51 protein-coding genes and 1 pseudogene (2 of these 52 cut by a window edge) are annotated in these 57,671 nt (G+C 50.8%); 31 read left to right on the top strand and 21 right to left on the bottom strand.

The features are described from left to right. Window positions 1–254, top strand: the 3' end of a protein-coding gene (locus tag DZK30_RS07460) for a GEVED domain-containing protein (RefSeq protein WP_162902929.1). It extends 1,405 nt beyond the left edge of the window; only the last 254 of its 1,659 coding nucleotides appear in the window; the start codon falls outside the window, past its left edge; the stop codon is at window positions 252–254. 309 nt (window positions 255–563) lie between these two features. Next, a complete protein-coding gene (locus tag DZK30_RS07455; RefSeq protein WP_162902928.1) occupies window positions 564–4,637 on the top strand; it encodes an Ig-like domain-containing protein in 4,074 nt (1,357 codons plus the stop codon). 398 nt (window positions 4,638–5,035) lie between these two features. On the opposite strand, the gene DZK30_RS25740 is transcribed toward DZK30_RS07455, so the two are convergent. Then, window positions 5,036–5,179 (bottom strand): hypothetical protein, encoded by a 144-nt coding sequence (locus DZK30_RS25740; RefSeq protein ID WP_162902927.1) that lies wholly within the window; start codon window positions 5,177–5,179, stop codon window positions 5,036–5,038. Between the two features lie 39 nt (window positions 5,180–5,218). Between DZK30_RS25740 and DZK30_RS07445 the strand changes: the two genes are divergently transcribed. From DZK30_RS07445 to DZK30_RS07435, 3 genes are all read left to right on the top strand, one after another. Further along, window positions 5,219–7,033, top strand: a complete 1,815-nt coding sequence (locus tag DZK30_RS07445; RefSeq protein ID WP_118973504.1) for a T9SS type A sorting domain-containing protein — start codon at window positions 5,219–5,221, stop codon at window positions 7,031–7,033. Window positions 7,034–7,253: 220 nt separating this feature from the next. Next, window positions 7,254–9,095, top strand: a complete 1,842-nt coding sequence (locus tag DZK30_RS07440) for a T9SS type A sorting domain-containing protein (protein WP_118973503.1) — start codon at window positions 7,254–7,256, stop codon at window positions 9,093–9,095. A gap of 215 nt (window positions 9,096–9,310) precedes the next feature. After that, entirely contained in the window at window positions 9,311–13,402 is a 4,092-nt protein-coding gene (locus tag DZK30_RS07435) for an Ig-like domain-containing protein (protein ID WP_162902926.1), read from the top strand. A gap of 91 nt (window positions 13,403–13,493) precedes the next feature. Here the strand turns inward: DZK30_RS07435 and ispE are convergent, their stop codons facing one another. Next, complete coding sequence (gene ispE / locus DZK30_RS07430; RefSeq protein ID WP_118973501.1) at window positions 13,494–14,318, bottom strand: 4-(cytidine 5'-diphospho)-2-C-methyl-D-erythritol kinase; 825 nt, start codon at window positions 14,316–14,318, stop codon at window positions 13,494–13,496. Window positions 14,319–14,422: 104 nt separating this feature from the next. Between ispE and DZK30_RS07425 the strand changes: the two genes are divergently transcribed. Together DZK30_RS07425 and DZK30_RS07420 are read left to right on the top strand one after the other, a co-directional pair. Then, window positions 14,423–15,133: an ABC transporter ATP-binding protein gene (locus tag DZK30_RS07425; RefSeq protein ID WP_118973500.1), complete on the top strand. Its 711-nt coding sequence runs from the start codon at window positions 14,423–14,425 to the stop codon at window positions 15,131–15,133. A 3-nt stretch (window positions 15,134–15,136) separates the two neighbouring features. After that, on the top strand, window positions 15,137–15,697 hold the full coding sequence (locus tag DZK30_RS07420) for a cob(I)yrinic acid a,c-diamide adenosyltransferase (RefSeq protein WP_118973499.1): 561 nt from the start codon (window positions 15,137–15,139) through the stop codon (window positions 15,695–15,697). A 28-nt stretch (window positions 15,698–15,725) separates the two neighbouring features. Here DZK30_RS07420 and DZK30_RS07415 read toward each other — a convergent pair whose 3' ends face one another. From DZK30_RS07415 to DZK30_RS07360, 11 genes are all read right to left on the bottom strand, one after another. Further along, the gene (locus DZK30_RS07415; protein WP_118973498.1) at window positions 15,726–16,337 is read right to left on the bottom strand and encodes a bifunctional nuclease family protein; all 612 of its coding nucleotides are present in this window, start codon (window positions 16,335–16,337) and stop codon (window positions 15,726–15,728) included. 136 nt (window positions 16,338–16,473) lie between these two features. Next, the gene (locus tag DZK30_RS07410; protein WP_118973497.1) at window positions 16,474–19,035 is read right to left on the bottom strand and encodes a DNA gyrase/topoisomerase IV subunit A; all 2,562 of its coding nucleotides are present in this window, start codon (window positions 19,033–19,035) and stop codon (window positions 16,474–16,476) included. 604 nt (window positions 19,036–19,639) lie between these two features. After that, a complete protein-coding gene (locus DZK30_RS07400) occupies window positions 19,640–20,287 on the bottom strand; it encodes an alpha/beta fold hydrolase (RefSeq protein WP_118973495.1) in 648 nt (215 codons plus the stop codon). Window positions 20,288–20,381: 94 nt separating this feature from the next. After that, a complete protein-coding gene (locus DZK30_RS07395) occupies window positions 20,382–21,089 on the bottom strand; it encodes a hypothetical protein (RefSeq protein ID WP_118973494.1) in 708 nt (235 codons plus the stop codon). Beyond that, window positions 21,082–21,420, bottom strand: coding sequence for a PadR family transcriptional regulator (locus DZK30_RS07390; protein ID WP_118973493.1), 339 nt, complete (start codon window positions 21,418–21,420; stop codon window positions 21,082–21,084). Before DZK30_RS07390 ends, DZK30_RS07395 begins: the two co-directional genes overlap by 8 nt. Window positions 21,421–21,502: 82 nt before the next feature. Next, complete coding sequence (locus DZK30_RS07385; RefSeq protein ID WP_118973492.1) at window positions 21,503–22,414, bottom strand: hypothetical protein; 912 nt, start codon at window positions 22,412–22,414, stop codon at window positions 21,503–21,505. An 11-nt stretch (window positions 22,415–22,425) separates the two neighbouring features. Next, on the bottom strand, window positions 22,426–23,151 hold the full coding sequence (locus tag DZK30_RS07380; RefSeq protein WP_118973491.1) for a shikimate dehydrogenase family protein: 726 nt from the start codon (window positions 23,149–23,151) through the stop codon (window positions 22,426–22,428). A gap of 10 nt (window positions 23,152–23,161) precedes the next feature. Next, window positions 23,162–23,947, bottom strand: coding sequence for an SDR family oxidoreductase (locus DZK30_RS07375; RefSeq protein ID WP_118973490.1), 786 nt, complete (start codon window positions 23,945–23,947; stop codon window positions 23,162–23,164). 49 nt (window positions 23,948–23,996) lie between these two features. Continuing rightward, window positions 23,997–25,019 carry a patatin-like phospholipase family protein gene (locus tag DZK30_RS07370; RefSeq protein ID WP_118973489.1) on the bottom strand — a complete coding sequence of 341 codons (1,023 nt, stop codon included), beginning with the start codon at window positions 25,017–25,019 and terminating at the stop codon, window positions 23,997–23,999. Between the two features lie 10 nt (window positions 25,020–25,029). Further along, entirely contained in the window at window positions 25,030–25,578 is a 549-nt protein-coding gene (locus tag DZK30_RS07365; protein WP_162902925.1) for a hypothetical protein, read from the bottom strand. A gap of 74 nt (window positions 25,579–25,652) precedes the next feature. Next, window positions 25,653–26,153: a DUF983 domain-containing protein gene (locus tag DZK30_RS07360; protein WP_240432881.1), complete on the bottom strand. Its 501-nt coding sequence runs from the start codon at window positions 26,151–26,153 to the stop codon at window positions 25,653–25,655. Window positions 26,154–26,160: 7 nt separating this feature from the next. On the opposite strand from DZK30_RS07360, the gene DZK30_RS07355 reads away from it, so the two are divergent. From DZK30_RS07355 to DZK30_RS07325, 7 genes are all read left to right on the top strand, one after another. After that, complete coding sequence (locus DZK30_RS07355) at window positions 26,161–26,634, top strand: GAF domain-containing protein (RefSeq protein WP_118973487.1); 474 nt, start codon at window positions 26,161–26,163, stop codon at window positions 26,632–26,634. A 67-nt stretch (window positions 26,635–26,701) separates the two neighbouring features. Next, window positions 26,702–27,913 carry an Lnb N-terminal periplasmic domain-containing protein gene (locus DZK30_RS07350; RefSeq protein ID WP_118973486.1) on the top strand — a complete coding sequence of 404 codons (1,212 nt, stop codon included), beginning with the start codon at window positions 26,702–26,704 and terminating at the stop codon, window positions 27,911–27,913. Window positions 27,914–27,923: 10 nt separating this feature from the next. Then, a complete protein-coding gene (locus DZK30_RS07345; protein ID WP_162902924.1) occupies window positions 27,924–28,715 on the top strand; it encodes an alpha/beta fold hydrolase in 792 nt (263 codons plus the stop codon). A 152-nt stretch (window positions 28,716–28,867) separates the two neighbouring features. Continuing rightward, window positions 28,868–30,136 carry a sensor histidine kinase gene (locus tag DZK30_RS07340; protein ID WP_118973484.1) on the top strand — a complete coding sequence of 423 codons (1,269 nt, stop codon included), beginning with the start codon at window positions 28,868–28,870 and terminating at the stop codon, window positions 30,134–30,136. Window positions 30,137–30,152: 16 nt separating this feature from the next. Continuing rightward, on the top strand, window positions 30,153–30,851 hold the full coding sequence (locus DZK30_RS07335) for a response regulator transcription factor (RefSeq protein ID WP_118950661.1): 699 nt from the start codon (window positions 30,153–30,155) through the stop codon (window positions 30,849–30,851). 33 nt (window positions 30,852–30,884) lie between these two features. After that, window positions 30,885–31,418, top strand: coding sequence for an OmpA family protein (locus DZK30_RS07330; RefSeq protein ID WP_118973483.1), 534 nt, complete (start codon window positions 30,885–30,887; stop codon window positions 31,416–31,418). Window positions 31,419–31,506: 88 nt separating this feature from the next. Next, window positions 31,507–32,757, top strand: a complete 1,251-nt coding sequence (locus DZK30_RS07325; protein ID WP_118973482.1) for an ABC transporter permease — start codon at window positions 31,507–31,509, stop codon at window positions 32,755–32,757. A gap of 65 nt (window positions 32,758–32,822) precedes the next feature. On the opposite strand, the gene DZK30_RS07320 is transcribed toward DZK30_RS07325, so the two are convergent. Further along, window positions 32,823–33,842 carry a PDDEXK nuclease domain-containing protein gene (locus DZK30_RS07320; RefSeq protein WP_118973481.1) on the bottom strand — a complete coding sequence of 340 codons (1,020 nt, stop codon included), beginning with the start codon at window positions 33,840–33,842 and terminating at the stop codon, window positions 32,823–32,825. Between the two features lie 30 nt (window positions 33,843–33,872). After that, window positions 33,873–33,995, bottom strand: a pseudogene (locus DZK30_RS26555) (hypothetical protein); the annotation flags it as partial. A gap of 342 nt (window positions 33,996–34,337) precedes the next feature. Here DZK30_RS26555 and DZK30_RS07310 point away from each other — a divergent pair. Then, window positions 34,338–35,555, top strand: coding sequence for a beta-ketoacyl-[acyl-carrier-protein] synthase family protein (locus tag DZK30_RS07310; protein WP_118973480.1), 1,218 nt, complete (start codon window positions 34,338–34,340; stop codon window positions 35,553–35,555). Window positions 35,556–35,688: 133 nt separating this feature from the next. Here the strand turns inward: DZK30_RS07310 and DZK30_RS07305 are convergent, their stop codons facing one another. Then, entirely contained in the window at window positions 35,689–36,414 is a 726-nt protein-coding gene (locus DZK30_RS07305) for an outer membrane beta-barrel protein (RefSeq protein ID WP_162902923.1), read from the bottom strand. Between the two features lie 105 nt (window positions 36,415–36,519). Between DZK30_RS07305 and DZK30_RS07300 the strand changes: the two genes are divergently transcribed. Then, window positions 36,520–37,533 carry a dipeptide epimerase gene (locus DZK30_RS07300; protein WP_118973478.1) on the top strand — a complete coding sequence of 338 codons (1,014 nt, stop codon included), beginning with the start codon at window positions 36,520–36,522 and terminating at the stop codon, window positions 37,531–37,533. A gap of 87 nt (window positions 37,534–37,620) precedes the next feature. Then, window positions 37,621–39,453, top strand: a complete 1,833-nt coding sequence (locus tag DZK30_RS07295; protein WP_118973477.1) for a thiol protease/hemagglutinin PrtT — start codon at window positions 37,621–37,623, stop codon at window positions 39,451–39,453. Window positions 39,454–39,737: 284 nt separating this feature from the next. On the opposite strand, the gene DZK30_RS07290 is transcribed toward DZK30_RS07295, so the two are convergent. Then, window positions 39,738–42,605 (bottom strand): DEAD/DEAH box helicase, encoded by a 2,868-nt coding sequence (locus DZK30_RS07290; RefSeq protein WP_118973476.1) that lies wholly within the window; start codon window positions 42,603–42,605, stop codon window positions 39,738–39,740. 51 nt (window positions 42,606–42,656) lie between these two features. Next, a complete protein-coding gene (gene mce, locus DZK30_RS07285; protein ID WP_118973475.1) occupies window positions 42,657–43,058 on the bottom strand; it encodes a methylmalonyl-CoA epimerase in 402 nt (133 codons plus the stop codon). A gap of 161 nt (window positions 43,059–43,219) precedes the next feature. Here mce and DZK30_RS07280 point away from each other — a divergent pair, with 161 nt between their 5' ends. The 8 genes from DZK30_RS07280 (at window position 43,220) to DZK30_RS07245 (ending at window position 49,458) form a co-directional block, all read left to right on the top strand. After that, window positions 43,220–44,362, top strand: a complete 1,143-nt coding sequence (locus DZK30_RS07280; protein WP_118973474.1) for a cysteine desulfurase family protein — start codon at window positions 43,220–43,222, stop codon at window positions 44,360–44,362. 105 nt (window positions 44,363–44,467) lie between these two features. Continuing rightward, window positions 44,468–44,794 carry a HesB/IscA family protein gene (locus DZK30_RS07275; protein WP_118973473.1) on the top strand — a complete coding sequence of 109 codons (327 nt, stop codon included), beginning with the start codon at window positions 44,468–44,470 and terminating at the stop codon, window positions 44,792–44,794. Window positions 44,795–45,208: 414 nt separating this feature from the next. After that, a complete protein-coding gene (cyoE, locus tag DZK30_RS07270) occupies window positions 45,209–46,108 on the top strand; it encodes a heme o synthase (RefSeq protein WP_118973472.1) in 900 nt (299 codons plus the stop codon). A 29-nt stretch (window positions 46,109–46,137) separates the two neighbouring features. Next, on the top strand, window positions 46,138–46,704 hold the full coding sequence (locus tag DZK30_RS07265) for a cytochrome c oxidase subunit 3 (protein WP_118973471.1): 567 nt from the start codon (window positions 46,138–46,140) through the stop codon (window positions 46,702–46,704). 134 nt (window positions 46,705–46,838) lie between these two features. After that, a complete protein-coding gene (locus DZK30_RS07260; RefSeq protein ID WP_118973470.1) occupies window positions 46,839–47,582 on the top strand; it encodes a cytochrome c oxidase subunit 3 in 744 nt (247 codons plus the stop codon). 55 nt (window positions 47,583–47,637) lie between these two features. Then, entirely contained in the window at window positions 47,638–48,084 is a 447-nt protein-coding gene (locus DZK30_RS07255; RefSeq protein ID WP_162902922.1) for a cytochrome C oxidase subunit IV family protein, read from the top strand. Between the two features lie 59 nt (window positions 48,085–48,143). Next, complete coding sequence (locus tag DZK30_RS07250; RefSeq protein ID WP_118973468.1) at window positions 48,144–48,830, top strand: SCO family protein; 687 nt, start codon at window positions 48,144–48,146, stop codon at window positions 48,828–48,830. A 37-nt stretch (window positions 48,831–48,867) separates the two neighbouring features. Beyond that, window positions 48,868–49,458 (top strand): DUF420 domain-containing protein, encoded by a 591-nt coding sequence (locus DZK30_RS07245; protein WP_118973467.1) that lies wholly within the window; start codon window positions 48,868–48,870, stop codon window positions 49,456–49,458. A gap of 79 nt (window positions 49,459–49,537) precedes the next feature. Here DZK30_RS07245 and DZK30_RS07240 read toward each other — a convergent pair whose 3' ends face one another. The 3 genes from DZK30_RS07240 to DZK30_RS07230 all read right to left on the bottom strand — a co-directional run bounded on the left by DZK30_RS07240 (window position 49,538) and on the right by DZK30_RS07230 (window position 51,740). Then, window positions 49,538–50,233, bottom strand: a complete 696-nt coding sequence (locus DZK30_RS07240; RefSeq protein ID WP_118973466.1) for a TIGR02117 family protein — start codon at window positions 50,231–50,233, stop codon at window positions 49,538–49,540. Between the two features lie 93 nt (window positions 50,234–50,326). Then, complete coding sequence (locus DZK30_RS07235) at window positions 50,327–51,130, bottom strand: hypothetical protein (protein ID WP_118973465.1); 804 nt, start codon at window positions 51,128–51,130, stop codon at window positions 50,327–50,329. A 214-nt stretch (window positions 51,131–51,344) separates the two neighbouring features. Then, window positions 51,345–51,740, bottom strand: a complete 396-nt coding sequence (locus DZK30_RS07230; protein ID WP_118973464.1) for a group III truncated hemoglobin — start codon at window positions 51,738–51,740, stop codon at window positions 51,345–51,347. Between the two features lie 266 nt (window positions 51,741–52,006). Here DZK30_RS07230 and mraZ point away from each other — a divergent pair, with 266 nt between their 5' ends. The 6 genes in view from mraZ to mraY are tightly spaced (at most 54 nt apart) and all read left to right on the top strand, a layout consistent with a single transcriptional unit that may run on beyond the window. After that, window positions 52,007–52,471, top strand: a complete 465-nt coding sequence (gene mraZ / locus DZK30_RS07225; protein WP_118973463.1) for a division/cell wall cluster transcriptional repressor MraZ — start codon at window positions 52,007–52,009, stop codon at window positions 52,469–52,471. Window positions 52,472–52,525: 54 nt separating this feature from the next. Beyond that, a complete protein-coding gene (gene rsmH, locus DZK30_RS07220) occupies window positions 52,526–53,434 on the top strand; it encodes a 16S rRNA (cytosine(1402)-N(4))-methyltransferase RsmH (protein WP_118973462.1) in 909 nt (302 codons plus the stop codon). A gap of 47 nt (window positions 53,435–53,481) precedes the next feature. Continuing rightward, window positions 53,482–53,940 (top strand): FtsL-like putative cell division protein, encoded by a 459-nt coding sequence (locus DZK30_RS07215; RefSeq protein WP_118973461.1) that lies wholly within the window; start codon window positions 53,482–53,484, stop codon window positions 53,938–53,940. Window positions 53,941–53,961: 21 nt separating this feature from the next. Beyond that, entirely contained in the window at window positions 53,962–56,049 is a 2,088-nt protein-coding gene (locus tag DZK30_RS07210; protein WP_118973460.1) for a penicillin-binding protein, read from the top strand. Window positions 56,050–56,068: 19 nt separating this feature from the next. Then, a complete protein-coding gene (locus tag DZK30_RS07205; protein WP_118973459.1) occupies window positions 56,069–57,532 on the top strand; it encodes a UDP-N-acetylmuramoyl-L-alanyl-D-glutamate--2,6-diaminopimelate ligase in 1,464 nt (487 codons plus the stop codon). Between the two features lie 32 nt (window positions 57,533–57,564). Then, a protein-coding gene (gene mraY / locus DZK30_RS07200) for a phospho-N-acetylmuramoyl-pentapeptide-transferase (protein WP_118973458.1) crosses the window boundary here: on the top strand, window positions 57,565–57,671 show its start. It continues 1,165 nt past the right edge of the window; only the first 107 of its 1,272 coding nucleotides appear in the window; its start codon is at window positions 57,565–57,567; its stop codon lies off the right edge, out of view.

The raw sequence follows: 57,671 nt of genomic DNA, 5'->3' as shown, positions 1-57,671 counted from the left end.
ATAGCCGTTCGGCCCTGCAAAAAGAAATACGCCTTTATCCCAATCCGGGCAAAGACCATGTCGTTATCAACGCCAATAGCGGTGTGCGCATTACGCAGATCGATATCTACAACCTTACAGGTCAAAGGATACTGAGCACACAGGCCGGAGATAAACAAACGATCGATGTTTCTTCATGGGCCAATGGTATCTACCATGTCGTGATCGCTACCGATAAAGGACGGCTTACCAAGAAGCTTGAGGTAATACGATAAGAAAATTGCTAAGCGTAGTTAATTGAAATAGGCAGCCTTAAGCTGCCTATTTTTTTTTATCCAAATTTATTTCACCTTCAAAAACATTTAATATGCGAAAGGGGCTTTTTGGCTTAATTGCTATTTTTAGGTCAAAAATGAAGTCGATTGCCCATTTTAACAGTTTTACTACTAATTTTAACGGCTTAAACCAGAATAAACCATAGGTGAAAGCCTGGAATTTGTTGTTTCAAAAAGGTAAAAATAGTATCTGGTGTACATGTATTATGCTTTTTTGTTCCCGGCCATATACCACAACACAAGATGCTCATGAGTAAACATGTATTTTCGAAAAGGGTGATGCTTGCCCTTCTGGCACTATTGCTGTTGGGTTGGCCGTCGGTATATGCCCAGATACCGGCTTCCTCTTATAGTCATACGGCAGCAGCGGGGACCTTCACCGATATTACCGGTACCGCCGGCCTGACTGTGCTGCCCAATGCTTTCCTGGGCGATGATGTGACCAGCGCGGCCTTGCCCATTGGTTTTACATTCAGTTATTGCGGTAGCAATTATACCCAGGTGGTTGCCTGTACCAATGGCTGGCTCAGCTTTAATGCAGCTGTCACCGCTACGGCTTTTGGCAATGCCTTAGGCAATCTCACCGGTACAGGTGCTGCATCCAATGTAAAGCCGGCTTTGATGCCGCTTTGGGACGACCATAGGGCAACAGCTGACAGCGCTGCGGCCGCGGCCTATGTCACTACCGGTACCGCGCCCAATCGTGTTTTTATTTTTCAATGGAAAAACTGGCAATGGTATCGCCTGGGCGCCGTCAATATTTCCTTCCAGGTAAAGCTGTACGAGTCTACCAACGTGATCGAATACAGCTACCGCCAGGAAGCCAATGCCGGCACACCCGGGGGCGCTGGTGGCGCCACCATTGGCATTGCCGACGGCGCGGCCACCCCTGCATATCTCACGCTGAATAATGCTACTGCTACACCAACGGCATCTGCAACTACCTTTACGACAGATATTTCCACACGCCCGGCCAGCGGCCAGATCTACCGTTTTACTCCTCCTCCGTCCTGCAGTACGGTTACCTCATGGCCGGCGGCTACGGCAGCCACAGCCGCACCCGCTACTATTTGCGCCATCGGCGGCACCGTGAGCCTAGATGTAGCAGTCGCCCTGCCGGTAGTTACCGGTCTTACCTATCAATGGGAATGGTCGGCCAACGGTACATCGGGCTGGACTGACATTGGCCCGGCGCAGACGACAACGGCGTATACGGCAACAAATATCCCTGCCAGCCGCTACTTCAGGTGCAAGGTATTGTGTAACGGTGGTACTACCCCGGTATGGGTTTCGAACAATACACCGCAGGTAGTGGTGACCGATCCCGGTTCCGCGACCGCGATCAATGGTAGCCGCTGTGGTCCGGGCATGGTAAACCTGGCCGTAACCCCTCCGGCCGGCAGCGCCGGCATCCGGTGGTACCAGAACGCCAGCGGTGGCAGTCCCCTGGCAACAGGGAATAGCTACACGACAGGTTATCTCACGCAAAATGCGACCTATTATGCCGTGGCGGCTTCGGCGGCCACCAGCATTACTGCCGGCAGGCCTGCGCCGCAAGGTAGCTCTACAGGCCTTTCTTTCAGCACCAATTACGGTATGATCTTCGATGCCGTACAGCCGTTTACCCTGCAATCGGTAGCGGTATATCCTACCAGCACTACGGCCGGCTCGACCTTTGTACTACTGAAGAACAGCGCCGGCGTTACTTTGCAAACAGCTGGTCCATTTGTATTGCCCGTTGGTACGGGTACTACGCTTACCGGCGGCGCTACACCCACCACGCTGGCGCTTAACTTCAATGTAAGCCCCGGCACAGGCTATCGCCTGGTCGACAGCGCCCGTACGGGCAGCATCATCCGTGACAATCCCGTTTCGGGTTGGAGCTATCCCTTGCCCATAGGTACTGTGGGGAATATTACCGGTGGCCTGGCTGCCGGTTCCTCAAGCACCACAGCACATTACTATTTTTACAACTGGCAGGCATCTGCTGCCTGTGAAGGCCCCCGTGTGCCGGTAACGGCTACGATCAATGCCAGCACGGCTGTTGCTAGATCCCTGCCGGCTGTGGTGTGTAACAACAGCGTAGCCACTATTGCGCTCACGCCGCCCACGCCAGCATACACCAGCTATACCTGGAGCCCGCAAGCCAATCTGTATACCGATGCAGCGGCCACGACGCCTTATACTGGTGGTTCGGCAGCGACGATCTACATGAAGACGACCAATGTGGGTACCCAGACCTATTATATGATGGCCGGTAATCCGGCATCGCCAACGGGCTGCACCTTTGCCGATACAGTGAAAATCTGGGTACAGCCAGATAGTGTGTACATCAGGGGCATTCCCGATACCATTTGTACCAGCGGTGCGACGACCTTGTCCCTGAGTCCCGTTTCCGGCTATGCACCCGGTACCATCCAGTGGCAGGATTCGATACCAGGAACCAGTGCCGCATTTACAAACATCAGCGGTGCAACCAATACAGCTTATACTACGCCCAGCTTGTCCTTTGGCCAGAACCGCCATTATCGCGCCCTGATCCGTACAGGAGCTGCTGTCTGTCAAATGCCGATGAAGTACGTGGTTGTAGCCGATCCTACTATCATCAATACCCGTGACAGCTTCAGTTGCGGCCCGGGCCATGTAACCCTTACCGCGCTTACGGGAGGCAACAGCACGCCGATATGGTACAGTACCCCCACAGGTGGTACGCCGGTAGGAGTAGGTCCGTCTTTCATTACACCTTACCTGGGTACGACCACCAATTATTATGTGACGGCCAACGGTGGCGGCTCTTCGGGCAATATTGCCATAGGAACCGGCGCGGCAACCGCTACAGGTTATGTATCTCCTTTCAACCATGCCTTTGGCGGGCAGAAGAACCAATACCTGATCCGTGCTTCTGAGTTGCTGGCAGCGGGTATTCCCGCGGGCGCCAGGATCACTTCTATAGGGCTGGATGTAGTAGTGGCCGGGTTTACTTATCAGTCATTTGCCGTAAGCATGGGGCAAACCACCGACGACGTGCTGGGTACAAGCTGGCAGCCCAATATGACCCAGGTGCGGGCGGCTGCTAATGTTACCACTACCGCTGGTGTCAATGCGCTTACCCTCGATAATGCCTATACCTGGGACGGTACCAGTAACCTCGTGATCCAGACCTGCTTCAGCAATAACAATATCGGAGGTACCAGCAATTCGGTGCGCTACGATATTATGAGCTATGCCGCTACCGCCTACCAGCGTACCGACAATGTATCTGCTGCCACCATTTGCGGCAACACGTCTGTTTACAGCACACTGTCGCAACGGCCCAAATTCATTATCGGTTACAACAACCGTTGTGAATCGCCGCGGAGGCTGGTGGTAGCAAGCGTTTATCCCAAGCCTGTAGTAGACCTGGGCCCGGATATCGATGCCTGTGTGGATGCAGCAGAAGCCAGGGTGCTGGATGCGGGCCTGCAGCCCGACGCTGCCCGGTATTCGTGGGATAACGGCTCGACCGGTCAGGTGCGTTCGGTAGACGAAAGTGGCAGTTATCATGTAACGGTTACCAACCAGTATACCTGTGCTACCAGCGATACGATTAATGTGACGCTGAAGAAAAATCCTGTCGTAGACTTAGGAAGCGATACTTCGGTATGTAACGGGGTAACGTTGTCGCTGAATGCGGGCAGCGACGGCGTAAGCTACTTCTGGAGCAACGGCGCTACCAGCCAGGTGGTGAATGTGAGCGAAGAGGGCTCCTACCACGTATTTGTGACCAATAACCTGGGCTGTATCAAGTCAGATACCATCGTCGTAAGCATGTCGGGTGAGCTGCCGGCTATCGACGGCATCAATATCAACAACAATGGTCTGAATACTTTCAAGTTTACGGCGATGAACCCGCAGAACGTGATCGGCTACGACTGGGATTTCGGGGACAGTTCGGAACATAGCTTCCAGCAATCGCCTACGCACGTTTATGCCAACGGAGCAGCGAGCTATGTGGTGGTGTTGCGCCTGAGCAGCAGCTGTGGCTTCCTTTCCGATACGACCTCGGCACATATTACCGGCATTCACCAGCTGAATGTGGGCAACGATGAAATGACTGTCTACCCCAATCCTGCGAAGGCAACGGCAACGATCCTCAACAAGGGCAACCTGAAGATGGAAAAAGTCGAGGTCTACAATGTATTGGGTCAGGTGGTGTATCGCGCAGCGGCCGATAGCAGAGACAAGCATACGCTTGCATTGGGCGGCATGTCGGCGGGTGTTTATACCATACAGGTGTATACCGACAAGGGCACTGTGGCCCGCAAATTGGAGATACTCAAATAATATAGGGATAGCCAAGCAGTTATTAATTCCATTGTAAAAGACAAAGGGCCGTCGATCTTGACGGTCCTTTGCCTTTTGAGAAAGGCTGACAGTTTATTGTTGCAGGGAAAGAGGGATAATGCCTGGAAAAAAGTTAAGCTTTTGCATTTCATTAACAAACCTAAAGATTTTGGTGGCCGTCTATATAGAATGAGTCCCATTGTTTCATTTATAAGTACCTCTTGAAGTAACAGCGCTTGGTTTGTTATTTTGAGAGGTGCTTATCTACTTTGCGGAACAAATTTTACCTCTGCCCCCCGGCCTATGGAAAAAAACATTACACTAATACGCTGGAAATCCCGGTTTTGGCACGATTTGCTGCCCGCCGTTCTTTTCCCAGCTGTCTTTTCCCGCGGTGCCTACCTTATCGTTGCCGGCAACAGCAACGGTGGGAGCAGCATGCAGCGGCCTACAGGGATCACAGGGTCTTTTTGTCCCGATAACACTTTTGCCAGCCGGCATTTCCTTGTGCCCACTCCCGTATTCAGACGTATCTGCGACATAGCCGGCTTCTTTTTATTGTTGACTCCTAAATCCTGAATATGAAAAACAGAGCTCTACCGATCAAACGCTGGGGTTTGGCCCTTTCCCTGGCTATATCCTGTCTGGGCGTGAATAAATCCTCTGCGCAGCTTGCTGCCAATACGTACCAGTTCAGTGCTATCAACGGTACCTTTACCGAAGTTACCGGTGGAACGGCTGTAACTTCCATACAAACCGATGATGCGCAAAGCGCTTCCATCAATATTGGGTTCACGTTCAATTATTGCGGTACAGATTATAATTCGTTTGTAGCCAACTCCAACGGTTGGATCTCCTTTGGCCCCGGTACGACCAACACGAGTACCATGAGGGAAAACAACACAGCCAACCTGACAACGATAAAGCCAGCGCTACTGCCGCTCTGGGACGACCTTGACGGTAGTTCGGGCAATGCCAGCTACCAGCTTACCGGCACAGCGCCCAACCAGGTGCTTACGTTTCAGTGGAAGAACTGGAAATGGTACTGGCTGAGCTCTGTAAATATGTCTTTCCAGGTGAAGCTATATCAGACCAGTAATATAGTTGAATTTGTTTACCGGCAGGAGGGCAGCACTGGTTCGCCCAGCGGCGCTACTATCGGCATTGGCGACAACGATGCTACCGCAGGCTACCTGGTGTTGAACAATGCCACAGCAGCGCCCACAGCCTCGCCAACGGTGTGGACGGACAATATTGCCGCCCGCCCTGCCAACGGCCAGGTGTACCGCTTCAAGCCTATGCCCTCGTTCGATATGGATGCCGACAGCATTATTGTAGCTGAACCATTCTGCTCCAATTCGACCCAGCCGATAAAGGCCAGGCTTTCCAACCTGGGCACGGCTACCATCACCTCGCTTACCGTGAACTGGTCAATAGACGGTGTGCTGCAAACCCCCATTGCTTATAGCGGCGCGCCGATAACCAATTTCGGCACCGCTCCCAACAACAATGCCACTATTGTATTGGGCGATGTGTTCTTCCCCGATGCTACGCCACGCAATATTAAAGTGTGGACGAGCCAACCCAACAGTAATGCCGACGAGATACCAGCCAATGATACAGCGAAGCGGGCAGTAGCTGCCGCGCTGCAGGGTGTTGACGTGGATCTGCAGCCCAGCGATACGACCATATGCCAGGGCCATAGTATAGTGCTGGATGCAGGCGGTTTCCCAAAACATCCTATCTATATCTGGAGCACCGGTAGCCTCGATTCGGCCATTACAGTCAGCAGCCCCGGGACTTATAGTGTGAAAGTGCAAAACACCGATGGTTGTTTTGACCGTGATACCATAGTCGTAAGTGTATACCCCAATCCTTTGCTGAACTCCGTAGCGGTGGTGGACAATGGCGACAAATCTTTCACCTTTAACGCTCTTGGCGCACAAAATGTGACCAGCTATAAATGGGATTTTGGCGATGGTTCGGCTCCCGTTACCGGTGATGGAGTGCCTGGCCAGGTAATTCACCCGTTCACGACGCCCGGCGATTATACGGTAACCCTTACGCTTTACAACAACTGTAGCGAAGTAAGCCGTACCGTTGTGATCCACATTCCCGATGTGCCGGCCAATAGCATTGACGAGCTGGATGCCCTCAGGAAAGAGATCAGGATCTATCCCAACCCCGGAAAAGATATGATCACGGTAAGCCATAACAGCGGACTAAAGATCAACCAGGTTGAGATATACAACCTCACCGGTCAGCGCATGATGAGCATAACCGTTAAGAGCGATAAACAGCAGATCAATATTTCCGGCATGGCTGCCGGTATCTATAACGTTACCATCGGCACCGATAAAGGTAAGGTGACAAAAAAACTTGAAGTGATCCGATAACCAATAAACAAAGCAAGCCAAGGAGCTGTCCCGCAAGGGACGGCTCTTTTTTTTGCCGGTATGCCCGACGCAAGGCACCGGGTATACCGGATCTTAATAGTTTATGAATCTTGCTCTTTTGCATGTTTTACCCGGATATACCTGTACCACGACTGTTCTTTACTGGTCTTAAACAACAAATCAACACGAACAAGATCATCAGGAATTTAAACCCGGAACAATGAACAAAAGACCAGTAAAACACAACAAACTCTTTAGCCGGATGCGGCTCCCATTCTTAGCCGCTTGTCTTGCGCTGAGCGCCCATACAGGATATGCGCAGGTGCCGGCTTCCACGTACACCTTCAGCGCACTATCAGGCACCTTTACCGACATCGCCGGCAGCCCCGGACTGGTTACATTGCCAGCCTCCTTTCTCGGCGATAATGTAACCAGCAATACCATTCCCATTGGCTTTACATTCTATTACTGCGGCAGCCCTTATACCCAGGTTGCAGCCTGTACCAATGGCTGGCTGAGCTTTAATGCTGCAAGTACGTCTACGGCCTCGGGCAACAGCCTGGCCAATCTCAGCACCAGCGCCGCGGCTAACGTGAAGCCGGCTCTGATGCCACTCTGGGACGATTTGCGTGGCAGTGCCGATAGTGCTGCCAGCGCAACATACGTTACTACCGGCGCGGCCCCCAACCGTGTCTTCATCTTTCAATGGAAAAACTGGCAATGGAACAGAAGCAGTGCTGTCAATATCTCTTTCCAGGTGAAGCTTTATGAAGCCGGCAATGTAATCGAGTATTGCTACCAGCAGGGCGCTGCAGCGGGCAACCCCACAGGATCCAGCGGGGCAACCATTGGTATCGCCGATGGCGCCGCAACGCCGGTGTACCTTACGCTCAGCAACGCGACCGCAGCGCCTGTAGCGTCTTCTGCCATCTTCACCACCAATATCACTACAAGACCAGCTACGGGCCAGGTTTATCGCTTTATACCGCTGCCGAGATTTGACATGGCAGCAGACAGCGTAATTGTCGCGCCCTCATTCTGTGCCCGTACCAGTCAGCCGGTATCGGTTCGTATGAAAAACCTGGGTACCGAAGCGATCACTAGTGTCGAACTGCATTGGTCGGTCGATGGCATTGCGCAACCAATGGTTGCTTATTCAGGTGCTGCGGTAAGCAATGTGCTTTCGGCGCCGGCTAACAGGAAAACAGTATTGCTGGGAGATGTTCTTTTTCCCGACAATAGCCCCCGCCGTATTAAAGTATGGACAGCCAGGCCCAATAGCGCCAGCGATGAGGTGCCTGTCAATGACAGTGTAGCCCGCATGGTAGCAGCCGATCTGACGGGTGTTGAAGTGCATATAAGGCCGGGCGATACGGCGATCTGTTCAGGCGATCATATTACACTGGATGCCGGTGCGCATCCCGGCGCCCCGATCTATATCTGGAGTACCGGTAGTCTCGATCAAAGCATCCCCGTAAGTGGAAGCGGCCGCTATATTGTCAAGGTGCAAAACAACAGCGGTTGTTTTGACAGGGATACGGTTACTGTGACCGTGCTTCCCGATCCCATAGCTGCCGGCATCGGTGCTGTAGACAATGGCGACCTTTCGTATACGTTTAATGCGATCAGCGCGCAGCATGTGAAGCAATATAAATGGGACTTCGGCGATGGCTCTGCGCCGGTAACAGGAGCAGGCCTGCCGGCACAGGCGATCCATGCCTATGCCGCCGGCACTTACACCGTGAAGCTGATATTGACCAATGATTGCCATGAGATCATCATTGAGCAAAAGATCAGCGTAGGGGCTGTAGGTATCGACGGTCCTGAAACCTGGCAAAAGGAAATTCTGCTGTACCCCAATCCGGCCAGAGGCCTGGTTACCCTGCAAGCGCCGGATGGATTAAAAATATTGAAAGTGGCGCTGTATAATATTATTGGTCAGCAAGTCTATACAAATAGTGGCTCAGCTATTGATGTAACCGGCATGCCGGCAGGCAGTTATCAGGTAGTCATTTTTACCGGAAAAGGAAAAGTAGTACGCAAGCTTTTGGTAAAAAAATAACACTTTCCTTTTTGTAAAAGAGGGTGTCTTCTATTCGGAGGGCGCCCTTTTGCTATTAAAATCAGGGGGCATTTACGATTAAAATTCGTTAACAAAATATAAGGCCCTGTTAAATTTCGTAATTGTAAAATATGTGCAAGATTTGAATTGATTTATCAATTAGCTTCGTCTATTTTTTAATCCTACCCAAACCAAATTTGTAAATGCTTATTGAGATGAAAACTACATTTTGTAGGTACCTGAAGAACACGATTTTTCCAGCGCTCCTTATGGTGATAACCTTGCAGGCACAGGCTCAGGTGCCGGCATCCAGTTACACTTTTAGCGCCCAGGCCGGGACGTTTACAGCGCTTAGCGGCGCGACGGATGTGCCGGAGATCGAAAGTGATGAAGACATTTCGGACGCTATTCCTATCGGATTTACATTTAGTTATTGTAACAACACTTACACAGAAGTAGTCGCCAGCTCCAATGGCTGGCTGAGTTTCGGCTCGCCAAGCGATGCGGTAAGCTACAACGACGCTTCCTCGCTGAACGACGTTAAGCCGGCGCTCTTCCCTTTATGGCAAGATCTGGGGGGCGATGCCGGCTCGGCTTCCTATACCACTACCGGCACAGCGCCCAACCGCGTGTTTACTTTTGAGTTTAAAAATTGGTATTGGAGTGCCAGCGCCGCCAATCCGGTAATCTCTTTCCAGGTGAGGCTGTATGAGACCACCAATGTGATCGAATACTGCTACAAGCAGGAAACCGGTACCATCAGCGGCTGGTCTCCTCTGGCAACGATCGGTATCGTAGACGGCGATCCTATCCCTTCTTATCTTACCCTGAACAACGCTACGGCATCGGCTACGGCGTCGTCAACAACCTTTAACGTAAGCATTTCTTCTAAGCCGGCCAACGGTCAGATCTTCCGTTTCACACCACCACCTAATTGCTCCGGCGGCACTTTCCCGGCTGCAACAGCAGCAGTGGTATCGCCCGTAGCAGTATGTGTAAGCGGCAACGTGGACCTCAGCCTGGCAACGCCCATGCCGATATTGACCGGCCTGAGCTATAAATGGCAGTATTCCGAAACCGGTACCGCACCCTGGACCGATGTTGGGCCTGCTGCGAACCTGCCTACCCAATCGGCTCCTGTAACGACACCCCGTTACTTCCGTTGTCTTGTTTTGTGCAATGGCGGAACCACGCCTGTATGGACATCGGGCAACTCGCCGCAGGTATTGGTGAATAATCCGGGATCACCCACAGCAACTGCCGGCACCCGTTGTGGCCCCGGAGCCGTTCAGCTGTCTGCGACTGGTACCGCCGGTGGCCCGCTGATCAAGTGGTACGCTAATGCTACCGGTGGTGCGCCTATAGGTAATACCAGCACCTGGACTACCCCTTATATACCCACAACCACTACCTTCTATGTTACTGCCGGTTCGCCCGATGTAGCTGGATCTAAGGCACTGGGCGCGGGCCTGGAGGTTACCATGTGGAACGACCTTACACCGTTCGTAGGGTGGGACGGCGGCTTCAAGCACCAGTTCCTGATCCATGCTTCCGAGCTTGAGGCCATGGGATTGGAGCCCGGCGCGACCATCACCTCGATGGCTTTAGACGTGGTAACTGCAGGCAATACTTACAATGATTTTTCGGTAGCGCTTAAAAATACGACTACCGCAGCTTTCCTTAACACACCATCTGCATTGGAAGGTGGCGCTATACAAGTCTATACGCCTGCCAGCCATACGACAACTACCGGTCTGAACAATTTCGTGTTCAACTCCGGAACACCTTTTATATGGAACGGCGATAACTTACTGGTGCAAACCTGCTGGAGCAACAACAACAGCTCCAACACGACCAGCGAAGTGCGTTATGACGAAGTTTCCTTCAACGCCACGCAGTACGGCAATGGCTCCGATATGACGGCGGCTGTTTTCTGCGATGCGCCACCGAATATAGGTTGGACCTCCTTTGAAGCCAGGCCCAGGATGGTATTTGGCTATACGGCCTCCTGCCAGGGCCCAAGGGTGCCTGTGGTCGCTACTGTGACGGCCTCGCCCGCCCTCACCGTTACCGCGCCCGATGTGATCTGTAACGGTACCATCGCTCCCATTGTCGTTACACCGCAGGGTACTCCTTACACTACCTACAAGTGGAACGAAGGCGATATCTATACCGATGCTGCGGCCACCGTGCCTTATGTAGCGGTCAACTCGGCTACTTCGTTGTTCTTTAAAGCTGCCGATGCAGGAGAACATGTGTACTACCTCATGGCAGAGAACACGACTTCCCATTGTACGTTTGCCGATACCGTACGGATATGGAACCAGCCCGGTACAGTAACTACGAAAGCAGTGCTGGATACGCTTTGTAACAGCGGCGAGTCTACCATTTCCCTTATACCAGGAAGCGGCTACTTCCCCGGTAGTATTACCTGGATGGATTCACCCGACGGTACAACCTATACACCGATCGCAGGGGCCTCCGATCCGAGCTATACAACCCCGACGATTACCGATACCCGCTTCTATAAAGTGATTATCAAAGCAGGCACTGCTGATTGTCACACGCTGGTACAGCAAGTAGTAGTAGCGCATCCTGAGGTAGTATCTACAAAAGATAGCTCCCGCTGTGGACCCGGCGTAGTGACACTCGAAGCCGAGGCTGGCGGAAACGCTGTAATCAGGTGGTACGACGATCCGGCAGCTATCGATCCTATTGGTTCGGGCAGCCCTTTCAATACTCCTTATCTCGGAACGACCACGACCTTCTATGCCTCTGCTGCTACAGGATCGCCCCAGCCCGAACCCACAATGATAGGCAATGGTACCTTTACCAGTAGCTGGACTGAAATGCCTTACAACCTTGACTTCAGCGCCAATAAAGTGCAGTGGCTCATCAAAGCTTCGGCCTTGCACGCTGCAGGCTTCAATGCAGGATATATCAATTCCATAGGTTTTGATGTAGCATCGGCCGGCGATGAGGTCGAAAATTTCTCGCTGAGCATGAAGCTGACCACTGCGAATATGTTGGGCCCCAACCTGGAAACTGGTTTGCAGACCGTATTCTCCACACCTTCCTATCAGCCGGTATCGGATATGGTCAACGTGCATAACCTCACCTCTCTTTTCTATTGGGATGGCACTTCCAATATCGTATTGGAAGAATGCCATAACAATGAATTTGATGGCTGGAGCTCCGATGTTACTTATACCAACGGCTCTACGGCAATGAATAGTGCAGATGAGGCAGATCATTGTACGAATCCTACCGGACCTACTAATACTTCTTCCGATATGCCCGTTATCCAGGTCGGTATGGTGCTGCCCTGTGAAACAGCTAAAGAGCCGGTAGTCGCTACTGTACACCCTGTACCGGTAGTTGACCTGGGTACCAATGTGAATAATTGCGTGGACCCCGGACAGGAAGTGCTGGTGCTGGACGCAGGCCTGCAGCCCAACAGCGGTGTCTATCTTTGGGACGATGCCAGTGTAGAGCAGGTACGCGCCGTACACCAAAGCGGTACTTACTGGGTAAAAGTGACCAATGAATACAGCTGTGTGAAAGCGGATACTATTGACGTTAATTTCCGCATCAACCCTGTGGTGCAGCTGGGCAACGATACCTCGATCTGTAACGGCGCCGTGCTCAAGCTGGACGGCGGCAGCGACGGTATCGATTACTTCTGGAGCACCGGTGCAGCAACCAAGACAATTAATGTGAGCACTGCTGGTACCTATTATGTTTTTGTGACCAATAATGCAGGTTGTATCAAGTCCGATACCATAACAGTAAGCACCGCGGGTCAGTTGCCTAAGGTCGATGGTATTGTTATCGATAACAATGGTGTCAACACCTTCAGCTTCTCGGCCGTCAATCCGCAGAATGTGATCGGTTATGATTGGGATTTCGGCGATGGTTCGCCGCACAGCAACCTGGTCAATCCTGTTCACACGTACGACGTGCTGGGCGAATATGTAGTGGTGCTGAAGATGAGCAGCAGTTGTGGCTTTGCTACAGATTCGCTGGCGGCCAATATGGTCGGCATCAAGCAGCTGAATGTGAGCAACGATGAAATGATGGTTTACCCCAACCCGACCAGGGCTTCGGCGACGATCCAGAATAAAGGCGCTTTGAAGATGGAGAAGATCCAGGTGTATAATGTGCTGGGCCAGGTAATCTACGATGCCAAGGCTGATAGCAAAGACAAGCACACCCTGAAACTGGATGGCTTTGCCTCTGGTGTCTATACCATCGAGATATTCACCGATAAGGGCATGGTTGCCCGTAAGCTGGAACTGATGCGATAAAATAGTATAATCAAGCTTAAATTGCAACAGGGCTGCCGTTTCGGTAGCCCTGTTGTCGTTTTGGTACTTTCACTTTCAGTGACAGAGGTGCTTATGCCGGGTGGCTACACCAGGTTATGTGCGGAATAAGGGTGCCTATGCTGGCTTGCCGGCCCCGGGGGAAAATGCCATAAAGCGCCGAGCCGCTGCCGCTCATCGAGGCATAAATGGCGCCCTGCGCGTATAGCTCTGCTTTGATATCCTGCAGCACCGGGTGTGCTATCATAACTGTATCTTCAAAGCTGTTGTGAATATGTGTCCGCCATTCTTCCGGCGCCAGCTCACCGATGCGGCGCAGGTCAAACGGCGCGGTTGAAGGCTTTATACCGCTGAAGGCCTCTGCAGTGCTTACATGCAGCGATGGGCAGATGATCTGGATGTTGTAAGTGGAAAGATCCAGTGACAGCGGCTCCAGCAACTCGCCCCTGCCTGCAGCAAAAGCCGGCAGGTTACGGATGAAGAAAGGGCAATCACTGCCCAGTTTCAGGGCATAACTTTCAAGTTTGGCTGTGTCGAGGCCTAGTTGGAAGTGTTCATTCATCATCCGGAGCATAAATGCTGCATCAGATGAACCACCGCCCATGCCAGCTCCCATAGGAATTACCTTGTGCAGGAAAATCTGTAGTGGCTTTACCTGCAAGGAAAAATCGTGCTGTAGCAGCTGGAAGGCCCGCCAGACCAGGTTTTGCTCCCTGTCGCCGGCGACAGCAAGGCCCGATAATGCAATGCTGCCCTCTTCTCCCGGTCTGTCGACAAGCTCCAGGGCATCCCTGAACGGAACAGGATAAAATACAGTCTCCAGGTTATGATAACCATCCGCTCTTTTTTGGGTAATGTATAGTCCGATATTGATCTTGGCATTGGGAAAGGTAAGCATAGGCTATGCAATTGGGCCGGGGGTATGAGTGCAATAATTATTTCTGCAGGCTGCAAATTATCGATAAATTTGAACTTTAATACCGGCAACACTGCCATCTCTTCATGCAACAGATCATTACCCTGAAGGATATCCGGAAAAACTATTATTTGGGCAAGGAACCTGTTCCTGTATTGAAAGGTATAGAGCTGTCCATCGAAAAGAACGAATATGTAGCGCTGATGGGCCCTTCGGGCTCCGGCAAATCCACCTTGATGAATATCCTGGGCTGTCTCGACTCGCCTACATCGGGCGCGTACATTCTTAATGGGAAAGATGTAAGCCGGATGAAAGACGATGAGCTGGCCAATGTGCGTAATGTCGAGATCGGCTTCGTTTTTCAGCAGTTCAATCTTTTGCCACGGCTCACAGCCTGGGAAAATGTTGCCGTGCCGCTGATCTATGCGGGTATTGCGAGGAAAGAGAGAACGGAGCGGGCGCATGCCATGCTGAAACAGGTAGGCCTTGGCGAACGGGCGCACCATAAGCCCAACGAGCTTTCCGGCGGGCAATGCCAGCGGGTAGCGATCGCCCGGGCGCTCATCAACAACCCTTCTCTGATACTGGCCGATGAGCCTACCGGTAACCTGGATTCCAAAACCTCGGTAGAGATCATGGAGCTTTTTGGCAGTATTCAGGCAGCAGGCAATACCGTTATTCTGGTAACGCATGAAGAAGATATTGCAGAACACGCCAAACGTATCGTCCGTATTAAAGATGGTGTGGTGGAGAATGACAGGCTGAATCAAACTTTTAAAATCGAGCTAAGCAAATAAGCGATGGCATTCAGAGTGTATACAAAAACCGGCGACAAAGGCAGCACCGGTCTTATCGGCGGCACCCGTGTGCCTAAAGATCATATCCGTATAGAAGCCTATGGTACGGTAGACGAGCTGAATTCTTACCTGGGTGTGGTAACCGACCAGCTGGGCGATCCGGCAATTAATGAATGGATACTGGAAATACAGGATCGCCTGTTTACGATCGGTTCGTCGCTGGCCACCGATCCCGATAAGGCGCCGAAGATGAAGCTGCCCGACCTGCATACCGGAGATATCGAATGGCTGGAACAGCGGATCGATGAAATGGACGACACATTACCACCGATGAAATCGTTTATTCTGCCGGGAGGGCACCTGGCCGCCAGTCAGGCCCATGTGGCCCGCTGTGTATGCCGGCGGGCTGAACGTTTATGTGTCCATATGCAGCACAACAATGAATTTGTATCGGAGGAGGTACTTAAATACCTGAACCGCCTTTCCGATTTCCTGTTTGTGCTGGCCCGTTTTATCGTGTCGCGTAATGGGGGTAAAGAAATACCCTGGCGTGCCAGGGTATAGTATTCATGAACGGTATCTTTAATGGCGACTATTGCCGGCTTTCCCTGTTCTTGATCTCATCGCGGATTGCGATAGCCTGTATATAATCTTCGTTCTCCAGGACCTGATGCAGCAGATCGTTCAGCTCTTCCATTGTCATCGTTTTCAGGTTGTGGGATTGCTGGCTGTTGCTTTCCTGTACTTCTTCATCGGTACCCGAAGCCGCTTCGCCCGTGCTTTCTGCGCTGGGCTGATCCATGAACAGTCCCGCCGCTTCCAGTATGTTTTCATAGGTGAAAATGGGACAGCCGATACGGACAGCGAGCGCCAAGGCATCTGAAGTGCGGGAGTCAATCTCTATGATCTCCTTGCCGTTGGAACAGATCAACTGGGCAAAGAAAATGCCTTCCTCCAATTTATAGATCAGTACTTCCTGCAATTCGATATTGAACGACAGCATAAAATTGTAGAACAGGTCGTGGGTCAGCGGCCGGCTGGGTTTGATCCTTTCAAGGGCAACAACAATTGCCTGAGCTTCAAATGCCCCGATAACGATGGGCAGGCGACGCAGCCCGTTGATCTCACCCAATACCACAGCATAGGAATGTGTTTGTGTTACGCTGCTGGATAAAGCCACTATTTCAAGTTCAATCTTTTTCATTTGTTATTATATCGCTCCAAATCCAAGCTGCTGCCTGCTGTTGCAGCCTCTGTGCATTGTGAAATGTGAAGTTAGTAAACCTTTGAATTATTCAGTTAAATTTTTAAGCGGGCCCAATGTACGCCTATCTTTAATACTAAAACAAGGTCGGTGCATCGTCAGGGTTACCGCCTTCCTTTGCTGCTGCATCTTCTTCCTTACTATCTGTTTCGGGCTCTTCTTCCTTTTCCTCAAAGAGGATCTCCAGCAGTTCTTTGTCGCTTAGCTTATTGCCTACAGCTTTCCAGCCGCTTACGTTCACTTTTTCGGTAAGGTCGACCACCTCTTCTCTCGCATCTGATTTCTTTTTTCCCAGTTTCAGTGTAACAATAGGATGGGGGTCGGTAGTCACCAGCTCCAGCTTATTCTTAGGCCCTTCCTTTATGAAGAGGAACTTGCTCTTCAGCGTTTGGGTTTCAATATGAAAACGTTTCACATTGAACTGGGCTTTATCGGCGTCGAAGTAGACCGCCGTGATCACCTTGTCGGGATTGAATTTCTCGATACGCTGCATCTGGCTTACTTCGTAGCGATTGCTCAGGTCAAAATCCGTGAGCTCATACTGCCCATCCTTATAGAACACCAGAATGCGGTCTTCCTGGTCGAAGCTGCCCAGCAGCCTGCCATAACCGTCGGTATTGAGGCGGCCTACCTGGGCGTCGTACCATATTTTGGGCGCCGAGAGTGTGCTGCGTCCCTGCTCCTTGAATTTGATCTGCCTTACGGGGTACTTCGTTACCTGGTTGCCCTGCGAGCTGCGTCCTTTGATCACCAGCTCTTCGAAATAAAAATCGAAGACCTTAATGCGTGCCGAGCTGCCGGGCGAGAGAGTTACCGCAACCACTTCGGCCTCACCATTGGGATTGGCCGTAAAGTACATGATCTTGCTGCCCTTGTTGCCTTTGGTAAGGTCGTATTCTTTGTCGCGGGTAATGCCGGTTACGTTAAAGCGCTTGGCATACACTACGCCGCTGCTCCCATCCATATACATCATATTATAGGTAGTGCGCTCGTCGTTCTTCTTGAATACATCCAGGTGTAAGATGTCTTTGCCTACAAAAGTTTTATCGGCGACCTTGGTTACGATCATGGTGCCGTCTTTACGAAACACGATAATGTTATCGATATCGGAGCAGTCACATACAAACTCGTCTTTCTTCAGGCTCGTGCCGATAAAGCCCTCTTTCCGGTTGACATACAGTTTAGCATTGGCGATGGCCACCTTGGTAGCCTGTATCGTGTCGAACAACTTGATCTCGGTCTGACGCTCTTTACCCTTGCCGTATTTCTTCAGCAATCCTTCGTAATAAGCAATTGCGAAGTCGGTGAGATGCTCGATATGATGTTTCGTTTGCGCGATGTTGTCTTCTGTAGCTTTGATGTGCTCGTCGGCCTTAAAAGAGTCGAATTTGGAAATACGCTTGATCCGGATCTCGGTCAACTTTGTGATATCTTCCTGGGTGATCTCTCTCCGGAAAAGCTTTTTATAGGGCTTCAGACCTTTGTCGATAGCTGCCAGCACGCCTTCCCAGGTTGTTTCCTCTTCAATGTCGCGGTAGATCCGTTTTTCGATAAATATTTTCTCCAGGGAAGAGTAGTGCCAGTCATCCTCCAGCTCTTTCAGCTTGATCTCCAGCTCGCGCTTCAGCAGGGCTTTCGTATGCTCTACAGAATGTTTCAGCAGGTCGCTAACACCTACGAAATGTGGTTTGTCATTGATAATGATGCAGGCATTGGGCGATATAGAAGTTTCGCAATCAGTAAAGGCATACAAAGCATCTATCGTCTGGTCGCTGGATACGCCCGGCGCCAGCTGTACTGCCAGTTCCACATCCCTTGCCGTATTGTCGGTAATGCTCTTGATCTTGATCTTACCGCTGTCGTTGGCTTTCAGCACGCTGTCGATCAGCTGCTGTGTCGTAACACCATACGGCACCGATTTAATGAGCAGGGTTTTCTTATCCAGTTCTTCAATATGAACCCTTACCCGCAGCTTGCCACCGCGGCTGCCATCGTTGTAATTGCTCACATCGATCATACCGCCAGTCTGGAAATCGGGATAAAGCTCAAATTTTCGGCCCTTCAGGTGTTTGACCGCAGCGTCCAGTATCTCACAGAAATTGTGGGGTAGTATTTTAGTGGAGAGGCCCACCGCAATGCCTTCGGCTCCCTGTGCTACCAGCAAAGGGAATTTCATGGGCAGGGTAGTGGGCTCATTCTTGCGGCCGTCGTAGCTGAGCTGCCATTCGGTGGTTTTGCCATTGAAAGCGACATCCAGGGCAAATTTAGAAAGCCTTGCTTCGATGTAACGCGCGGCGGCTGCGCTGTCACCCGTACGTATATCGCCCCAGTTACCCTGCATATCGATCAGCAGGTCCTTCTGTCCCAGGTTGGTAATCGCGTCGCTTATCGAAGCGTCGCCATGAGGATGGTATTGCATGGTTTGACCAATGATATTGGCCACCTTATTGAAACGTCCGTCATCCATCTCCTTCATCGCATGAAGAATGCGGCGCTGAACGGGTTTCAGCCCGTCTTCGATCGCCGGTACCGCACGTTCCAGTATCACATAGCTTGCATATTCGAGGAACCAGCTTTCGTACATCCTGTTGATGGACGGCGCGCTGTGCTCCTCGTGTTCGAGTTCCTGTTCGGTCATTTATTCTTTGGTCATTTAAATGCGGCTGCAAAAATAAGAAAATGGCAACGCTATACCTATTCAGGATCGTATGGAAATGCAATTCGAATGTTTTTTGCAATTTTTTTTTTTAATAAATGAATCTGGCCATATTTCTACACTCACTATGCGATAGTTTTATTATGTATAAGTTGATTTACTAAATTGTATTTTTGATTAACTGTATGCCGTCAGCTGCGCAGATTGTGCCTGGTATAACGGAAAAGCTATGTTTGTACCATGGCAATTAGTGGCTCACAGGGACTTTATCTGCACCTGGACAAAACCAGTTATGCTGGTGGAGAGTCTGTTTGGTTTATAGCTTACCACCCTATTTGTATTGCTACAGCGGGAGGTTAATGACTCTATATGAAAAGGGGAAAATATATAATGCAGAATGGTACGGGAAAAGGCAGCCCTTTCCCGGGACAGGCATTGCCTCAGGGAAAAATACGGACGGATGCCGAAGGGAAGGCCAGCATCCAATTCTATACCAACGACCTTTTGGGATACCATACACCTGCAGGGCTTCAGCAAAGCAGGGCCTATAGCTGCCAAGGCTTTTTACCGGTTAATCCGGTAGCCGTTACAGGTATTGCAGCAGCAATCGCGTCAATTCCTCCTTACGGGTCAGCTGCATCAGGTGCGTGCCACCTTCGACGGGTATGGCCTGCGACAAATTCCGATAAGGGAACATGCTGTCGCGGGTGCCATGGATATGAATAATATCCCTGCGGTAATCGTCGCCGCCCTGCCAATTGACGATGGCGTTGACGCACCAATAGAGAAATGCGGGATCGTTATGCCGGGCCATGCTGATGGTCAGCCGCCGTACCGCCGGGTCCCGTCGCAATTCGGGCAACAGCAGGCCGCCGTAGCGGGTGCCGGCAATAAAACCTCGTCCGGGCAACAGCCGGTGCAGCTTGCTGCGGCGAAGCTGGCGGAGGCGCCAGGGCATTTCGGAGCGACACTTTACCGAAGAGATCAGGATCACCTTTTCGGGCTGTACATGTTTGAGCAGCTCCATAACCATAATGCCGCCCATAGAATTGCCCACGAGATTGAAAGGGGCTTTGCTGTTGATCAAGGGCAGGAATTTAAGGCAATAAGCAGCCATGGATTCTCCCGCGGTATGGGCGGGGAAAGGCAAGTAAACCGCGTCAGGTATCTGCGATAGCGGGTAAGCATAAAAACGCTCGTCGGTCGCGATGCCGCCTATGAAATAAGTGGTCATTGTCTTTGTCTAATAACGATAAGCCGGAACGGCGTCCTGTATACTATCTATTTTCATCAGTAGCCTGGGCGAAAAAAATGACTATCGGGAAAGATCAATGGATGTATGGGGTAACGTTCAGCGCATTCATCTGTTGCTTTAGCTCGGCAGTATCCGTCGCCGCTTTTTTCATCAGCCGTGCAAAAAGCACGAGGTTGGCGCCCAGCAATGCCGTTATCATGCCTGTAAGCCAGGCCTGTGCCTGCGGACTAAGGAAGCCTGCAGCCAAAATGACGGCCAGGCCCACCCATAGCCAGAAGATGGTACTGACGCTGGCCTCATGCGCTTTTTCGATAAGCAAGCCGCCTGTTTTGGCGCGCTGCCGCAGGATCAGGATAGCGACGCCATATAAGAGCTCGGCAGAGCACAATATACCCATGCCGTTTTGAAGCAGGTGTCTGTGCGCCATTGCCAGGAAGAGCTTGCCCGCTAATGCCCCCAGCAGGATCATTCCGGGAAGGTGCAGCGAAAGCAGGAACTGCTTCTGTTCGCGGCGATACCAGGTTTTATACCGGTGATAAACACTTTTTTCGAAGGCTTCGGCCAGTGGCGCAAACCCTTTGACGCCAAAAGAACGATGCGCCTGTGCCATTGCAGCCTCCAGGTCAAGCTTGCTATCCTGCTGCAGCAACTCTTCTACCTTGCAGGCAAAATGATCGGTGATCTCCAAGAGCAAAGGAGGCTGGGAGAAGCGGGCAGACCGGGATATGATGAACCGGTGCAAACGGTCCAGCTCTTCAGGGCTCAATATTCTTTTATCCATGCTTTAAACGGTATTTCAGGATCTTTTGAAGAGAGCTTATCGCATCCTGCAAGGCTTCCAGCTGCAGCGCCGATTCTTTTTTTCCCTTCCTGTTTAGCTTATAATATTTCCGCAGCCGGCCATCCACCATTTCGGTTTCTGTATCCAACAGGCCGGCAGTCTCCAGCTTATGCAGGGTGGGATATAGCGCTGCTTCGGTGACCCTGGTCTTGCCCTTGCTGCCATCCTGTACCGCCCTGGTGATCTCGTAACCGTACATGCGACCATTGAGCTGCAGTAATTGCAGTACCACTGCCGATAAGCTTCCTTTAATTATGCGATCCGTTTCCATATAGCTTTACCAAAGGTAAATAAAAAAATGATACCTAATAAAATTAGGTATCGTTCAAAAATTAAAAATTTCACCAGCACTATTACCGTTTCTTCCAGGCCGCTTCCAGCCGTGCCATCAGCCGCCAGTTTTCCATAGGATCGAGCCGGCGCAACGCATAGGGTCGTAGCTCCTCCTGCTGGCCGCCGCTCTTTACTGAACGTTGGTATTGCCTGGCTTCAATGCCTTCGTACACTTCCTTTTTAATAAAGAGCAGGTCGGCGTAATAGTATTCTTCATTCCTGTTCTCGGCAGCGTTGGTGCTTATTACGATCTCCCGGTCTTTCGATAGGCTTACCTGGATATAACGATCGCTCAGCCGCCATTCAAAATAGTTGTTGTCGCCATAATTCAACAAGTCGGATGTCGTGTCCCGGTCGCTCATGAAAGCGATCTGCTCAGCTGCCATACCCCGGGCTCTCATGGTATCGATCTGGGCTTCGTTATCGGCCTTAATAGCCTGCTCTTCTGTGGTCTTTCCCAGCTTATGGGACAGGTATACGAGCATCGAATCGAGGTCCTTCTTCTCACGGAACTTCGTTTTAGCGACAATGGCCAACGGGTGAAATTGTTCGTCGGTCTCTATGCCTACCTGGTAAAAGAAAATGTTGGCATAACAGGCAATGCTGTCCAGTGTCTGCGTGCGGAAGTAGTAGCGCTTCTCCTTCCATACAAAGACATGCTCCGGTAGCTCTCCCCGGGCAAAAGAGTCCTTTTCGCGAAAAACGTCAAAGTGCTTTTCGGGCCAGTCGTCATGATCGGCAGTGTCGAGCGTAGTGCCGAACAGGTGAGTGGCATCCTCATCGAAAGCGATCCGGGACAGGTCAAAGCCGGAGCGGGCGGCAAAGGTTGCCGGCTGTGGCTTTTGTACAGCATTGCTCCCGCTTTTTTCTTTACAGGAAAAGAAGCAGATGCATATTATAGTAATGATCCCCGATCGGAATAAATAGTTCATGGCTGTAGTGTTTAAGCTTCGTTCCATATGCGCCAGGCCGCTTCGGCCTGTGCGATCAGCATCTCGTAGCCATTCTTTATTTGTGCACCTTGTGCTTTGCCCTTTTGCAGGAAAAGGGTTTCGGCGGGATTGTAGACCAGGTCGTAAAGTAAATGTTTTTCGCCGATGTAGTTGTAGGGTATGTCGGCACAGTGTTCTGTATCCGGCGCCATACCCAGGGGCGTGGTATTAATAATAAGCTTGTGCTCGTCCAGTACGGCTTGATCGAGCCTGGCATAGCAGAGCTGCCCGGCACCGGTATGGCGCGACACCAGGGTAAAGGCGATGCCCAACTGCTGCAACGCGTAAGCAACGGCCTTGGAAGAACCTCCCGTCCCCAATACCAGGGCATGTGTATGCCAGGGTTGCAGCAATGGCTCCAGGCTTTGCGTAAAGCCTATAGTGTCTGTGTTGAACCCTTTGAGCCGGCCTTCCCGGATACGGATCGTATTGACGGCGCCTATAGCCTTGGCAGTACCGTCGAGCTCGTCGAGCAGGGGGATCACTGTCTCTTTGTGGGGTATGGTCACATTGAGGCCCAGCAAGCCCGGCTCTTGTATCAGCAAATCCCGGAGCGTATGGATATGTGCCAGGGGGAATTTGTGATATTGGAACGGCAGGCCCAACTGCTCAAATTTCTGATTGAAATAGCCAGGCGAAAAGGTCTGTAGTAAAGGATAGCCGATAATGCCGTACATAGCGTGCTGTTTAGAGGCTCCCGGTGCGGCCGCCGTCGACAGGAATGCTTACCCCGGTAATATAGGCGGCTGCTGGTGTCGCCAGGAAGGCTGCAGCGGCAGCAATCTCTTCAGGCCGGCCGAAACGTTTCATCGGGATTTCCTCCAGCATTTCTTCTTCCACGGCTTCCCTGTTTGCGCCGGTCTTTGCCGATTTGTTGTTGACGATGTTTTCCAGGCGGGCGGTAGCCGTAGCGCCGGGAAGAATGTTGTTGACTGTGATGCCGAAAGCGCCCAGCTCATTCGACAAGGTCTTGGCCCAGGAAGCCACGGCGCCCCTTATCGTATTGCTCACACCCAGCCCTTTCAAGGGTATCTTTACCGATGTGGAGATGATATTGATGATACGGCCGTATTGTGTAGCCTTCATACCAGGAACCACGAGTTGTGCCAGCAATTGATTGCAGATCAGGTGCTGGTTGAAAGCCTGAAGAAAGGCTTCGGGTGTGGCATCCGTGACAGGACCGGCGGCTGGGCCGCCGCTGTTGTTTACGAGAATATGGACCGGCTGCTGCTGTACATAAGCGGCTACCACATCCTTTACCCCATTGTAGTCACTGTAATCGGCTACCAGGTAGTCGTGTTGTTGCCCCGCCGAAGCATCCAGGCTGGCGACAGCTGTTTGCAGGGTGGTTTCGTTGCGGGCGATCAGGGTGCAGGTGGCGCCCAGCAGGGCCAGTTCCCGGGCGATGGCCAGACCTATACCTTGTGTGCTGCCGCCTATAAGAGCATGCTTGCCGTTAAGTGATAATTGCATAGTTGTTGCTTTAGCGTTGCAAATATAAGGCCAAAGCGTTAACGGCTCTTTATACCAGTATGCTGCTGCCAGGCGCCAGGCCGGCAATATATTGGTTCATCGTGCGCTCGCCTTTGGCAACCATGCCTTTCATTTCGGCCGGATCAAAGGTGAGTCCTCCCGGGCCGCCGCCGAGGTAACCATCGGGGCGTATGAGATGAAGGTTGACACTGCGTTTATTGCTGAAGGGGCTACCGGGCACGTTAAGCAGTGCAGTTATTTTGTCTTCTGGTATACCATAGGCCGAAAGGTTCTGCCTCACCGTATCCATATAGCCCAATGCCTTGTTGTAGAGCAGCGGTATCTGCAGGTCGTTGTCACCCACATCTTCGCTGAAGATCTCGATCGTACGCATCAGGATGTCCGGCACGCCCGTATATCTTTTCTCCACAGGAGGCGTGATCTCGGGAGAGAGCAGGATCACGAAAACCTCATCGGCTCCTTGCTCAATGGCAAGCTGGATGCCGGCATATTCCCGTACGCCGCCATCTACATACTGACGCAGCGGCTGCGCACCGGGAATGACTTCGATCGGGGTCATGAAGACCGGCTGGCATGCCGAAGCCAGTACCGCGCGCCGGAAATGATCGGCCTGCTTCAGGGCGATCACCTCATGTTGGGTGGCGCTGTTCAATGTTTTGGAGGCAAAATACACTGCGGCCTCCGTTTGCAGGCAAGTGGTCGCCAGCAGCACATTGTAAGGGCGCGTTGCCAGGTCGTTGAAAAAGGTATCAGTATAGTACTGTTTTAACAGTTGCGCGAGCGGCTCCACGCCGAAAATACTGTCGGCTGTGAGTATACGGTTGCCGACATTGTAGGTGGTGATCACCTGTTCTGTGGTTACCGAAGTATAGAGCTGCTCCAGCAGCGCAATATCCCTGGCGGTAGCCAGTGGTGCGATAAGGGCGCCGGTGCTGGTGCCGATGAGCATATCAAATGCAAGGCCCGGCCGCTGCCGGAACATGGTCTTGATCGCACCGACGGCAAAGGCTCCTTTGGAGCCGCCGCCGCTAATCACCAATGCTGTAGACATAATGCGGGCTTTAAGGGTTAAATGGATCTGATGAGGTTTTTTTCTTAGGTCGTATCAGGTTGAAGCCGAGGGAAGATTGCAGCCACCATTGACCATTGCCGTAATCGCGATAGCCGGTAAAGGCAAGCTGGAAGAGCTGGAATATCTCGGCCTGCAGGCCGCCACCCGCAAGTTTTTGCCCGAAAGAGCCCCAGAAATGGCTCCCTGTAAGCTGGACGTTCAGTACTGTGCCGAAAACACCGGCGCGCATATCAAAAAGCCTCAACGCTGCTGTGGGGCCGGCTTGTACGCCCCAGCGGCCTTGGGTATAAATGCCGGCTACCTGCGCCCCGAGCCGTAGCCGGGAAGGAATAACCGTGTATTGCGGGGCCAGGCTAAACCCTACCTGATAATAATCGGGGGTGGTCTTGAAATCGGATACGACGCCCTGCTGCAGGCTGAGGTAGCCGGTAAAGCCTTTAGGGAATTCAGGTGTGCTGTTCTGCGCCGGCAGCGGGATGCCGGCATATAACATAAGAAAAATAAGTATACAGCACCATCTTGAAAATACAGGAGCCATGTTGTTCAGGGTTTAGGTTTACCCTAAAGATACTATAACTGCTGCGCCGGAAGGTGGCCGAGGTGAAAATTACGTTATTCTACGGAGTGTTGTCCATCTGCAGGCGGCCGGTGCGGGCTACTGCCGTATTTGACGAACATATAAAGATAAAGTACCCTGGAGTAGCGCATCAGCAACGGTTGTAGCAGGAGCAGCATGGCCACGGTAATGCCCAGGTACCACCAGATGCTATTGTTCTTCCAGGAAAAACCGACTGCCAGGCCAAACCATAAGGCATTGAATATGGCCACACCTACGGATAGGGCATAGCTCACATAACCGGTGCCATAATAAAAGCCGACCTCAAGCTCCATCTTCTGACCGCATACCGGGCAGCGGTCAGGCATGAGCATCATTTCTTTCAGTGGGAAAATGCTTTTGTTGGTGTACATATTTCCTTTGCGGCAGTTGGGACATTTCATGCCCAGGATACCGGAAGGCAGCGAAGGACGGTCGGCCATGGTATTGGGAAAATTGATAGCAAAGGTAGCCTTAATCCCCGTTCTTTGCAGAAAATCCGGTGCTGCAACAGACAATTATTTTATGGCTGAAACATTAACGACCATTACCGGGAGCAAGGCAGAGCAATACGCTGCACTGCTGCCCCAGATAGAGGCGCTCGTCACGCACGAGGAGGACCTGATCGCCAACCTGGCCAACGTTACCGCGGCGCTGAAGGAGCAGTTCGGCTGGCTGTGGACCGGCTTCTACCTGGTAAAGGAAGACGAGCTGGTGCTCGGGCCTTTCCAGGGACCAATTGCCTGTACCCGTATCCGTAAAGGCCGCGGTGTATGCGGCACCTCCTGGGAGCGCGGTGAAACGATAGTAGTGCCCGATGTGGAACAATTTCCCGGTCATATTGCCTGCAGCAGCCGTTCCCGCTCCGAAATCGTAGTGCCCGTTTTCAAAAACGGCACGGTGACGGCCGTTCTGGACGTAGATAGCGAAGCGCTGGCAGCTTTTGACGATACCGACAAGCATTGGCTGGAACAGTTGGTCGCGCTGCTTCGTTTCTGACCTGCTCAGTCCATACTAACACCGATATTTTGTAGGTTTGCGTGTTTTTTCACATAAGCCGATCTTCATGCGTCGCTATATTTTATTTCTCCTGTTATCGCTGTGCACTCTGGATACCTTTGCACAGGCCGATAGCACCCTGGTTCCGGCAACCGACTCCGACCATATCCGTATCAGTATCCTTACCTGTGGCGTGGGAGACGAATTGTATTCCTCTTTTGGTCATACCGGCGTGCGTGTTATGGATACCCGTAGCGGCGCTGATGAGGTATATAATTATGGCACGTTCAACTTCAACGACCCGGATTTTTACCAGAAATTCACATTGGGCAAGCTGCCCTATTACCTGGAAAAGGGCGCTTACGGCGACTTTATGTACACTTACGTGGAGGAGAAACGTAACGTGAGGGAGCAGGTGCTGGACCTCAGCACCGACCAGAAGCGTCGCATGATCCGGTACCTGGAAAACAACCTGAAGCCCGAATACCGCGAGTACCAATATGATTTCCTGTTCGATAACTGTGCTACCCGGGTGCGGGACATCTTCCCCAGGGTACTTGGAGATGAATTTTATTTTGGCGATGTACTGAGCAACAAAAAAATCAGCTATCGCGATATCCTCAACCAATACCTGGCCGACAAGCATTGGGAAAGATTTGGCATCAACCTGCTGCTCGGTAGTAAGGTAGACAGCCTGATGACCGACGAGGGCGCTATGTTCCTGCCCGATTTTATACACAAAGGCCTGGTGCACGCCAAATTCAGGGGAAAGCATGTGGTCGGCAGCGATCGCGTGATCCTGGATCATAAGCATGTGTACCACACCACGTTCAACGGCCCCCTTTGGATGATGATCGGTCTCCTGATCCTTACCGCGCTTTCTTTCCTGGTGCGCTCGTTCCGCTATCTTAAGGCGGTGCTCCGTTTCCTGCTGCTCTTTATTACCGGCCTGCTCGGTATTTTTATGCTGTTCATGTGGCTGTGCACCAATCACCAGTCTTGCGCCGATAATTTCAACATTTTATGGGCGGTGCCCTTCAATGTTATTGTCGCTTTTGTGGCGCATAAGCGTAAGCAAGGGCTCAGGATCTATGCCCTGGCGGCTATTAGCCTGGTCATAGTGGCGCTCATCGTTCACCTGCTTGGCTTCCAGCGCATGCCCCTGATCGAGCTGGCGCCGCTGCTGCTGTGTATGATGTATATTTACATCGACATGTACAAGCAAAACATCGGCGGCACGGCCCCTGCGGCGGATGCTGCTGATACGGCAAACAAATGATCCGGATTGTATGATACATTATACTGTAATAGGCCAGGGGCAGCCCCTGGTGCTGATCCACGGCTTTCCCAACGATAGCAGCGCCTGGGAGCCCCTGTTGCCGGCACTTACAGAACGGTACCGTGTACTGCTACCCGACCTGCCCGGTGCGGGACAGAGTCCTTTACCCGATACCCCGCTCAGCCTGGAATATATGGCCGCGGAGATCGCAGGTATGCTGGACCGCGAACAGATACCCCTGGCAGTACTGGCAGGGCATTCTATGGGCGGCTACTCAGCGCTGGAATTTGCGGCGCATTACCCCGGCCGGCTCAAAGGAGTAAGCCTGGTGCATTCGCTGGCTTCTCCCGATAGCGAGGAGAAAAAAGAGAACCGCCGTAAGGCCATTGCCCTGATCCGAAAGGGTGAAGCGGAGAAGGAAATGTTCCTCAGGGGCATGGCGCAAAACCTGTTTGCAGAATCTTATGCGGCCCGGCATCCCGAAATGGTGCGCAAGGTCGTAGATACCGGTATGAAGCTTTCCACGGCTTCGCTGGCGGCTTTTTACCAGGCCATTATGGAGCGCAGCGACAAAAGGGAACTTCTGGACAGACTTGATTGCCCGCTGCAGTGGATCATCGGTAACGAAGACACCGCAACGCCCATGAAGGACGCCCTGGAACAGTGTCACAGGGCCCGGGTGAACGCCGTTTCCCTATACGAGCCCTGCGGACACATGAGCTTCCTGGAGCATCCCGACTGGCTGGCTACCGATATGATCGCCTTCCTGGAGCATTGTTACCGGGATGCAGGCCCGCAATAACATTGCGGGAGGGCCGTCCCTTATCGCAGGAGCCGCCCTCCCGCTTTCTTCCGGTACCGGCTGTACCGGCTTACCTATAATCTTTAACCAAATGTAAATGCCAGCGGATATTTTGTTCACCTCTTCGTTTCCAAGTACATTTGTTTTAGATAATGAAAAATGCAACCATACGGCTGATCCTGATCCTGGCCTTGCTGTTGGCCGCCGGTATCATCGCCACGCAGGTGTATTGGGTAAAAAAGGCTTACGATCTTGAAGAAAAAGAGTTCAGTCTCAATGTCAATACCAGCTTGCGAAATGTAGCGCTGAAGATCTGGGAGCTGAAAAAGATACAGCCCCTGGTATATAATGTGGTGGACCAGGTGGAACCGGACTATTTTATCGTGCAGATCAACGATCACGTGGATGCCGATGTGCTGGGCCATTTCCTGTCGATGGAATTTGAGCGGCGGAACGTGATCACCGATTTTGAGTATGGCATGTACGATTGTATGAGCGATAGTCTCATGAACTACCATTACATCCATATGAGCGGGAGCAACGAGCCGTTTACACCTGTAATGAATTTTCCCAGCCTGGCCCGTGAAAACTATTACTTCGGTGTGTTCTTTCCCCACCGGAAAAATTACATCGCCTCGCAGCTGTCGATCTGGATATTGTCGTCGCTGGTACTGCTGTGCGTGCTGATCTTCCTGGGCTATGTGGTATTTGTGATCCTGAAACAAAAACGGCTGAGCGAGGTGCAAAAGGATTTTGTCAACAACATGACGCATGAATTCAAGACGCCATTGGCGACGATACAGTTATCGGCCGAGGTGCTGAAAAACCCGGACATTGTACAGAAACCGCAACGCCTGCTCAACTATGCGACCATTATCGATAATGCGGCTTCACAGTTGGCATTGCAGGTAGAGCGGGTATTGCAGATGGCCCATGCGGAAAAAGGAGAGATACAGCTGCGGCACCAACCTATCGTGTGGCAGGAGCTGATCAATGAAGCGGTAAAAGGATTTGAGCACATGCTGCTGAAGAAAAATGCGGCGCTGCACCTGCATTTGCCTGAGGCCGCAGTGGAGTCGACCGGCGACAAGCTGCACCTCAAGAATGCGGTGAGCAACCTTATCGATAACGCGCTTAAATACGCAGCCGACAACCCGATAATCGATATACATTTGAAGGCCAACAATAAACAGATCAGGATCGACGTTACCGATAACGGAATTGGCATCGATAAGGATCATCAGAGAATGTTATTCCGGCGGTTTTACCGTGTGCCGACGGGTAATATACACGATGTGAAAGGGTTTGGTCTGGGGTTGAATTATGTCAAGATCATCGTGAAGGCTCATGGCGGATCGGTAGTCTGCAATAGCAAGCCGGGTAAAGGAAGCACCTTTTCCCTTATCTTTCCGAAAAAATAACGTATAAAACTTCTATATGCAACCAAAAGCAAAGATCCTTTTAGTAGAAGACGACAGCTCTCTGGGCTTTGTAGTGAAAGATAACCTGGAGGAGCACGGGTACGAAGTGATTTTCAGCTCCGATGGCGAAAATGGCTGGCAGCAATTCATGCGTCACAATATCGATATCTGCCTGCTGGATGTAATGCTGCCCAAGAAAGATGGCATGGCCCTGGCGGCGCAGATCAGGAAAAAGAATGACAAGATCCCGATCCTGTTCCTCACGGCCAAATCCATGGATGAAGACCGTATTGCCGGGTTCAAGGCCGGCGGCGACGACTATATCACCAAGCCCTTCAATATGGAAGAGCTGCTGCTACGCATCGAGGTATTCCTGAAGCGGACCCGTAAAAAGCCGAGCGAGCAAGCTGAAAAATTTGAGCTGGGAAACCTCGTTTTCGACTACAACAATCTGCTGCTGATTGACGGCACGCACAAGCAGCAGCTGACACAGAAGGAAGCCGACCTGCTGCAATACCTTTGCCTGCATGCCAATGCGGTGGTCAAGCGGGAAGATATCCTGATGAACGTCTGGGGAAAAGAAGACTATTTTCTGGGCAGAAGCATGGATGTTTTTATGACCAAGATCAGGAAATACCTGAAGGATGCAGAGGGTGTAGACCTGCAAACGGTGCATGGCGTAGGCTTTAAATTGATCCTTGCTAAACAGGAATAATGTATAACTTTGCTGCCTTCAATAATTCATTGTATGAACCGCCACCGTTGTGCCCTTTTCCTGCTGATCCTTGCCCTGCCGGCACTGCTTTATTCCTGCAGCGCAGCAAAGAAAACAGCCAAAAAGCAACACTCCTATATGGAATCGGCTTACGCTACCCTGAAGGATGCTGTAAATGAAGCCGAAGTGACCATTCTGAATGATACGATCAAGGTCCTGTTTCCCGAGCACCTGCTGTTTAAGAAAAGCTCGGCCGAGATCAATGAGGCGACAACCCCGCTGATGCAGCGCTTCGGGAAGGCGTTGAATCAATATGATAAGACAAGCATCCTCGTCAATGGATATACCGACAACACCGGTACCGATGGGATTAATGAAACCTTATCGAAGCAAAGAGCCGACTCTGCAAAAAACATGCTGGAGCGTTTTGACGTACTTAAGAGCCGGATCTTTACCTGGGGAATGGGTAAGACCAACCCAATAGGCGATAACAATACGGAGGAAGGCAGAAGACGGAACCGCCGGGTGGAATTCATTATCCTGTACAACTACGAGCCGCCAAAATAACGTCGCCAGGCCGGAAATTACCGAAGCCGTTTTTTTACCGCCGATAGGATATATTTGCAATACAAAAGCTGCAGGACGTTTTTTTACGATGGCCAACAATTTCCTTTTCAATACTGTACTTGCTTACCGTTCCGTGCGCACCAACAAGCTGCGCACAGGCATTACGGTAGGCATTATTGCTTTGGGGATCATGGCGCTCATCGGCATTCTTACCGCCATTGAAGGATTGAAAGCCAGTATCTACTCCAGTTTCAGCGGTATGGGCGCCAATACGTTCCAGATCACCAACGAAGTGCTCAAGAAGAAGAGAGGCGGTGGAGGGATCAATATTTCTTCTGTAGACCAGCGCAACATAAGCTATCGCGATGCCCAGGACTTTAAAAAGCGGTTTTCTTTTCCCGGTACAGAAGTCGGCCTATCGATCATGGGTACCGGTATCGCTACCGTTCGCTACGCTTCGGAGAAAACCAATCCCAATATCCATGTCATGGGGGTGGACGAACGTTATGTCACCATTTCTTCGACAACGCTCGCCGCCGGCCGTAATTTTTCAACCACAGAGGTGGAGAATGGCAGCTATGTATGCCTGCTGGGCAACAGCATTGCCACCAAGCTTTTTAAGGGTAAGCTGCAGAATGCGCTCAATGCCGTGATCTCCGTAGGATATATCAAGTACCGTGTGATCGGCGTAGCGGAGAGCAAAGGCAGCAGCATGGTCTCCAACCTGGACAATAATGTATTTGTGCCGCTTCAGAATGCCCGTGCGGTGTACGGTGGCGATAATTCCTTCGTCGTTAGCGTGAAGGTGGGTAATGTAGCCCTCATCGATATTGCTGCCGAGGAGGCCGAAGGTCTGTTCCGCATTGTGCGCAGGGTGCCGCTCAATGCACCATCCAATTTTGGGGTAAATAAGAACGACAACCTGGCGGCCATGGTAATGGAGAATGTGACCTACGTGACCGGCGCTGCACTGTTCATCGGGCTCATTACCTTGCTGGGAGCGGCGATCGGTCTCATGAACATCATGCTGGTATCGGTGGCCGAAAGAACGCGCGAGATCGGAGTCAGCAAAGCGCTTGGCGCCCGCAGCAGTTCGATCCGCAGACAATTCCTTACCGAATCGATCATGATCAGCCTTGCAGGAGGCGTGATCGGCGTTATTACCGGCATCCTTATCGGGAATATCGTATCCCTGCTGCTGAAGACCGGCTTTATCGTACCCTGGATGTGGATCAGCATCGGTATTGTTTCCTGCACCATTGTGGGGCTTGCCTCTGGGCTGTACCCCGCTGCCAGGGCGGCCCGCCTGGATCCTATAGAGGCGCTGCGATACGAATAGCGCTTATGTCAGGGAGATTGAGTTGGCCTGTATGTGGCAGCTCAGGCTTTGTATGTAAACTGTAGCTATTTTAGTAGTTTTTTGTTTTCTATCCGCTCCCGGGCTTCTATCAGGATGTTGTGTATTTTTCTTTCCAGTTCTTTTTTGGGCGGCAGTTCTGTCCAGTATTCAGCCACCATTATGCCATCTTTGTGCATCTCCAGCAATTCAACCTGTTCACGGCTGCTTTCGGCGCAAAGAATGAGGCCTACAGGGGCCAATTCTCCATCTTGTCTTTCATATTTATCCAGCCAGCGCAGGTAGAGCTCCATCTGGCCTTTGTGCTTCGCTTCAAATTTGCCGAGCTTAAGCTCAATGACTACCAGCCGCTTTAAGCCGCGATGGTAAAACAGGAGATCGAGATAAAAATCTTCACCATCAATAATCATCCGTTTTTGACGTTCCACAAAGGCAAAGCCCTTACCCAATTCCAATATAAAAGTTTCCAGGTCTCGTAGAATAGCCGCTTCCAGGTCTTTTTCGAGATAAGTATCCCGTAAGCCTAAAAAGTCGAGAAAGTATGGGTCTTTAAAGTTGTTGTGCAGCGCAGGGTTGTTGCTTGTATTTTGAAGATTCGCGATAGCCGTACGTTCAAATGCTTTAGCAGAGATATGTTGACGTAGCTCCCGTTTTCCCAATCCTTCTGTTATGGCTTTCTTTGCGTAAAACATCCTCGCCTCAGCATTTTTAAGAGGAATCAGGATAAGAAAATGCGACCAGCTCAATTGTCGTGCCAGTGGAACGACAATTTCCTCAGCGGGGAATTGCCCGGCAAATTGCAGCATCCGGCGCAGGTTCTTTTCTTCGAAATTGCGACCGTACCGCCCGGTCAGCTGTGCCGCCAGTGTAGGCACAATCTGTTTGCCATAGCCGGCGCGCTCATTTTGCAAAATATCTTGGTTAATGCGCCTGCCTATATGCCAGAACAGCATCGTAAGGGTAGTGTTAGCCTGCTGCGCTACCTGCTGCTGACTTTGTTCTATAAGCTGCGCCAGTTCTGTAAGCAGATGGTCGGTAGTGGATATTATACGTTTCTTTGCATCCATGGCGTGTGCTATTTTTAAGCGGGATCAGGATTAGAAAATGGACCAGCTCAATTGTCGTGACAGTGTAACGACAATTTCTTCTGAGGGGAATTGCCCGGCAAATAGCAGCATCCGGCGCAGGTTTTTTTCTTCAAAATTACGGCCATACCGCTTCGTTAGTTGTACCGCCTAAGTGGATTTGCTGACATAGTTGTGTGTGATGTCATGTAGCAAATTTAATGGTTTCTGCTTATATGTCTTCTGCCCGGCGGCAGGTAAAATACGGATCAGCAAGGGCAAGATTCGTTGTTGCAAACGGAGTATCTTAAATGATGGTCGGGCAATGACAAGAGCCAATGTGTGGTTTGAAAATGTACGACAGAACATACAACCCTAGTGGCCGGCCCGGCAGCAATTGCAATAATAAGTTTACGATAAAGCCTGCTGGTTTTGCGTATGGGGCGCTATGCTTCTTTTGCTAAAATAACAGACCTTTGCAGCTGTAAATAAAAATGAATGAACAGAGTTGTCATCACGGGCATCGGTATCTATTCGTCGCTGGGCATGAACCGGGAAGAAGTAACGAAATCCTTGTTTGAGGGACGTTCCGGTATCTCTTTCCGCCCGGAGCGCAAGGCCATGGGCTATCGCTCGGGACTTACCGGCTATGTATCACGGCCCAATCTCAAAGGCTTACTGGACCGCCGGGCCCGCATCATGATGCCGGAACAGGCCGAGTTTGCCTATATGGCTACAATTGAAGCCATGCAGCAGGCCGGTGTCGATATTGATTTCTTCCAGCGGTACGAGACCGGCATCATCTATGGCAACGACAGCTGCGCCAAGCCGGTGATCGAAGGGATCGATCTGTTGCGGGAAAAAAAGGACTCGATGCTGATTGGCTCGGGCTCCGTATTCCAGGTGCTGAACTCTACGGTGACCATGAACCTGGCCACTATATTCAAGTTGCGGGGCATCAATTTCAGCATCAGTGCTGCCTGTGCCAGCGGATCGCATGCGATCGGGATGGGATACCTGTTTATTAAGAATGGCATGCAGGAAAGGGTGATCTGCGGCGGTGCACAAGAGGTTAACGACTATTCCATGCCCAACTTCGATGCACTCGGAACTTTCTCCACCCGCGAGTCAGAGCCAACCAGGGCTTCCCGGCCTTTTGATAAGGACAGGGACGGTCTTGTACCTGGCGGCGGCGCTGCAACTGTTATCCTGGAAAGCCTGGAATCGGCGCAGGCGCGCGGCGCGCACATCATTGCTGAAGTGCTGGGCTATGGCTTCTCCTCCAACGGGGAGCACATTTCCAATCCTAGTGTAGAGGGACAGGTAAGATCGATCCACCGTACACTTAAAGATGCCGGTATGTCTGCCGCTGAGGTGGAATACGTCAATGCGCATGCAACCTCGACTCCGGCAGGCGATGGTAGCGAGGCCGAAGCCATTTTTGAAGTGTTCGGCGGCAAGGTGCCGGTGAGCTCCACCAAATCGATGACGGGGCACGAATGCTGGATGGCCGGCGCCAGTGAGATCGTTTATTCCCTGTTGATGATGCAGCATGGCTTTATGGCGCCCAACATCAACTTTGAGCATCCCGATGAGCACTCAGCCAAGATCAATGTGCTGCCGGAAACACTACAGCGTGACTTCGATGTGTTTTTGTCCAATTCCTTCGGTTTCGGCGGCACCAACTCCTCTCTCATACTCCGTAAATGGAAGTAGGGGCATTCCCTGGCTCTCCGGGAATGCCGTGTCAATACAATCGTGCTTTCAAGACCAAAATAATAAAACAGTAAGGGCGATCTTTCCGGATCGCCCTTACTGTTTTATCGTGAAAAGATAAGCTGCGCCCGTGTTACAGGCCTGTGATGCAGATACCTATCGAATAAGGATATACCTCAGGCCCCGCGCCGGCTTTGAAAAGCTGGCTCAGGCTATAGGTGCCGAATATGGAGAAATTACCCCAGCCGATGCGCGCCGTGGGCGTAAAGCGCCAGGTCTCAAAATAGCGCTTCGTATTCACCTTCTCCACGACGTAAGTGCCGCCTACATTGTGTTTTTCTTTAGTATGGGCGCCTACCAGGAGGCCTACTTTCATCCCGATCGCCATTTTGAAGCCGCGGTTACGGTTGTCTTTGTTGCCAAAAAAACGCAACTCGAAAGGTGCTTCCAGGTAAGTAGTGTTCAGTTTGCTCTTCTTGTAGTTGTCTACGCCATTGGTATCCACGTTCTGAAATACAGCCGTACTGGAAGCTGTATTCATAACCAGGCGCTGATCGTCGAAATAAATGTTATTGGTCCCAATACCAAGGCCCGCTGCAAAGCTGAAATTGGACTTGGAAATAGGGAAATCGTAGCAGAGATAGGCATTGAATCCCCGGCCAATACCACCTATCTTAACGTTTTCAGGCGTTTGGGCCCAGTTGTCGTAAGAGAGCTGAAGCATGAGGAAATCACGCGAGGGTTTGATCACCGACTTTTTCTTAGCCGGTTCACTTTGGTTATCGGTGGTGCTTTCCTGCGCCTGCGCGCCTAAAGAGAAAGCCAGCGTGAAGGCCAGTAAGCCTGCGATTTTCTTCATATGAACATATTGCAATTGAGGCGCAAAGATAACTGTTGCGCGGCTTTTTAAATATTTTTTCTTCTTTTGTTGCGATCTCAGGAGATTTGCAGCATTAACTGGCTTATGCTCCAATTGACCTACCGGAGATATGATCTCCCTTTTGAATACCCTTTTGCCATTGCGAAAGGAACGAAGACCCATCAGCCCACGCTAGTACTGTCCCTGGGCCTGGGCAGGCTCACCGGTTATGGCGAAGCTACCGAGATCGGGTACTATAACGCGCGCCTGGATGAAATGATTGTGTTGCTGGAAAAAAATCGGAGCACAATTGAACATTATGCGCTCAATGGGCCCGAACGGTTCTGGCATTTCCTGCATCACCTGCTGCCCGGTCAGCCATTCCTGATAGCTGCGCTGGATATGGCCGGATGGGATCTCTGGGCGCAACTGAACCGGAGACCACTGTATGCCATGATAGGCCTGCAATGGAAAAATATTCCGCCCACCGATTATACCATAGGGATCAATGAACCGGCAGAGATCCGGCAGCGGGTAGCGGAAAAGCCCTATCCCGTCTATAAGCTTAAAATGGGCGGCGGTCACGATCTGCAGGCGCTTGAGGCCTTGCGTGGCGCTACCGATGCGCGTATCCGCATCGATGCCAATGAAGCCTGGAGCCTGGACGAAGCCAGGCTGTTGCTGCCCGAACTCGAACGATTGGATGTGGAGCTGATCGAGCAGCCGCTGCATCGCGACGACAAGGAGGGAATGATCGCATTAAAACAACTCACCCATATACCTCTTATTGCTGATGAAGCCTGCCGGGAAGAGAAGGATGTGCCCTCCTGCCTGGAGCTGTACGACGGGATCAATATCAAGCTCGCCAAATGCGGAGGTCTTACGCCTGCGCTGAATATGATCCGTGCCGCGAAGCAAGCGCGGAAAAAAGTCATGCTTGGTGGTATGTGTGAGAGTAATGTAGGGGCTACCGTGCTGGCCCATTTGCTTCCGTTGGCCGATTATGCCGATATCGACGGCCCTTTGTTGCTGAAAGAAAATGCAGGCCGGGGATTAATTTATGACGGCGCCTCGATCAGTTTGCCCGCAGGCCAGACCGGGACAGGCATATTCATGTAGGTACTGTGGTTATTTTTGGTTACTTATTTAAAAAACGTTAATTTCATGAACTTTAACCTTTTTATTTGGTAACCAATAAATAAAACAATGAAGAGAATAGTACTACTCTTGTCCCTGGGATTCGCTGCCGGTGCTACGGCATTTGCCAAGCAGGTCGATGAGCAGACCGCAATCAGTGTGGCCCGGAATTTTGTCGCTACCAGGATGAGCAATGCCCAGCCTGCGATCAAGCTGTTGACCACTTCTTCCGTAAGCCAGTCCGGCGGTACCGCCATCAATACCTATTATGTATTCGATGTGAACAACCAGCAGGGCTTTGTAGTAGTAGCCGCCGACGATATCGTCAAGCCGGTATTGGCCTATTCTTTCAGCAATGCTTTCCAGGCAGGCGACGATGCTTCGCCCGAAACCCGCTACTGGATGGGCTTATATCGTGACCAGATCCAGTTTGCCGTACAACATCAGCTGGAAGCTTCCAAAGCGGTGATCGCCGACTGGGATTATTATACCGGCGCCGTAACCGGCGGCATGGCCAATAAACCTACCAATGAGGTCACGCCCATGCTGACTACCACCTGGAACCAGGGTACCTATTATAATATCTATACACCCGGCACGGGATCGGGCAAAACACCGGTAGGTTGTGTGGCTACAGCGATGGCCCAGATCATGAAATACTGGAACTATCCTACCACCGGTACCAGCAGCTATTCTTATACTCAGAATCCTTACGGCCAGCTATCGGCCGATTTCGGCTCCACTATGTACCAGTGGGGGGTAATGTCGGATAACCTGACCGGCGCTTCTTCTGCAGCGGCAAAGGATGCAGTTTCCACGTTGGGGTATCATTGCGCCGTGAGTGTGCGGATGAATTTTGCTCCAAATGGCAGCGGATCGCAGGTGCTGGCCTGGAGCGCCAATTCCAAATGCGCTGAAAATGCTTTTAAAAATTATTTCGGATACAAATCTACTATCGAAGGGTATTATCGCGAAGACTACTCCGATGCCGATTGGGATGCCTTGCTGAAGCAGGAGATAGACAATGGACGCCCTCTGCTGTACGCCGGTTTTGGCGATCTCGGCGGGCATGCTTTCGTGTTTGACGGCTACGATGCAGCTGGCCTGTACCATATCAACTGGGGCTGGGGTGGCATGAGCAATGGCTACTTTACCGTCAATAACCTGGCGCCCTCCGCATTGGGTATCGGCGGTGGTGGTGGTAACTTCAACGAAGGCCAGCAGATACTGACTAAAATCGAACCTAACGGAACACCCGATGTGCTGGACCTGGTGCTGAAGAACGCGCTCACCGTTTCCGTACCGGAAATCACCCAGGGGGAAAGCTTCAGCGTAAATGGCAAAGTGGGCAACCGCGGCATCCTGGATTTCAGCGGACAGCTTACAGCCGGCCTGTTCCGCACCAGCGACAATAGCATGACCGCCAGCGTGCAGATCCTGGGCTACCTGCAGATTGCCACCGTGACCGACACCGGTGTGGTATTCCAGATGACCAGTACCAATGCCCTGCCCGCAGGAGACTATACGATACGATTGCTGTATCGCCAGGAAGGCAAAACAATATGGAATGTGCTGCCCGATGACCTTGGCTTCACCAATAGTGTGCCGTTTACCGTTCGTGCCAAAGATAATCCCACCGGCATTGCAGAAACAGCATTGGATCGTTCCCTCAGCGTGTATCCCGTTCCTGCCAGCACACAGCTGATCCTTGATCGCAAAGGCTTTGCCGGCAAGATCAGCGGCATCGAGCTATATACATTGCAGGGACAGAGAATAGGATCGGCTGTACCTGGAAATACCGTAACAACGATACCTGTTAGCCAGCTGGCTAATGGTGTGTATTTCCTACGTGTGACCACCGACCAGGGTACCAGCAACAAGCAGATCGTTGTGAAGCATTAACGCTTCAGCAAGTATACAACAAAGCGGGACGGCCAAGGCCGTCCCGCTTTGTTAGGTACAAGAGCCAGGAATCAGGTATTAGTATTGTGTATTACGTATTAAGTATCAAGTATTAGGTATTAGGTATCAGGTATTAAGTATCAAGAACCAAGTATTTGGCATTGCGTATCAGGGATCAAGAATCGGGCGTAAGATATTAGAGATCAGATGCCATTTAGCATCTAACTTCTAATATCTAATATCTAACATCTAATGTCTGGTATCTAACGTCTAATATCTAATCTCTAACCAAACAGGTAGGCTACATCGTCCTCTGTGAGATTTTTGACAAAGCCTTCCTCTGCGCTGATCAGTTCTTCCGACAGTAACCGTTTCTTTTGCTGTAATTCGATGATCCGCTCCTCGATCGTATCCTTACAGATCATCTTATAGGCAAATACATTCTTCGTCTGACCGATACGGTGCGTACGGTCTATGGCCTGCTGCTGTACGGCTGTATTCCACCAGGGGTCTACGAGGAATACATAGTCGGCAGCGGTAAGGTTGAGGCCTGCGTTGCCGCTCTTAAGGCTTATGAGGAATACCCTGGTCTGATCTTCGGCCGATTGAAACCGGTTGACCATGGCCTGTCGATCGGCTATGGGCGTATCGCCATCGAAATGGAAGAAGCTGATATTTTGCTTACGGCAGCGATCGGCGATAAGGTGCAGCATGCCCTTAAACTGTGAAAAGACGAGCGTCTTGTTATTCTTCAGGTTGAGCAATTCGTCCATCAGCATATCAACTTTAATTGAGTCTATACAATCGCTGCTTTCGCTCAGCAATTGCGGTGAGCCGCATACCTGGCGCAGCTTCAGAATGCCCTGAAGGATATTGAGCTTGTTCTTTTCCAGGCCTCCGTTCCTGATGTCGAGGAAAATACTGTCCCTGATCTGGTTCTTCACCGCATTGTAGGCAGCCATCTGGTCTTCGCCCATGGCGCACCACAGCACACTTTCCGTCTTTTCGGGCAGATCGGTGGCCACTTGCTCTTTGGTGCGGCGCAGTACAAAGGGCGCTGTCATTTGTTGCAGCGCTTTTATTTTTTCCTTATCGCCGTCGCGGTCTATAGGGTTGGCATATTCTTTCCGGAAAAATTCCTGGCCGCCGAACAGACCGGGTAGCAGGAAATTGAGCTGGGCATACAAGTCAAAAGTGTTGTTCATCACCGGCGTGCCGCTGAGCGCAACCCTGGCCCTGGCGCTGAGCTGTTGTACCGCTTTGGTGATTTGCGCCTGCACATTCTTGATGTTCTGGCTTTCATCCACCACCACGGCATCCCATGGTGTAATATGCAGCTGCTCGATATCGCTGCGCAAGGTGCCGTAGCTGCAGATGAGCACCTGTCCCTGTTGGCGGAAGAAACTTTCGATATTGCGCTGCAGGCCATTGTAGACAAATGCCTTTACGGAAGGCGCGAATTTTTCCAGCTCCATTTTCCAATTGTAGATCAGCGATGCCGGGCATATGATCAGGTGGTGGGCTGTTGGTTCCTGCTCCAGTCTCCGGCAAAGGAAGGTGATGGTCTGCAAGGTTTTACCGAGGCCCATGTCGTCGGCCAGGCAGGCTCCTGCGCCTATCTCGGCCAGCAGCGATAACCACTCGTAGCCTTTATGCTGGTAAGGCCGCAGGCTCGCCTGTAGCAGGGTGGGTACTGTATATACAGTTTGCTGCTCGTCCTGCCATTGCAGCCAGCGCTGTAGCCATTCTTTGCTGATGGAAGGTTCCAGCACTTCTTTGGCGGCGCCTTTTTCCAGGCTCAGCATGATCCATTGTGGAATAACAACTTCGCTTTTCGACAACTTACCATGCTTGATAATAGGAGCGTATTGGGCGATCCATTCATCGTTGAAAATGCCGATGGTGCTGTCTTTAAGCAGGATGGAGTTTTGTCCGGCGATTAGTAGCTTCTGGAGCTCGGTAAGCGATACCTGCTCTTTGTCGAAGCGTATCTTCAGGCTCAGGGTAAGGGTTTCTTCTTCCTGTTTTATTATCAGCATTTCTGTTGCCGGCGCATGGGCCGAGTAGCGGAAATGCCGCAGCATTTCGAGCCCGATCATTTCCGCATCCTGCTCCAGCAAACCATGGTAGGCTTTCAGGAACCATTGCTTTTTCTTGGCATCGACAAAAGTCAGGTAAAAGAACTTGTTAGATTGTTTGGCAAAGTTGGGATGTAGCGACTGCAGGTATTGTGTAAATTGCAGCTCGGCTTCCTTATCTCTTATAATACTGTAGGCCTCGCCGTTTCGAATGGTTTCATGGCGTTCTTTCCATTCTCCTTCAACGATAATGCCTTCATACTTCCACTTGGGTGTGAACATCAGCATCGAATCGCTGATCTCGCTCAGGTAGACACAATTGACCGGCGCCGTATCGATCTCTTTTTTTTCAAACAGGTTGTTGCGGTTCACCTGGTAGCCTTCTTCCAGTTTCTGAACGATGCGCTGCGAAAGCAATACAGGGTTATGGGCAAACTGCTGCGGCTGGCTTTGCTCCAGCCATTCCAGGGTCAGATGATCGTTATGACGCAAGGAATAATAATTTCCCTCTGCTTCTACCAGGAACTTATAGCGTTTGACCTGGTCGAGGGTATAGCTGGTATTGCCACAGCGGATATGGCTCAGGACCGAGAGTCCGCCGTCTGCAGTCCTGACCACTTCAAAGGAAAGGACCGGGGCTTCTTTAAAGATATTGCAGCGGGCGATCAGGTAATTGCCCGTAGCCGGATTTTTCACCCTGTGGTAGCTCCTGAGGTCGGGCACTGCGTTCAGTAGATTGGTCAGCAGTTCCTGGATATACCGGGCAACCGTCTTGTCCAGGAATTTTTCAAGGGGCATGCCCGATTTTTCCCTGGCATGCCTTTTTTTGAGCTGGCTTACCTCGAAGGCGATATCATCGTCGTTAAACCGCGCCAGCAATTGCTTGCCTTCGGCGCTGTATTTGCCGAAATGACGTTCGATCTGTATCTCGTCCAGGGGAAACATTTCAAACGGGACAGTAGCGCCCTGTCTTATGTGCAGGGAGTTAAAGATGCTGTTGTGGTTGAATATTTCTTCCGGGCACAGCACCAGGGTAGCGACAGGTACGATCCTGGCAGGTGTTTGCGGGGGCATGTTCCTTGATTTTTTTTAGCGGAGCGCAAAAGTAGGAAAGCTTTGCGAGATCTATTTCCGTTCCTGGCACAGCTCGATCAGCACGCCATTGGTACCCTTGGGGTGCAGGAAGCAGACCAGCTTGTTATCTGCGCCTGTCTTGGGCTGCTCGTTCAGCAAGGTAAAGCCTTCGCCGGCAAGTCTTTTCATTTCGGCCTCGATGTCGGCTACTTCAAAGGCGATATGATGCATGCCTTCGCCCTTTTTGGCCAGGAAAGCGGCAATGGGGCTTGTTTCTGTGGTCGCTTCCAGCAGTTCCAGCTTGGTTTCACCATGACGGAAGAACGCGGTGTTGACACCTTCGGTAGCCACTTCTTCCGTTTTGTAGCAGCCGGTGTTCAGTAATTTTTCAAATAAGGGTATGGAAACAGCGAGGTCTTTTACTGCTATACCAATATGCTCTACTCTGATCATATTTTACAATAGTTTTTATAGATGGGAAAATCAATACAGGAGATACTTCCAGCGGAGCGAAAGTAAAACTTTCAGGTTAATTTTGCGGGGTTGGCCCTTTTATAAAAACGGTTTGGCCCCTGATGGTTTTTGAATGATCTTTGGCGCAGCGGAATTATAACATGATCTATCTTGACTACAATGCGACAACGCCATGCGATCCTGCGGTAGTAGAAGCCATGCTGCCTTACTTCAGCGTAAAGTTTGGCAACGCCGCCAGTAAAACGCATCCTTATGGCTGGATTGCCGATGAAGGCGTGGAGCAGGCTAGAAAGCAACTGGCTGTATTGCTGAAGGCGGAGCCACAGGAGATCGTTTTTACGTCGGGTGCTACCGAAGGTTGCAACCTGGCTTTGAAGGGCGTTTATGAAATGTACGCTGCTAAAGGCAAGCATATTATAACTGTAGCAACGGAGCATAAAGCTGTGCTGGATACCTGCAGGCAGTTGGAGCGGAAAGGTGCTGAGATCACCCGGCTGGAAGTGAATGAAGACGGCCTCATTGATCTGGATCAGCTGGTAACAGCTATCAGACCGGATACGATACTGATCGCTGTGATGTATGCCAATAACGAAACCGGCGTAATACAACCGATAGCGGCAATAGGCCGGCTGGCCAGGGAGCACGGTGTGCTTTTTTTTACCGATGCGACCCAGGCTGCAGGTAAGCTGCCGATGGACGTGCACCACGACCAGGTGGATATCCTGGCGTTGAGCGCACATAAGTTTTATGGTCCCAAAGGTGTGGGCGCCTTGTATATCAGGCGGCGCGATCCCAGGGTCCGGCTAATGGCTCAAATAGACGGCGGCGGTCACGAACGCGGATTTCGCAGCGGTACGCTGAATGTGCCGGGTATCGTGGGCCTGGGTAAGGCAGCCGTACTGGCGATGGACAATATGACGGGGGAGCAGGAACGCCTGCGCCGTATGAGAGATCATTTGGAACGATCTTTGCTTGGGTTGGAGGGAACGGTAGTGAATGGCAATAAAGAGCAGCGTATGGCACATGTGACTAATTTGTCGTTTGCGCATGTGAAAGCCGAACGGCTGATCGCGGCGCTCAATAGCCAGATCGCTTTTTCGGTAGGTTCGGCCTGCACATCGGCCAGCAAAGAGCCATCGCACGTGTTGGCGGCTATGGCCTTGGGCGACGGGCGCATCAAGGGCTCTATACGGCTTAGCCTTGGGCGGTTTACGACAGAAGCCGAAATAGAACATGCGATCGGCCTTATCGGGGAAACCGTAAGGAGCGCGCAAATGGTTTAGGTATTTGTTTGCTGATTTTTTAAATAAAATTTAACTTTGCCCTGAACGGAATCGTTTAGGCCGCTGCTATAAAAGAAAAAAAGCATTGGAATAAATTGTATTTTTATGATATACATTACTGATAAAGCGAAGGAACGTGTGTTGCAGATACACGATGAAGAGCATCTTGGAGCGGATTACTTCCTGCGTATCAGTGTGGTAGGTGGCGGTTGTTCCGGTCTTTCCTACAAGCTGGATTTTGACAACGAGCCCCAGAAAGGTGACCAGGTGTTTGAAGATAAAGGGATAAAATTGGTCACGGATATCAAAAGTTTTTTGTATCTTTGTGATACTACGTTAGAATTCACAGCCGGCCTAAATGGAAAAGGCTTTCATTTTATCAATCCAAATGCCAGCCGTACGTGCGCATGCGGAGAAAGTTTTGCGGTGTAGGTGTTATAATGAACGTTGGCCATAGCGGAACTAAGCCTAAACTGCAATCGGGCGGGAGATGATTCTCCCGCCTTTTTATATAAGTCCTTCGACCCATATGCTGCGGGGCTATTTTCTTCAACCCCGGTACAGTTACTTCCGGACGCCTACATTTCTTTCCTGGTTTTTTTGAGCGGCTTAAGGTTGATCGCGTCATCAAGGTTGTCTTATACCTCCCAAACAGGCACTGCAGGCTACTTATCGCCCGCTTGAAGCCTGTCGCGGCAACAGAATGTTGATAGCACAACCAAGCCGGAACGCGCGCAAACAAGGCTGGAACAGTGGTCTTTTAAAAATCTTCTGTAAAAAAACGGTAAAACTTTTACCTTTGCCCTCCGATTCATCTTTCCACATCCATATTCTTAATTCGTTTTCATGCTTCGGGAAGAGCCTTTAAAAGTGAAAGAGTACTCCATTGCGGTCGCCAAATTGCGCGATTATGCCCAGTTGATGAAACCCAACCTGAGCTTTATGGTCGTATTCTCCAGCGTAGTCGGCTATCTTATGGTACCCGGAGTAGCCTTGGTTTGGAAAAATGTGCTGCTCTTGTTTCTAGGTGGTATGCTGGTCACGAATGGCGCCAATATTATCAACCAGATACTGGAGCGTTACAGCGACCGGCTGATGAAACGTACCATGCTGCGCCCATTGCCCGATGAGCGCATGGGTACTACGGAGGCCTGGATACTTTGTATACTCTCTGCCGCAGCCGGTGTAGGCCTGCTGGCTTATTACTTCAACCTGGCATCGGCCCTGCTTAGTCTGCTTTCCCTGTTGTTATACGGCTTTGCCTATACGCCGATGAAGAAGATCCATCCCATTGCCACTTTTGTGGGCGCCATACCCGGTGCGCTGCCGCCGCTTATCGGATGGGTGGCAGCCACGGGCTCCTTCGGCCTGGGTGGCTGGTCACTTTTCCTTATACAGTTCTTCTGGCAGTTCCCCCATTTCTGGGCCATTGCCTGGGTGGGGTACGAAGATTACCTGAAGGCCGGTATCCGTATGCTGCCTTCACGCGAGGGAAAGACCTCCTTTACAGGTCTGCAATGCATTTTTTACAGCCTCACACTTATCCCCCTGGTAATGCTGCCGCATCAGCTGGGACTTAGCGGCAGTGTGGGTATGTGGGTATCGATTGCCTGCGGCTTGCTTTATTGCCTTGCCTCCTTTGTTTTTTATCTCCGGAACGATCGTGCTTCGGCCAAGCGGCTCATGTACGCGTCCTTTATTTATTTACCTACCGTATTGCTGGCCTTGCTTATTGATAAGCTGTAGGCGGGAAGGGTTCAAGATTACATTTGCGTATGATGACGGTTGAAAAAAGCACCCAAAGAAGAAAGATACACCCGAAGAAGTTTGCCATGTGGATCGCTATCGGCAGCATCATCATGATGTTTGGCGGCCTTACCAGCGGCTATATCGTGCGTCGCTCCCAGGGCAATTGGGAAACCTTCCGCCTGCCGGTTGAATTCTATATTTCCACGGCAGTGATCCTCATCAGCAGCCTTACGCTGCACCTGGCCCTGCGCAGCTTTAAGCAGCGCCGTATGCCCCTGCACCGCAGCATGGTAACACTTACTTTCCTGCTGGGCATCGCTTTTACCGTATTGCAATATTTTGGATTTAAGGACCTGTATCTCCAGATGAAATGGAACAATAATGTTTCCTTTCAATACCTGATCGTGATCGTGCTGGTGCATGCACTGCACATCCTTGGCGGCGTGGCAACGCTCCTGATCCTCTGGCTCCGTACCTATAGCCGCAAGGTGAAAACCTACAGCAGCACAGGCCTCGAGATCGCGAGCACCTACTGGCATTTCGTAGACCTGCTTTGGATTTACCTGTTCATCTTTTTTATTATGAACCGTTAACCCTTTTTGTCCCGGCGGCCACAAGGCAGGCTCATAGCTGTTTTGAAAAAATATGCCGCCGTTGCTTTTAATAATAAACAACATACACTAACTTGCAGCGTCTTTTGAGCTATTAAAAAAATTTTTACCGTTTTATGACACAAGCGACTACAACTACAGCGGAGATCAAAAAGTGGGATGGCGGCCATTCCCCTTTTAACCTGAGCTATGGTAAAATCATGATGTGGTTCTTCCTTCTGTCCGATGCGCTTACCTTCGGTGCCCTGCTGATCAGCTATGGTACCAAGCGTTTCTTCAGCAATGTGTGGCCCGATTCCAATCATGTATTCAGGGCCTTTCCCGGCTTCGGCGATAAGAACCTCCCCTTGATGTTTGTGAGCTTGATGACCTTTATCCTGATCCTGAGTTCGGTAACGATGGTGCTGGCCGTACACGCCGGTCACTATAAAGACAAGAAGTCGGTGATCAAATGGCTGCTGTTCACCATTATCGGTGGTATTGCGTTCCTCAGCTGCCAGTGCTGGGAGTGGGTGCATCTGCACAGCGAAGGCGCCTGGTGGGGCAGCTTTGTCGATCCGGCTACTACGCCTAAGGAAAGCCTGGAGCATTTTTACAACCCGCTCGTATATGCCGGTATGTCCATCCAGGATGGCGTCAATGCGACCACGAGCTTCTTCAACTTCTTCTTTACCATTACCGGTTTCCATGGTATGCACGTACTTTCCGGTGTGCTGCTGAATGTAATGATCCTGGTAAACACGGTTAACGGTACTTACGAACGCCGCGGTCATTATGAGATGATCGAAAAGGTAGGCCTCTACTGGCACTTTGTAGATCTGGTATGGGTATTTGTATTTACCTGCTTCTACCTGCTCTAGCCGCAACCGTCAGCTGGTATCTTTATCTTCAATATTCTTTAAAAGCATTTATAACATGTCTGCACATCATCATAGCGACAACGTTCAGGAACTTTACGAAGGCGATCAGTCCAAGCTGTACTCCGGCGTAATGAGTCACCATCATGATATCAATTCTTCAGAAAGCAAAGGCCAGGTAAAGCGTATCTGGAAAATTACCCTTATCCTTACAGCCATTACCATTGCGGAAGTTGCGGTCGGTCTGTGGGCACATCATTCTGGCGCATTCAACAAAGTATTTCTCGCGTTCTACTTCCTGCTGCTTACCGTTGTAAAAGCCGCATTGATCGTAAGGGTGTTTATGCACCTGGGCGACGAGAAGAAGAACTTTGTTATGGCCATCATTATTCCACTTTCCCTGTTCATATGGTTCATCATCGCCTTTCTGGCCGATGGCGACTTCTGGCTGCGCATGAACAATACTCAAGCGCATACCCGGACCGAGCAGGTGAAAAAATGGTAGTAACCGCAGGCTAGCCGTTTGTATTTGATCATCTGTAGCCGAGCTTAAGAAACAGTAACATGCGTCTTAATAAAATAATCAAGTATCTTATAGGAATAACAATAGCGGCTGCTGTGCCGCTATTGTTTTTTTTTGTGACACCCAGCGGCAGGCTTAATATCCCGGCCTATTACCGGCCCGAGCGTATTGTGAGCCGGATGGAGAAGGGCAAGGTAGTACGGGATACTTTTTTCCACCAGGTCAGGGACCTTACACTTACCAACCAGCTGGGACAGAAAGTAAGTCTGAACAAGGATCTGAAGGGAAAGGTGCTGGTGATCGACTTTATCTTTACTACCTGTCCCTCGGTATGTCCCCGGCTGAGCGCCAACATGAAGGAGCTTCAGAAGGCCTATATCAAAAAGAACCCCGAGCTGGTGCAGTTTATTTCGATATCGGTCGATCCGGAACGGGATTCAGTACCCGCGTTGCGGGAATATGCCAATCGCTATGAGGCCGACCATGACCGTTGGTGGTTCCTCACCGGGAACAAAGACAGCATTTTTAATTATGCTAAAAATGAGCTTGGACTGCTGCTTGAAAATGCAGATGTACCCGGCGATTTTGTACACTCGCAAAAGATGATCCTGATCGATACGGCGAGGAATATACGGGGCTATTTTGATGGTCTCGACAAAACCCAGACCAAGAAGATCGCCGACGATATTTATATCCTGAATGTAGAAAAAAGAAAGCACGGTCGCTGATCATCTATCCGGATTTAGAACGAATCAATCAATGTCAATGATACCCAATCCTGTATTAAAGAAGAACGACAAAAGAGCCAATTGGATCATAGCGATCGTCTCACTCGTGATCTTTGTAATAGTGGCTTCCCTCAGCCGCATTCCGCCGCCCCCGTTTCCCTTTGGCTTTAATGTCCATATTTTTGCCCTTATCAATTCCATTATCAATTCGGCCGTGGCCATCCTGCTGGTCGCAGGCCTGCTGGCCGTCAGGCAAAAGCAATATGTCCTGCACAAGAATATCATGATGGTGGCCATTGTGTTGTCGGTGCTGTTCCTGGTGTTTTATATCGGGCATCACCTGTTTGCCGGCGACAGCAAATTCGGAGATATCAATCACGATAACATATTGACGGAGGCCGAGAAAGCTGCAGTAGGCGGTATCCGCTATCTGTACTATTTCATCCTCATTACCCATATTATCCTGGCGGCTGTTATTCTTCCTTTCATCTTGTTTACAGCATACCGCGCGCTTACCGGTGAATATGGCCGCCATAAAAAGCTGGCCCGCTATACCTGGCCTTTATGGTTTTATATTGCCGTGACCGGTGTGGTGGTCTATTGGATGATTGCTCCTTATTATTCCTGATTTTTTGTAGAGACGTTGTATGCCTGTAGAGATGTTGCATGCCCGTAGAGACGTTGCATGCAACGTCTCTACGGGAAAATCACCGGTATTGGTAAAATATGCCTTTGTCCAGTGGTGTCCACAGGCAGGCCCTTTGATCACAAGCCTTAAGCGCATTGTTGGCCCAGGTATTGCAGGTGTGGAACAGGTCATAAGCGCCTGTCGCCTCATAGAAGGCATCATCCGATCCGTAACCGTCGTTGTGGGTAACAATATTGATGGTACGGTTGAGGCTGTCGTAGCGAAAGCTTTCTCTGATGTATTGCACGAGCTTCCCATATTCGGCCTTACTGATGCGGATCTCCCGGCATCGGTCGTTGGTTGGCATTTGGTGATAGAAAGTGACATGCATGGCCGATGAGCTAAGGTGGAACGCCGCTTTGAAGGCAACGCTGAATTTAAGATCAGACCATTGCGGCGTCTGCAGGTAGAAACCTTTATCACCCCAGCCAAAGGAGGCATATCTGAAGGTTGTATCTTTTGATTCGGTATCCTGAAAACGTGCTATCGGTCGCCAATCCATGATCTCATTGCATACCGGCGTTACCATATCGGTATGGACGCCATTGGTGCGTATATAGATGGAGATATCATCGGGGCCTTGTGTACGGGCATCGGCATTTACCGGTATCCGGGAGCAAAGCCAGGCGCCGCCGGCATAGAGCAGCAGCAAAAGCAGGATGCTGCCCAGCAGGTAGCCCAATCTCTTTGCTGTTTTGATCAGGAATTTCTTCATAGGGTTAAAGGGTATTGTATCAGCAAAAGGCCATAAATTTAATCCGTAGCGATCAAATTTATGGCCTTTTGCCGGGAGTAGGGATTGCCCGGATTAATAGGAGTTCCACCAGCCCCGCTCGTTCCAGGCCCAGGAGAAGGGCATCAGGATAAGGGAAAAGGTTATCTGCTGCTTGCCGATCAGGCTGCTTTTGACGTTGTAGCCGCTCCAGTTGCCGACCAGGTTATTTTTGCCATCGTAAAAGGGTATATAGCCGTAAGCATACTGGGCGCGGAGCTTGAAGCAAATGCCTGCAAAAAAGCTTAGTTCTGCTTTCGCAAAAGGGGCGGCCCCGAAACCGAAGCCGGCATTGTCGAAATCGGCCGTCATGGCGGCGCTTGGCATCACACCAATGCCCATGGTGGCACCCCAGCGCACGTTTTTATTAAGAAAGGCGTCGTTGCCAAACTTGAAGTCGGCGCTCAGTGGTAGTCCCATCTGCATCGATACGCCTGAAAAATAAATGCTGTTCCTGAAATCGTAGACTACATTGCCATTATCGTCTGTAATAACGCCGCTGAACGAAGGTGTATTGTAATCCCATGTGTACATGTTGTAAGTGTAGCCGATGCCCAGCGCCAGCATGCAACGATCGCTGAGGCGCTTCAGGGGAACGGCAGTTCCTATCATGCCGCCGAAGCCATTCTTGGAAGTGACATTTTGGGAAAATGAGGTGTCCAGGCCGTTGTTGGCTACCTCGGTTCGCTTGTATGTAGCTGTAGCGACAGAATAGCTATAGCCGATCTCGTAACGTTGCAGTACGCCGGGAAGTCCAAACCATTGCGCCGCTGCCTGGGAAAAAGCAGTAGCAGTCAATACGATCAGTAATAAGAAAGAGCGGGAGAAAAGATGTTTCATGTGACCAAATGATATATTATGGGCACAAAGTAAAAGAAAAAGTTAAATATAAACTTTTATTTTTTAATTAATTCGAAAAAAACACTTTTCTACTTAATAACAAGGCAATTTATACATCATAAATCACCTAATAATTAATTGTTTATTAACAAATTATGATTAGCTGAACGAAGCGCAACTACTGATTTCTTTTTCCCGGCGAAATTGTTCTTCATTAGAAAAGCGGTTTGAATGAGCCATGTTCCTTCAGGTATTCGAGTTTGGCTTGGAACATAACAGCCATTTTGGATGCCCGCGCCCTGGCATCATCGGCCACAGGCCCTGCAAAATGCGTATCCAGTGTACGGTCAAACAATTGCAGCCAACGCTCAAAATGCTCTGGTTCCAGCGGTAACCGCGCATGCGGCATGAATGGTGCACCTGAGTAAGTATGGCGATCAAGCAATACGGTTTCCCAGAAAGCATACATTTTTGATAAGTGCTCCGGCCATTTGGAGGCGATAGTAGCCTGGAACAAGGGGCCAATCAGCGCATCTTCGCGCACTTTGGTGTAGAATTCATTGACCAGAAGCTCGATATCTTCCCTGTTTTGTATATCTGCTGGTGCCATAATGATCCTTGAGTTGAGAAATAATGCACAAAATTTTCGCTATTGCTGACTGATTTCAAGTCGTAAATCACAATCAAACTGGGGTTTTGCACATTGTGAATCTGTTTATCCACAGTTATTTAGCCAAAATGCGCAGCAATTAATGCAAAGATAATGCAGGCTTGCCTTTCGGCCTTTTTAATATGTGGAAAAAAATCCCAATAAATACAAGTGGTAAATTGTGGGAAATTGTGTTATTTTGTGTTTGAATAGCATCAAAGCCTGTAATGACAAGCCTTTTAGGAGAATATGAAGTATCGATGGACGCCAAAGGACGCGTTCTGGTGCCTTCCGGCTTCCGCAAGCAATTGCCGGAGGGGGAAGATACCTGCTTCATTATCAGCAGGGGTTTGAACAATATCGTTACACTATATCCCGAAAAAAGCTGGGAGCAATTTGCCGCGAAGCTGGGAAAGCTTAATGAATTCAACAGCCAGGCCAGCACACTCAAAAGGGTATTGCTGGGCGGCGCCAACCGGGTAGAGCTGGATGCAGCAGGTCGTTTGCTGATCCCCAAACCCTTACAGGAATTTGCGGGCCTCAAAAAGGACCTGGTATTTCTGGCAGTAGACAACAAAGTGGAAATTTGGGATAAAGATACCTATTACGAGCACATCAGGCAACAAAGCGCCAACCTCACGGAGCTGGCCAACAGTGTATTCGGTAACAGTTTTATGGATCCCTTCCAGTAGTATACCCATAGCAGACAACCAGCCAGGTCTTTTCTTTAGCCGACAAGCCGAATCATGACAGAGCCATTGCATTATCATACTTCCGTATTGCTTCGTGAAGCGGTCGATGCCCTGAACATACAAGAGGCGGGTATTTATGTTGATGGCACTTTCGGTGGCGGTGGCCACAGCCGGGAAATACTGAGCCGGTTGGGCCCCAAGGGAAGGCTGATCGTTTTTGACCACGACAAGGATGCCTGGCAGAACCTGCCCGATGACGGAAGGATATTGCTGGTAAAAGAGAATTTCCGTTACCTGCGCCGTTTCCTGCAATTGCATGGGGCGCCTGAAGTAGACGGTATACTGGTGGACCTGGGTGTAAGCTCTTTTCAGTTTGATACGGCTGAGCGTGGTTTTTCTATCCGCTTCGATGCGCCGCTGGATATGCGGATGGATGAGCGCAGCGATTTTACTGCGGCAGATCTCATAAGGGATTATCCCGAAGCAAAGCTGCACAAGATCCTGGAGCAATACGGCGAAGTCCGCAATGCCCGTACCCTGGCGAAAACGATAGTGGAGGGTCGTAAGAAAATGGCGGTGCATACGATCGACGGCTTTAAAGATATGATCGCCGGTTGTATCAAGGGAAATCCCAATCGCTACCTGGCACAGGTGTTCCAGGCGCTGCGCATAGAAGTGAATGATGAGCTGGGTGTATTGCAGAACTTCCTGGAGCAGACCCCAAGATGCCTGAAACCAGGAGGACGGCTGGCGGTGATCACCTTCCATTCGCTGGAAGACCGGATGGTGAAGCAGTTCATGAAGCAGGGAACGCTGGAACCTGAAGCGGATACAGATCCTTTTGGCCGAAGCCGGACCGAGCGCCCGTTTAAAGTATTGAAGGATGTATCGCCGTCGGAGGAGGAATTGAAAGCCAACAACCGGTCACGCAGTGCCAGGCTGAGAATTGCAGAAAGAGTATAAGGCCGGGACGGGACAAGTTTATCATATACAAGAAATGTCATCATAAGGTGAGCAGCAACAGACTCAATAGCATTGCCGAATCGGAAGCCGAGGTCGTAGCGGTACAGGAAGAAGCACCTGTGGCAGTGGCGCCCGATCCGGCGCCGCAAGCTACCCCCAGGCCGTCGCAACCGGGCCGCTGGAGCAGTTGGAAGGATATAGTGGAGCGCATTTCTTACCAGGGAATTGTGCGCAATATGCCCTACCTCATGTTCCTGACCTTGTTGTGTATCCTGTATATTACCAATAATAACAGAGCGATCTCGCTGACGCGTAACATTAATAGCAAGAGTAAAGAGCTGAAAGAATTGCGCTGGCGCTATATGGATATCCAGTCGCGGTTGATGTACCAAACCTCCGAGACGCAATTGATACCCAAGGCAGCCGCTATAGGATTGAAGCCGCTCGACAAGCCGGCCTTCGAGATCAGAGTAAAAGTACCGGCAACAACAGAAAAAGAAGATTAGGCAACGGTTTAGAACGATCAGATGGATGTAAAACGCGACATACGATTCAGGGTGTACCTTTCCTTTACGGGGATCGTGCTGCTGGCGGCGGCTATTATCGTCAAGGCGCTCATGATCCAGGTAAGCGAGGGGAAAACACTGCGTGCGCAGGCCGAGAAGGCCCATACCAAGAAAGAAACACTCTATCCGGAACGGGGCAATATCTATAGCGAGGATGGCACGTTGCTTTCTTCCACGATACCACAGTTTGATCTGCGTGTCGATTTTAAGGCCATCAATAAAGATACTTTTAAGTATTACCTGGATACCTTGTCGCAATGCATGGCAAAGCTATTTGGCGAGGCTCCGGCAGAGGATTACAAGCGACAGCTCAAAGGCGCTTTCCAGAACCAGGAGCGGTACTGGCTCATGAAGAAGAATGCACAGTACTACCAGTACCAGGCTGCTCGGAATTTTCCTTTATTCAGTAAAGGCAAGAATAAAGGCGGCTTTATTGCTGAGCCGCGTTCCCGGCGGGTAAACCCTTACGGTATGCTGGCTTATCGTACAATAGGTCTGTGGCGTGAAAATGCCGACAATATCGGGCTGGAAATGAAATACGATTCGATACTCTGTGGCAAAGAAGGCACGCGTATCATTCGTAAAGTAACCGGTGGTACCTGGATGCCGATCGAGGGCTCGGAGGTAGACCCGGTCAATGGCCGTGATATTGTCACAACCATCGACATCAATATACAGGACGCAGCCGAGCATGCCCTGCTGGATGTGCTTACAAAGAACAATTGCCAATATGGTACGGCTATCGTGATGGAGGTAAAGACGGGAAAGATAAGGGCTCTGGCCAACCTGGGCAGACAGTCCGATGGCAGCTATTGGGAAGATTTCAACTATGCCATGATTCCCACGGAACCGGGATCAACCTTTAAGCTGATGTCCCTTTATTCTTTGCTGGAAGACGGATATGTAACCATCAACGATAATGTGAACGCACAGGGTGGTGTGGCTGTGTTTGGCAACCAGCGGGTAGTCGACGACCACCACGGATTAGGCGTGATCAGCATCAAAAAAGCATTTGCCCTTTCTTCGAATGTGGCCTTTGCCAAGCTGGTCAACCAATATTATCACAACGACCCGATGAAATACATCAGGCATCTGCAATACCTGCAGCTGAATAAGCGAACCGGTATTGACCTTGCGGGAGAACGGGGGCCTACGATCAAAACCACAAAGAGCCAGAGCTGGAACAAAGTGACGTCCCTGCCCTGGATCGGCTATGGTTACGAAAGCCTGATCACACCGCTGCATACTTGTATGGTGTACAATGCTGTGGCCAATAATGGTAAAATGATGAAGCCCTACCTGGTAAGCGCGATACAGGAGTATGGATTGCCGGTACAGGAGTTTCAACCCACGGTGCTGGTGCCCAGCATTGGCAAGCCCACGACCGTAAGGCAGATGCAGCAAGCCATGCGGGCTGTAGTAGAAGAAGGAACGGCCAAGGGTATTAAATCGCCTTATTATACGGCAGCCGGTAAGACCGGTACAGCGCAGGTGGCCGATAAAGGTATTTCCTATGCAGACGGTGTGCGTCAGGGTTCCTTTGTAGGCTATTTTCCCTATGAGAACCCTCAGTATACGATAACCGTCGTGGTTCGCTCAACACCGCATGGTGCGTACTATGGCGCTGTGGTGGGCGCACCGGTGTTCAAGACCATTGCTGATAAGCTATATGCCAGCCATATCGGAGGCTGGAAGGCGCAAGCCGATTCGCTGGTAAAGCAAAGGCCGCTGGTAGCGAAAAAAAGCACAGGCGGTCACTTGAATGAGGCGATGGCGGCATTGGGATTTACCGCTCCTGCTGCAGCCGGATGGAATGGTATCGTTAACCTGCAGGCCGATTCCAGTGGCAGGTATACGCTGCACAAAACAGCGGTCGTAAAAGATATAGTACCCGATGTGAATGGTATGGGATTGCGTGATGCCTTGTTCCTGCTCGAAAACTCGGGGCTCCAGGTAAGCATCAGCGGCAATGGTAAGGTAGTATCACAATCGGTTCCAGCCGGAAACCGTATCGTGAAAGGACAAAAGATACATATACAATTGGGATAATTGAGCTAAATCAATACAGATGAAAAGCCTTAAGGAAATAGTGGAGGGAATAAAAGTGCTGCAGGTCGCCGGTAACAGCGATGTACAGGTGCAATCCCTTACGCTGGATTCCCGCAAAGCAGGCGAAGGCACCCTGTTCTTTGCACAAAAGGGAACCCTTACCGACGGGCATCAATATATCGATCAGGTGATAGCAGCAGGTGCCATAGCTATCATATGTGAAGTGCTGCCGGCAACACTGTCGCCTGCGGTAACTTATGTGCAGGTAACGCATACGGCAGCGGTGGTAGGCCTGGTGGCGGCAGCCTTTTACGACGTGCCTTCGGCCGGTATGACCGTAATAGGCGTCACCGGTACCAATGGGAAAACAACCGTGGCTACCTTGCTCTACAAGTTGTACACTGCATTGGGCTATACCTGTGGACTGATCTCGACCGTGGAAAATCATATTGGTGGAAAGGTAGTACCGGCCACACATACCACGCCCGACCCGGTAAGCCTGCAGGGCCTGTTCCGGCAGATGGCCGATACGGGTTGCAGCCATGTGTTCATGGAAGTGAGCTCGCACGCCATACACCAGCATCGCATCGCTGGTATCCGGTTCGATGGCGGCATCTTTACCAACATTACGCACGATCACCTGGATTACCATGCAACCTTCGACGAATACATCCGTGTGAAAAAGCTGTTCTTTGACGGACTGGACAAACATGCTTTTGCCCTTACCAATGCCGACGACAAACGGGGTATGGTAATGCTGCAGAATACCAAAGCGGAACGAAAGACTTATTCATTGCGGGTACCGGCCGACTTTAAAGGCAAAGTGCTGGAGAACGATCTGGACGGCTTGCAGATGACCATCAATAAAACCGATGTGCACTTCCGTATGAGCGGGCTGTTCAATGCCTATAACCTGCTGGCAGTATATGGCGCTGCGGAGCTTATGGGCGCCGATAAGATGGAAGTGCTGGCGCTGCTAAGCGATATGAAAGGCGCTCCGGGGCGATTCGATACCTACCGGTCGGTTAATGAACGGCTGCTGGGTATTATCGACTACGCCCATACGCCCGACGCACTGCTGAATGTGCTGGCAACGATCAGGCAGTTTGGTGGTCAACGCCAGCTGATCACTGTGGTGGGCTGTGGTGGTGACCGGGATAAGACCAAGCGTCCGGTAATGGCCGAAGTAGCCTGTGAGCATAGCGATAAGGTGATCCTGACCTCCGACAATCCCAGGAGTGAGGATCCGGAAGCGATACTGAACGATATGGAAAGCGGGCTTAGTTATGCCCAGAAGAAAAAAACCCTGCGGATCAGCGATCGCCGGGAAGCCATTAAAACAGCCTGTTCCCTGGCGCATGAAGAGGATGTGATCCTGGTAGCGGGGAAAGGGCACGAAACGTACCAGGAAATAAAGGGTGTACGCCACCATTTCGACGATAAGGAAGTGCTGCAGGAAATGTTTATCCTGCTCGAAAAATAAGACAAAAGCATTTTTTATAAACACAAGGTTACATGCTGTACTATTTATTCAAATACTTAAGAGATGAGTTTGGACTATCCGGAGCCGGATTATTTCAATACATCACCTTTCGTGCAGGTATGGCTGTGGTGTTGTCGCT

This window comes from Taibaiella koreensis (assembly GCF_003545715.1).
GTDB lineage: Bacteria > Bacteroidota > Bacteroidia > Chitinophagales > Chitinophagaceae > Taibaiella > Taibaiella koreensis.
This window is presented reverse-complemented; position numbering and strand designations above follow the sequence as displayed.

Bases quoted from the DNA above. Each gene is read 5' to 3' on its own strand.
- DZK30_RS07455 (WP_162902928.1), top strand. From the start codon at position 564: ATGAGTAAACATGTATTTTCGAAAAGGGTGATGCTTGCCCTTCTGGCA.
- DZK30_RS25740 (WP_162902927.1), bottom strand. From the start codon at position 5,179: ATGTCGCAGATACGTCTGAATACGGGAGTGGGCACAAGGAAATGCCGG.
- DZK30_RS07445 (WP_118973504.1), top strand. From the start codon at position 5,219: ATGAAAAACAGAGCTCTACCGATCAAACGCTGGGGTTTGGCCCTTTCC.
- DZK30_RS07440 (WP_118973503.1), top strand. From the start codon at position 7,254: ATGAACAAAAGACCAGTAAAACACAACAAACTCTTTAGCCGGATGCGG.
- DZK30_RS07435 (WP_162902926.1), top strand. From the start codon at position 9,311: ATGAAAACTACATTTTGTAGGTACCTGAAGAACACGATTTTTCCAGCG.
- ispE (WP_118973501.1), bottom strand. From the start codon at position 14,318: ATGCTTACCTTTCCCAATGCCAAGATCAATATCGGACTATACATTACC.
- DZK30_RS07425 (WP_118973500.1), top strand. From the start codon at position 14,423: ATGCAACAGATCATTACCCTGAAGGATATCCGGAAAAACTATTATTTG.
- DZK30_RS07420 (WP_118973499.1), top strand. From the start codon at position 15,137: ATGGCATTCAGAGTGTATACAAAAACCGGCGACAAAGGCAGCACCGGT.
- DZK30_RS07415 (WP_118973498.1), bottom strand. From the start codon at position 16,337: ATGAAAAAGATTGAACTTGAAATAGTGGCTTTATCCAGCAGCGTAACA.
- DZK30_RS07410 (WP_118973497.1), bottom strand. From the start codon at position 19,035: ATGACCGAACAGGAACTCGAACACGAGGAGCACAGCGCGCCGTCCATC.
- DZK30_RS07400 (WP_118973495.1), bottom strand. From the start codon at position 20,287: ATGACCACTTATTTCATAGGCGGCATCGCGACCGACGAGCGTTTTTAT.
- DZK30_RS07395 (WP_118973494.1), bottom strand. From the start codon at position 21,089: ATGGATAAAAGAATATTGAGCCCTGAAGAGCTGGACCGTTTGCACCGG.
- DZK30_RS07390 (WP_118973493.1), bottom strand. From the start codon at position 21,420: ATGGAAACGGATCGCATAATTAAAGGAAGCTTATCGGCAGTGGTACTG.
- DZK30_RS07385 (WP_118973492.1), bottom strand. From the start codon at position 22,414: ATGAACTATTTATTCCGATCGGGGATCATTACTATAATATGCATCTGC.
- DZK30_RS07380 (WP_118973491.1), bottom strand. From the start codon at position 23,151: ATGTACGGCATTATCGGCTATCCTTTACTACAGACCTTTTCGCCTGGC.
- DZK30_RS07375 (WP_118973490.1), bottom strand. From the start codon at position 23,947: ATGCAATTATCACTTAACGGCAAGCATGCTCTTATAGGCGGCAGCACA.
- DZK30_RS07370 (WP_118973489.1), bottom strand. From the start codon at position 25,019: ATGTCTACAGCATTGGTGATTAGCGGCGGCGGCTCCAAAGGAGCCTTT.
- DZK30_RS07365 (WP_162902925.1), bottom strand. From the start codon at position 25,578: ATGGCTCCTGTATTTTCAAGATGGTGCTGTATACTTATTTTTCTTATG.
- DZK30_RS07355 (WP_118973487.1), top strand. From the start codon at position 26,161: ATGGCTGAAACATTAACGACCATTACCGGGAGCAAGGCAGAGCAATAC.
- DZK30_RS07350 (WP_118973486.1), top strand. From the start codon at position 26,702: ATGCGTCGCTATATTTTATTTCTCCTGTTATCGCTGTGCACTCTGGAT.
- DZK30_RS07345 (WP_162902924.1), top strand. From the start codon at position 27,924: ATGATACATTATACTGTAATAGGCCAGGGGCAGCCCCTGGTGCTGATC.
- DZK30_RS07340 (WP_118973484.1), top strand. From the start codon at position 28,868: ATGAAAAATGCAACCATACGGCTGATCCTGATCCTGGCCTTGCTGTTG.
- DZK30_RS07335 (WP_118950661.1), top strand. From the start codon at position 30,153: ATGCAACCAAAAGCAAAGATCCTTTTAGTAGAAGACGACAGCTCTCTG.
- DZK30_RS07330 (WP_118973483.1), top strand. From the start codon at position 30,885: ATGAACCGCCACCGTTGTGCCCTTTTCCTGCTGATCCTTGCCCTGCCG.
- DZK30_RS07325 (WP_118973482.1), top strand. From the start codon at position 31,507: ATGGCCAACAATTTCCTTTTCAATACTGTACTTGCTTACCGTTCCGTG.
- DZK30_RS07320 (WP_118973481.1), bottom strand. From the start codon at position 33,842: ATGGATGCAAAGAAACGTATAATATCCACTACCGACCATCTGCTTACA.
- DZK30_RS07310 (WP_118973480.1), top strand. From the start codon at position 34,338: ATGAACAGAGTTGTCATCACGGGCATCGGTATCTATTCGTCGCTGGGC.
- DZK30_RS07305 (WP_162902923.1), bottom strand. From the start codon at position 36,414: ATGAAGAAAATCGCAGGCTTACTGGCCTTCACGCTGGCTTTCTCTTTA.
- DZK30_RS07300 (WP_118973478.1), top strand. From the start codon at position 36,520: ATGCTCCAATTGACCTACCGGAGATATGATCTCCCTTTTGAATACCCT.
- DZK30_RS07295 (WP_118973477.1), top strand. From the start codon at position 37,621: ATGAAGAGAATAGTACTACTCTTGTCCCTGGGATTCGCTGCCGGTGCT.
- DZK30_RS07290 (WP_118973476.1), bottom strand. From the start codon at position 42,605: ATGCCCCCGCAAACACCTGCCAGGATCGTACCTGTCGCTACCCTGGTG.
- mce (WP_118973475.1), bottom strand. From the start codon at position 43,058: ATGATCAGAGTAGAGCATATTGGTATAGCAGTAAAAGACCTCGCTGTT.
- DZK30_RS07280 (WP_118973474.1), top strand. From the start codon at position 43,220: ATGATCTATCTTGACTACAATGCGACAACGCCATGCGATCCTGCGGTA.
- DZK30_RS07275 (WP_118973473.1), top strand. From the start codon at position 44,468: ATGATATACATTACTGATAAAGCGAAGGAACGTGTGTTGCAGATACAC.
- cyoE (WP_118973472.1), top strand. From the start codon at position 45,209: ATGCTTCGGGAAGAGCCTTTAAAAGTGAAAGAGTACTCCATTGCGGTC.
- DZK30_RS07265 (WP_118973471.1), top strand. From the start codon at position 46,138: ATGATGACGGTTGAAAAAAGCACCCAAAGAAGAAAGATACACCCGAAG.
- DZK30_RS07260 (WP_118973470.1), top strand. From the start codon at position 46,839: ATGACACAAGCGACTACAACTACAGCGGAGATCAAAAAGTGGGATGGC.
- DZK30_RS07255 (WP_162902922.1), top strand. From the start codon at position 47,638: ATGTCTGCACATCATCATAGCGACAACGTTCAGGAACTTTACGAAGGC.
- DZK30_RS07250 (WP_118973468.1), top strand. From the start codon at position 48,144: ATGCGTCTTAATAAAATAATCAAGTATCTTATAGGAATAACAATAGCG.
- DZK30_RS07245 (WP_118973467.1), top strand. From the start codon at position 48,868: ATGATACCCAATCCTGTATTAAAGAAGAACGACAAAAGAGCCAATTGG.
- DZK30_RS07240 (WP_118973466.1), bottom strand. From the start codon at position 50,233: ATGAAGAAATTCCTGATCAAAACAGCAAAGAGATTGGGCTACCTGCTG.
- DZK30_RS07235 (WP_118973465.1), bottom strand. From the start codon at position 51,130: ATGAAACATCTTTTCTCCCGCTCTTTCTTATTACTGATCGTATTGACT.
- DZK30_RS07230 (WP_118973464.1), bottom strand. From the start codon at position 51,740: ATGGCACCAGCAGATATACAAAACAGGGAAGATATCGAGCTTCTGGTC.
- mraZ (WP_118973463.1), top strand. From the start codon at position 52,007: ATGACAAGCCTTTTAGGAGAATATGAAGTATCGATGGACGCCAAAGGA.
- rsmH (WP_118973462.1), top strand. From the start codon at position 52,526: ATGACAGAGCCATTGCATTATCATACTTCCGTATTGCTTCGTGAAGCG.
- DZK30_RS07210 (WP_118973460.1), top strand. From the start codon at position 53,962: ATGGATGTAAAACGCGACATACGATTCAGGGTGTACCTTTCCTTTACG.
- DZK30_RS07205 (WP_118973459.1), top strand. From the start codon at position 56,069: ATGAAAAGCCTTAAGGAAATAGTGGAGGGAATAAAAGTGCTGCAGGTC.